Origin of the sequence: Chryseobacterium phocaeense (genome assembly GCF_900169075.1) — a bacterium.
Taxonomy (GTDB): Bacteria; Bacteroidota; Bacteroidia; order Flavobacteriales; family Weeksellaceae; genus Chryseobacterium; species Chryseobacterium phocaeense.
Genome location: NZ_LT827013.1, coordinates 115344 through 172804 on the forward strand (window position 1 = coordinate 115344; position 57461 = coordinate 172804).

Annotated in this window: 57 protein-coding genes and 1 tRNA gene (2 of these 58 cut by a window edge); 34 read left to right on the top strand and 24 right to left on the bottom strand. The window is 38.6% G+C overall.

Going from position 1 to position 57461, the window contains the following annotated elements:
* Together B7E04_RS00480 and B7E04_RS00485 are read left to right on the top strand one after the other, a co-directional pair.
* Positions 1-1317 carry the 3' portion of a sensor histidine kinase gene (locus tag B7E04_RS00480; RefSeq protein WP_080776655.1) on the top strand. Its footprint begins 138 nt before the window's first position, so only the last 1317 of its 1455 coding nucleotides appear in the window; its start codon lies off the left edge, out of view; the stop codon is at positions 1315-1317.
* A complete protein-coding gene (locus B7E04_RS00485; RefSeq protein WP_080776656.1) occupies positions 1317-2018 on the top strand; it encodes a tRNA1(Val) (adenine(37)-N6)-methyltransferase in 702 nt (233 codons plus the stop codon). The genes B7E04_RS00480 and B7E04_RS00485 overlap by 1 nt, the downstream gene beginning before the upstream one ends.
* Before the next feature lie 102 nt (positions 2019-2120).
* On the opposite strand, the gene B7E04_RS00490 is transcribed toward B7E04_RS00485, so the two are convergent.
* Both B7E04_RS00490 and rpmH read right to left on the bottom strand, forming a co-directional pair.
* Positions 2121-2831 carry a cell division ATP-binding protein FtsE gene (locus tag B7E04_RS00490; protein WP_080776657.1) on the bottom strand — a complete coding sequence of 237 codons (711 nt, stop codon included), beginning with the start codon at positions 2829-2831 and terminating at the stop codon, positions 2121-2123.
* A gap of 155 nt (positions 2832-2986) precedes the next feature.
* Positions 2987-3145: a 50S ribosomal protein L34 gene (gene rpmH / locus B7E04_RS00495; RefSeq protein WP_039365072.1), complete on the bottom strand. Its 159-nt coding sequence runs from the start codon at positions 3143-3145 to the stop codon at positions 2987-2989.
* Between the two features lie 237 nt (positions 3146-3382).
* Between rpmH and B7E04_RS00500 the strand changes: the two genes are divergently transcribed.
* A complete protein-coding gene (locus B7E04_RS00500) occupies positions 3383-4387 on the top strand; it encodes a DHH family phosphoesterase (protein WP_080776658.1) in 1005 nt (334 codons plus the stop codon).
* Positions 4388-4451: 64 nt separating this feature from the next.
* Here B7E04_RS00500 and B7E04_RS00505 read toward each other — a convergent pair whose 3' ends face one another.
* From B7E04_RS00505 to tilS, 8 genes are all read right to left on the bottom strand, one after another.
* Positions 4452-5261: a patatin-like phospholipase family protein gene (locus B7E04_RS00505; RefSeq protein ID WP_228439765.1), complete on the bottom strand. Its 810-nt coding sequence runs from the start codon at positions 5259-5261 to the stop codon at positions 4452-4454.
* 64 nt (positions 5262-5325) lie between these two features.
* A complete protein-coding gene (locus B7E04_RS00510) occupies positions 5326-6108 on the bottom strand; it encodes an alpha/beta fold hydrolase (protein WP_080776659.1) in 783 nt (260 codons plus the stop codon).
* A 94-nt stretch (positions 6109-6202) separates the two neighbouring features.
* Positions 6203-6721, bottom strand: a complete 519-nt coding sequence (locus B7E04_RS00515) for a biopolymer transporter ExbD (RefSeq protein ID WP_080776660.1) — start codon at positions 6719-6721, stop codon at positions 6203-6205.
* Positions 6722-6918: 197 nt separating this feature from the next.
* Complete coding sequence (locus B7E04_RS00520) at positions 6919-8469, bottom strand: T9SS type A sorting domain-containing protein (protein WP_080776661.1); 1551 nt, start codon at positions 8467-8469, stop codon at positions 6919-6921.
* A 153-nt stretch (positions 8470-8622) separates the two neighbouring features.
* Positions 8623-10689: a protein-disulfide reductase DsbD family protein gene (locus tag B7E04_RS00525; protein ID WP_080776662.1), complete on the bottom strand. Its 2067-nt coding sequence runs from the start codon at positions 10687-10689 to the stop codon at positions 8623-8625.
* Between the two features lie 403 nt (positions 10690-11092).
* Complete coding sequence (locus B7E04_RS00530; protein WP_080776663.1) at positions 11093-12049, bottom strand: redoxin domain-containing protein; 957 nt, start codon at positions 12047-12049, stop codon at positions 11093-11095.
* Positions 12050-12136: 87 nt separating this feature from the next.
* Positions 12137-12700, bottom strand: a complete 564-nt coding sequence (locus tag B7E04_RS00535; protein WP_080776664.1) for an RNA polymerase sigma factor — start codon at positions 12698-12700, stop codon at positions 12137-12139.
* Entirely contained in the window at positions 12673-13995 is a 1323-nt protein-coding gene (gene tilS / locus B7E04_RS00540) for a tRNA lysidine(34) synthetase TilS (RefSeq protein ID WP_080776665.1), read from the bottom strand. The genes B7E04_RS00535 and tilS overlap by 28 nt, the downstream gene beginning before the upstream one ends.
* 90 nt (positions 13996-14085) lie before the next feature.
* On the opposite strand from tilS, the gene B7E04_RS00545 reads away from it, so the two are divergent.
* From B7E04_RS00545 to B7E04_RS00575, 7 genes are all read left to right on the top strand, one after another.
* Positions 14086-14919, top strand: a complete 834-nt coding sequence (locus tag B7E04_RS00545; protein ID WP_080776666.1) for an OmpA family protein — start codon at positions 14086-14088, stop codon at positions 14917-14919.
* Between the two features lie 472 nt (positions 14920-15391).
* The gene (locus B7E04_RS22645; protein WP_080776667.1) at positions 15392-15544 is read left to right on the top strand and encodes a CCPGW family putative bacteriocin; all 153 of its coding nucleotides are present in this window, start codon (positions 15392-15394) and stop codon (positions 15542-15544) included.
* Between the two features lie 131 nt (positions 15545-15675).
* On the top strand, positions 15676-16323 hold the full coding sequence (locus B7E04_RS00555; protein WP_080776668.1) for an O-methyltransferase: 648 nt from the start codon (positions 15676-15678) through the stop codon (positions 16321-16323).
* Between the two features lie 79 nt (positions 16324-16402).
* Complete coding sequence (locus tag B7E04_RS00560) at positions 16403-17119, top strand: C40 family peptidase (RefSeq protein ID WP_080776669.1); 717 nt, start codon at positions 16403-16405, stop codon at positions 17117-17119.
* Between the two features lie 16 nt (positions 17120-17135).
* Positions 17136-17603: a DUF1648 domain-containing protein gene (locus tag B7E04_RS00565; protein ID WP_080776670.1), complete on the top strand. Its 468-nt coding sequence runs from the start codon at positions 17136-17138 to the stop codon at positions 17601-17603.
* Positions 17600-17944, top strand: coding sequence for a cupin domain-containing protein (locus B7E04_RS00570; RefSeq protein ID WP_080776671.1), 345 nt, complete (start codon positions 17600-17602; stop codon positions 17942-17944). The genes B7E04_RS00565 and B7E04_RS00570 overlap by 4 nt, the downstream gene beginning before the upstream one ends.
* A 4-nt stretch (positions 17945-17948) precedes the next feature.
* Positions 17949-19178, top strand: coding sequence for a 3-deoxy-D-manno-octulosonic acid transferase (locus tag B7E04_RS00575; RefSeq protein ID WP_080776672.1), 1230 nt, complete (start codon positions 17949-17951; stop codon positions 19176-19178).
* Positions 19179-19331: 153 nt separating this feature from the next.
* On the opposite strand, the gene B7E04_RS00580 is transcribed toward B7E04_RS00575, so the two are convergent.
* From B7E04_RS00580 to B7E04_RS00590, 3 genes are read right to left on the bottom strand one after another with little or no spacing between them, the layout of a single operon-like run.
* On the bottom strand, positions 19332-19958 hold the full coding sequence (locus tag B7E04_RS00580) for a deoxyuridine 5'-triphosphate nucleotidohydrolase (protein WP_080776673.1): 627 nt from the start codon (positions 19956-19958) through the stop codon (positions 19332-19334).
* Entirely contained in the window at positions 19958-20713 is a 756-nt protein-coding gene (locus B7E04_RS00585) for a glycosyltransferase family 2 protein (RefSeq protein WP_080776674.1), read from the bottom strand. The genes B7E04_RS00580 and B7E04_RS00585 overlap by 1 nt, the downstream gene beginning before the upstream one ends.
* A 23-nt stretch (positions 20714-20736) precedes the next feature.
* Complete coding sequence (locus B7E04_RS00590; protein ID WP_080776675.1) at positions 20737-21714, bottom strand: acyltransferase family protein; 978 nt, start codon at positions 21712-21714, stop codon at positions 20737-20739.
* A gap of 199 nt (positions 21715-21913) precedes the next feature.
* On the opposite strand from B7E04_RS00590, the gene B7E04_RS00595 reads away from it, so the two are divergent.
* From B7E04_RS00595 to B7E04_RS00645, 11 genes are all read left to right on the top strand, one after another.
* Positions 21914-22387: a lipocalin-like domain-containing protein gene (locus B7E04_RS00595; RefSeq protein WP_080776676.1), complete on the top strand. Its 474-nt coding sequence runs from the start codon at positions 21914-21916 to the stop codon at positions 22385-22387.
* A 183-nt stretch (positions 22388-22570) separates the two neighbouring features.
* Complete coding sequence (gene leuS, locus B7E04_RS00600; protein WP_080776677.1) at positions 22571-25384, top strand: leucine--tRNA ligase; 2814 nt, start codon at positions 22571-22573, stop codon at positions 25382-25384.
* A 240-nt stretch (positions 25385-25624) separates the two neighbouring features.
* Positions 25625-26488: a MotA/TolQ/ExbB proton channel family protein gene (locus B7E04_RS00605; RefSeq protein ID WP_048508398.1), complete on the top strand. Its 864-nt coding sequence runs from the start codon at positions 25625-25627 to the stop codon at positions 26486-26488.
* 63 nt (positions 26489-26551) lie between these two features.
* Positions 26552-27154, top strand: coding sequence for an ExbD/TolR family protein (locus B7E04_RS00610; RefSeq protein ID WP_080776678.1), 603 nt, complete (start codon positions 26552-26554; stop codon positions 27152-27154).
* 13 nt (positions 27155-27167) lie between these two features.
* The gene (locus B7E04_RS00615; RefSeq protein WP_080776679.1) at positions 27168-27740 is read left to right on the top strand and encodes an ExbD/TolR family protein; all 573 of its coding nucleotides are present in this window, start codon (positions 27168-27170) and stop codon (positions 27738-27740) included.
* A 23-nt stretch (positions 27741-27763) separates the two neighbouring features.
* Positions 27764-28606: an energy transducer TonB gene (locus B7E04_RS00620; RefSeq protein ID WP_080776680.1), complete on the top strand. Its 843-nt coding sequence runs from the start codon at positions 27764-27766 to the stop codon at positions 28604-28606.
* Between the two features lie 79 nt (positions 28607-28685).
* Positions 28686-28880, top strand: coding sequence for a DUF308 domain-containing protein (locus B7E04_RS00625; protein WP_080776914.1), 195 nt, complete (start codon positions 28686-28688; stop codon positions 28878-28880).
* Positions 28870-29745, top strand: coding sequence for a PstS family phosphate ABC transporter substrate-binding protein (locus tag B7E04_RS00630; protein WP_080776681.1), 876 nt, complete (start codon positions 28870-28872; stop codon positions 29743-29745). Before B7E04_RS00625 ends, B7E04_RS00630 begins: the two co-directional genes overlap by 11 nt.
* A gap of 81 nt (positions 29746-29826) precedes the next feature.
* Entirely contained in the window at positions 29827-31476 is a 1650-nt protein-coding gene (locus tag B7E04_RS00635; protein WP_080776682.1) for a tetratricopeptide repeat protein, read from the top strand.
* Between the two features lie 82 nt (positions 31477-31558).
* Positions 31559-32278 (top strand): bacillithiol biosynthesis deacetylase BshB1, encoded by a 720-nt coding sequence (bshB1, locus tag B7E04_RS00640; protein ID WP_080776683.1) that lies wholly within the window; start codon positions 31559-31561, stop codon positions 32276-32278.
* A gap of 35 nt (positions 32279-32313) precedes the next feature.
* A tRNA-His gene (locus B7E04_RS00645) sits at positions 32314-32389 on the top strand.
* A 283-nt stretch (positions 32390-32672) separates the two neighbouring features.
* Here B7E04_RS00645 and B7E04_RS00650 read toward each other — a convergent pair.
* Both B7E04_RS00650 and B7E04_RS00655 read right to left on the bottom strand, forming a co-directional pair.
* The gene (locus B7E04_RS00650; protein WP_034701927.1) at positions 32673-33008 is read right to left on the bottom strand and encodes a DUF3276 family protein; all 336 of its coding nucleotides are present in this window, start codon (positions 33006-33008) and stop codon (positions 32673-32675) included.
* Positions 33009-33107: 99 nt separating this feature from the next.
* Positions 33108-34769, bottom strand: a complete 1662-nt coding sequence (locus B7E04_RS00655; protein ID WP_080776684.1) for an ABC transporter ATP-binding protein — start codon at positions 34767-34769, stop codon at positions 33108-33110.
* A 90-nt stretch (positions 34770-34859) separates the two neighbouring features.
* On the opposite strand from B7E04_RS00655, the gene B7E04_RS00660 reads away from it, so the two are divergent.
* The 4 genes from B7E04_RS00660 (at position 34860) to B7E04_RS00675 (ending at position 37658) form a co-directional block, all read left to right on the top strand.
* On the top strand, positions 34860-35765 hold the full coding sequence (locus B7E04_RS00660; RefSeq protein WP_080776685.1) for a transcription antitermination protein NusB: 906 nt from the start codon (positions 34860-34862) through the stop codon (positions 35763-35765).
* Position 35766: 1 nt separating this feature from the next.
* On the top strand, positions 35767-36285 hold the full coding sequence (locus B7E04_RS00665; protein WP_080776686.1) for a DUF1573 domain-containing protein: 519 nt from the start codon (positions 35767-35769) through the stop codon (positions 36283-36285).
* 4 nt (positions 36286-36289) lie between these two features.
* Entirely contained in the window at positions 36290-36661 is a 372-nt protein-coding gene (gene yajC / locus B7E04_RS00670; protein WP_062650246.1) for a preprotein translocase subunit YajC, read from the top strand.
* 262 nt (positions 36662-36923) lie between these two features.
* The gene (locus tag B7E04_RS00675; RefSeq protein ID WP_080776687.1) at positions 36924-37658 is read left to right on the top strand and encodes an SDR family NAD(P)-dependent oxidoreductase; all 735 of its coding nucleotides are present in this window, start codon (positions 36924-36926) and stop codon (positions 37656-37658) included.
* A gap of 36 nt (positions 37659-37694) precedes the next feature.
* Here the strand turns inward: B7E04_RS00675 and ligD are convergent, their stop codons facing one another.
* From ligD to ku, 3 genes are all read right to left on the bottom strand, one after another.
* A complete protein-coding gene (gene ligD, locus B7E04_RS00680; RefSeq protein WP_080776688.1) occupies positions 37695-39566 on the bottom strand; it encodes a DNA ligase D in 1872 nt (623 codons plus the stop codon).
* A gap of 71 nt (positions 39567-39637) precedes the next feature.
* Positions 39638-40240: a DNA polymerase ligase N-terminal domain-containing protein gene (locus B7E04_RS00685; RefSeq protein WP_080776689.1), complete on the bottom strand. Its 603-nt coding sequence runs from the start codon at positions 40238-40240 to the stop codon at positions 39638-39640.
* Positions 40240-41025 carry a non-homologous end joining protein Ku gene (ku, locus tag B7E04_RS00690; RefSeq protein WP_080776690.1) on the bottom strand — a complete coding sequence of 262 codons (786 nt, stop codon included), beginning with the start codon at positions 41023-41025 and terminating at the stop codon, positions 40240-40242. The genes B7E04_RS00685 and ku overlap by 1 nt, the downstream gene beginning before the upstream one ends.
* 144 nt (positions 41026-41169) lie before the next feature.
* Between ku and B7E04_RS00695 the strand changes: the two genes are divergently transcribed.
* Positions 41170-41736 carry a Crp/Fnr family transcriptional regulator gene (locus B7E04_RS00695; protein WP_080776691.1) on the top strand — a complete coding sequence of 189 codons (567 nt, stop codon included), beginning with the start codon at positions 41170-41172 and terminating at the stop codon, positions 41734-41736.
* 214 nt (positions 41737-41950) lie between these two features.
* On the top strand, positions 41951-43231 hold the full coding sequence (locus B7E04_RS00700) for an adenylosuccinate synthase (RefSeq protein ID WP_080776692.1): 1281 nt from the start codon (positions 41951-41953) through the stop codon (positions 43229-43231).
* A gap of 63 nt (positions 43232-43294) precedes the next feature.
* On the opposite strand, the gene B7E04_RS00705 is transcribed toward B7E04_RS00700, so the two are convergent.
* From B7E04_RS00705 to B7E04_RS00715, 3 genes are all read right to left on the bottom strand, one after another.
* Positions 43295-44620, bottom strand: a complete 1326-nt coding sequence (locus B7E04_RS00705) for a M12 family metallopeptidase (RefSeq protein ID WP_080776693.1) — start codon at positions 44618-44620, stop codon at positions 43295-43297.
* A gap of 550 nt (positions 44621-45170) precedes the next feature.
* Positions 45171-46925, bottom strand: coding sequence for an aspartate--tRNA ligase (gene aspS / locus B7E04_RS00710; RefSeq protein WP_080776694.1), 1755 nt, complete (start codon positions 46923-46925; stop codon positions 45171-45173).
* A 159-nt stretch (positions 46926-47084) separates the two neighbouring features.
* A complete protein-coding gene (locus B7E04_RS00715; protein ID WP_165439387.1) occupies positions 47085-47438 on the bottom strand; it encodes an ankyrin repeat domain-containing protein in 354 nt (117 codons plus the stop codon).
* Positions 47439-47550: 112 nt separating this feature from the next.
* Here B7E04_RS00715 and B7E04_RS00720 point away from each other — a divergent pair, with 112 nt between their 5' ends.
* The gene (locus B7E04_RS00720; protein ID WP_080776696.1) at positions 47551-48945 is read left to right on the top strand and encodes an MATE family efflux transporter; all 1395 of its coding nucleotides are present in this window, start codon (positions 47551-47553) and stop codon (positions 48943-48945) included.
* A 352-nt stretch (positions 48946-49297) separates the two neighbouring features.
* On the top strand, positions 49298-49414 hold the full coding sequence (locus tag B7E04_RS00725) for a 30S ribosomal protein THX (RefSeq protein WP_080776697.1): 117 nt from the start codon (positions 49298-49300) through the stop codon (positions 49412-49414).
* Between the two features lie 71 nt (positions 49415-49485).
* Here B7E04_RS00725 and B7E04_RS00730 read toward each other — a convergent pair whose 3' ends face one another.
* From B7E04_RS00730 to B7E04_RS00740, 3 genes are all read right to left on the bottom strand, one after another.
* A complete protein-coding gene (locus B7E04_RS00730; RefSeq protein WP_080776698.1) occupies positions 49486-50142 on the bottom strand; it encodes a DUF937 domain-containing protein in 657 nt (218 codons plus the stop codon).
* An 83-nt stretch (positions 50143-50225) separates the two neighbouring features.
* A complete protein-coding gene (locus tag B7E04_RS00735) occupies positions 50226-51485 on the bottom strand; it encodes a protein O-mannosyl-transferase family (protein ID WP_080776699.1) in 1260 nt (419 codons plus the stop codon).
* A 1-nt stretch (position 51486) separates the two neighbouring features.
* Positions 51487-51996 (bottom strand): DUF2480 family protein, encoded by a 510-nt coding sequence (locus B7E04_RS00740; RefSeq protein WP_062650218.1) that lies wholly within the window; start codon positions 51994-51996, stop codon positions 51487-51489.
* A gap of 151 nt (positions 51997-52147) precedes the next feature.
* Between B7E04_RS00740 and lpxB the strand changes: the two genes are divergently transcribed.
* The 5 genes from lpxB to B7E04_RS00765 form a co-directional block, all read left to right on the top strand.
* A complete protein-coding gene (gene lpxB, locus B7E04_RS00745) occupies positions 52148-53251 on the top strand; it encodes a lipid-A-disaccharide synthase (protein ID WP_080776700.1) in 1104 nt (367 codons plus the stop codon).
* A 48-nt stretch (positions 53252-53299) separates the two neighbouring features.
* Positions 53300-54388 carry a glycoside hydrolase family 99 protein gene (locus B7E04_RS00750; RefSeq protein ID WP_080776916.1) on the top strand — a complete coding sequence of 363 codons (1089 nt, stop codon included), beginning with the start codon at positions 53300-53302 and terminating at the stop codon, positions 54386-54388.
* 206 nt (positions 54389-54594) lie between these two features.
* On the top strand, positions 54595-56364 hold the full coding sequence (locus B7E04_RS00755; RefSeq protein ID WP_080776701.1) for a ComEC/Rec2 family competence protein: 1770 nt from the start codon (positions 54595-54597) through the stop codon (positions 56362-56364).
* Positions 56365-56508: 144 nt separating this feature from the next.
* Positions 56509-57171: a succinate dehydrogenase cytochrome b subunit gene (locus tag B7E04_RS00760; RefSeq protein WP_080776702.1), complete on the top strand. Its 663-nt coding sequence runs from the start codon at positions 56509-56511 to the stop codon at positions 57169-57171.
* 15 nt (positions 57172-57186) lie between these two features.
* Positions 57187-57461: the 5' end (the start) of a fumarate reductase/succinate dehydrogenase flavoprotein subunit gene (locus tag B7E04_RS00765; protein WP_080776703.1), read on the top strand. The gene runs 1738 nt beyond the window's last position; only the first 275 of its 2013 coding nucleotides appear in the window; the start codon lies at positions 57187-57189; the stop codon falls past the right edge of the window.

Consider the following 57461-nt stretch of genomic DNA (forward strand, 5'->3'; position numbering starts at 1 on the left):
ACTATTGATATGCAGGAGAAAACCAATGCTGTAATGGGGTATCTGGATTATGCGGTCAGTAGAACGCTTGTGAAAACCGAGGATCTGCCACAGGTATTGGGAAGTAAAATTTTTGAAATAGCCGATATCAATCAGCATGATATTGTCATCTACGATCTGAAAGGAAACTATCTTCTTTCCAATAAAGATGAAAGTCTTATTGATCAGAAGACCATTCCCCTTAATATTGTGAATAAACTTCTGGCTACCAATGCCAGAGTGGATATCAAAGGGTACGACAAAACTAAAGATGCAGGACGCACCTCGTCTTATCTTCTTTTAGAAAATAATGAACTGGAACCTATAGGAATTGTTTATATTCCTTTGTATCATAATGAATCCGCCTATCTGGATGTGCTTCATCAGTATGTAAAGTATATTCTTCTGGTGGATATTTTTCTTATCCTGTTCAGTATCTGGATAAGCTGGGTGACTTCCAACAGCCTGGCGAAAAATATCACGAAATTTTCCGATATGATCACGCGTATCACCTTGTTTGAAAATGAAATGCGTCCTATCAGATATTATAAGAATGATGAACTTAATGCCCTGGCAAGAGCCTACAACAGGATGATCCTCCAGATCCAGGATCAAAAAGAAAGGCTGCGCTTCAAAGCTTCGGAAGAGGCGTGGAGAGAAATGGCGAAGCAGGTGGCGCACGAAGTTAAAAATCCTCTGACCCCGATGAAGCTTACCATTCAGAATTTTGAAAGAAAATTTGATCCCGAAGATCCGAATATCAGGGAGCGGGTAAAGCTTATGAGCAAAACAATGGTGGATCAGATTGATCTGATTGCTACCGTGGCTTCAGCCTTCTCGGAATTTGCAAAGCTTCCCGAAAAGAATAATGAGGTTGTCAATCTTAATACAGAGGTTGAGGATATTCTGCGTGTTTTCAATGACGACAGTATTTTCATGCACTCGAATAAGGCGAATATTATGATCAATATGGACAGGATTTATCTTTCCAGGATCATTACGAACCTTGTGACCAATGCCAAGCAGGCCCAGAGTGATGAACGTAAACTGATCATTAATGTAGATGTGGAGCAGCACCAGAGAAGAGTGATGATCTCCGTACAGGACAATGGTGTAGGCATTCCTGACAATATGTACGAAAGAATATTCGAACCGAATTTCACTTCTAAAAACAGCGGAATGGGGCTTGGCCTTTCCATGGTAAGGAAAATGATCGAGGATTATAAAGGGGAGATCGCAGTGAAATCTGAACTAGGGAAGGGGTCTACATTTACAATTACATTGCCTACCAACTTATAGTGAAGCCTTTTACCTTTAAACATTTTGAAATCCAGCAGTCCAGAAACGTTTTCCGTGTTGGAACAGATGGGGTTTTGCTCGGTATTTTGGCGGATGTAGAAAATGCTGGAGAAGTATTGGAAATTGGCACCGGAACCGGGCTGATCTCTTTAATGCTTGCACAGAGAAATGTAAATGCTTCTTTTCTGGGGCTTGATATCAATGAAGAGGCCGTATTGCTGACCAGAACAAATTTTGAACGTTCTCCTTTCCATGCCAGGCTGGAGAATATTCATCAGGATCTTAAAACTTTTGAAACAGAGAGAAAATTTGATCTGATTGTTTCAAATCCCCCATATTTTGAAGATTCCGGATCTGATAAGGATAAAATAGCCCGCCAGACTGTAGAATTGAATTTTCAACAGCTTATTGAAGCTTCTGCACGGCTTTTGACTGATCGCGGTATCTTGTCGGTTATTATTCCTGCTGAAGCCGGAAAGGATTTTATTACATCGGCTTTGGAAAACGGCCTGTTTATCAGGAGAAAAGTCAATATCAAAGGGATTGGGCATTCAAAAACGAAAAGACTCGTTCTGGAATTTTCATTCGTAGATCATCCGGTTGAAGACTTTGATTTTGTGGTAGAAAAAAGTCCGAGACAATACTCGGACCAATATCTTGAACTCACTAAGGAGTTTCATGTCTTTAAAAATAGAAGTTAGAAATTAGAGGTTAGAAGTTAGGAAGGTGGTAGGAACGCCTGAGTTTCTTAGATTTCTCAATTTCTGATTTTTTTTAATCCTTTAATCTTTCAATTTTTAATCTTATTCAAACAGCTCTGCCGTATCCAGCACGGAAACTTTCCCATCCTCACATCTGATTGCTTCTCCGGGGAAATTCTGGATCATATGGTAGTCATGGGTGGCCATCACTACAGCAGCTCCGTTTTCAAGGGCTACCTGCTTCAGAAGGGTCATGATTTCGTTGGATGTTTCAGGATCCAGGTTCCCTGTAGGCTCATCGGCCAGGATAAGATCAGGATGATTCAGAAGAGCTCTGGCAATGGCAATACGCTGCTGCTCTCCTCCGGAAAGTTCATGCGGCATTTTATGCTTTTTGCTTTTCATGTTTACGCTTCCCAAAACCTCGTTGATCCGGTCTTCCATTTTTACCTTATCGCTCCATCCCGTGGCTTCAAGTACAAATTTCAGGTTTTTCTCAACCGTTCTGTCAGAAAGCAACTGGAAATCCTGGAATACAATTCCTAATTTTCTTCTGAGATTCGGAATATCCGAAGGTCTCAGTTTCGCAAGATCAAAACCTACCACAGCTCCATGTCCTGATGCCAACGGAATGTGTCCGTAAAGCGTTTTCAGGAGTGAGCTTTTTCCGGAACCTGTTTTTCCGATAAGATAACAGAATCTACCCTTTTTAATGTTCAGATTAACATCAGAAAGAACAGTGAAATTTTTTTGTGCAATTTTTGCGTGCTGTAAGCTTATAATATTATCTCCGGAGATATTTGTATGCGGCATAATTCAGTTTTATCGTACGATTTCTAAAATATTTTTTCAGATCTTAAAAATAGAAAAAAGAAGCTTAAAAAACCTAAACTTTGGGAAATTTTAACAACAAAAAATGCCTGAAAAGCTACTTTTCAAGCATGATTTGTATATGATAATCCGAGATATTATCTCTTAGCGCGTGCAGCACTAACAGTTAAACTCTTTCTGCCTTTAGCTCTTCTTGCTGCCAAAACTCTTCTCCCGTTTGGCGTAGACATTCTTTCTCTGAAACCGTGTTTGTTTCTTCTTTTTCTTTCTGATGGTTGGAATGTTCTTTTACTCATTACTATATATTTAAATCGTAATTAATCTATTAATTTTCAGGTTGCAAAGATATAGAAATTTTTAAAAGCTACAAACTTTACGTATATTTTTTTAGAAATTATTTGAAATGTTTTTATCCTCATTTATCAAAAACAGCATCAGGAAAATGAAATCCCTGTACAGAAATTATATTCAAATGATTTATTTAAAAGCTCTATCTTTGGAAACTCAAATTTAAAGAAAAAAATAAACACACGATGTTTACACCAGCAGAACTTTTAGATATCAATACATTACTGACGCCTGAAAATAATATAGTTATCCTTACCCACTATAACCCGGACGGAGATGCTATAGGATCCAGCCTGGGACTGAAGCACTACCTGAAAGCAAAAGGGATTTCAGCAGAAGTAATTGTACCTAATGATTTTCCAAAATTTCTGAAATGGATGCCGGAATCTAAAAAAGTGATCATTGGGGAATACAAAAGAAAATATGCATTTGACCTGATCAGCGGGGCAGATGTGATTTTCTGTCTGGATTTTAATTCTCCGTCAAGAATCGGGATTCTGGGCGAATGGCTGACGAGGGCGAGGGCTAAGAAAATTCTTATCGATCACCATCAGCAGCCGGAAACATTTGATTTTGTGTATTCAGATACCGTGATTCCTGCCACTTCACAGATGATCTATCATTTTATTGAAGCCATGGAAGATGAGGCCCTGGTAAATCAGGATATTGCTGAATGTCTGTATACAGGAATTATGACGGATACGGGAGGTTTCCGTTTCCGTTCCACCAGTGCAACTACACACAGGATTATTGCCAATTTAATAGAGAAAGGAGCAGATCCTTCCATTATTACGTCCAATACCTGGGATACCAATACGGTTTCCCGCCTTCACCTTCTTGCCCTTGTTTTGGGAAGAATAGAAGTGGTGAATGATGGAAAAGTGGCGGTATTATCCCTGACCCGAAATGAACTGAAAGAATACGGTTTCCAGAAAGGAGATACCGAAGGTTTCGTGAATTACGGGCTGAGCATCGCCGGTGTAAGAATGGCAGCTTTTTTTATGGAAGATCTGTATGATGATTTTATCAAGATTTCTTTCAGAAGTAAGGATGATGTGGATGTAAACCAGTTCTCCAGAAAATATTTCAATGGAGGCGGCCATATCAATGCTGCCGGCGGAAAATCTAATGAATCTCTGGCTGATACTATTGAAACATTTAAGAAAAGAGTGGAGGAAGAGGAGATGTAAGGAGGCGAAAAGGCAGAAGAGCGAAAAGGCAAAATGGCTCTTATACTCTAAAGCACTAAAACGCTCAAACACTCAAACCCTTAGAGTATCCTTTATTTTCAAGTTCCTCACAGGTGTAATCATATACTTGCTGAAACATGATATCCAGGTTTTTTTTGCTGAAGAGGCTGAATTTGGTCATTTTAGGAGGATCCAGAAAAATATCACAGGATTTGGCTTTGGAATACACGGACTTTGCGATAGCGAGGTGCAGAATCCTGTCGAATTCTTTCATTAAGCTCATATTTTTCAATTCGTCATAGCTGATTGAGTTCACATGAGAAGCAATCAGAAAATCACATTGATCAATGATAGGTTCTATGGGAAGGTTATCCAGCACACCGCCGTCCACATATATTTTTTCGCCTATTCTCACCGGAGGAAGGATGAACGGGACGCTTGTTGAAGCCAGCAGCGGACCGAAAAGTTCTCCTTCAGAAAAAAAATCTACAATGCCGTGGGTCATTTCCGTGGCGGTAACGTAAACCGGAATTTTTAAGATCTTAAAATCATTCTCGGGAAAATGATCATTGAAAAGTTTTAAGATAAAATTAGAGCTGAAAATACCGTTTTTGGAAAGCTTCAGGTAAGACCTTGAAAAAAAGGTGGTGTTCTTTACGATATCCATCATCTCATCCGGAGATTTCCCGAACGAATAGAAGGCGCTCACAATGGATCCGGCACTTGTTCCGGAAATGATATGGGGTTTAAGGTTGTATTCTTCCAGTGCCTTCAGAACAGCGATATGGGCAATTCCACGCATTCCCCCACCGGAAAGTGTAAGGCCGATGACCGGCGGTTTCTTTTTTTTGAACGAGAATAAACCCATGGACATAATTATTCCTCACTAAGATACAAGAAATTTTGATATGCGATGGATAAAACCTGTTGGATTCGATCTATAGAACCAGTTTTTTAGGAAGGTTATGCAGAAGCTCTGTATTGATGATTTCTGCACAGATAACCGGTTTTTCCCAGTGCCCGTTGTGTCCGCAGTCCAGAATGTAAGATTTTATATTGGTCCTGTCCGGAAGATGTTTGATCATCAGATCTGTCTTTACAGCATTATCATGCTTTCCGGCCAGCACTAAAATTTTGGCTTCCAGGTTTTCCATGATGTGTTTTTTATCTGTTCTTTCCACCATTCCTTTTACGCAGGCAAGTGCTCCCAGATTATTGGTAGAAAGCGCGGTTTCAAGGGCAGTTTCAATCTTGCCTTCCAGGATATCTCTTTCATTGGGATTGAAAAGATTCGGAATGCCGGCTTTGACGTAGTGGACAAATGCATCTTTAATAATCCTGTAACTTTTGATTCTTTGCTGCTTTTTCTCATCATCGTCTGGGAAGTAGGTTGAAAAAAATAAGGTCAGGCTTTTAAGCGTCTCAGGAAATTTTTCTGCAAAGGCCAGCGAGGTATATCCTCCCATAGAATGACCCAGCAGGTGAACTTTCTCCAGTTTTTCATGATCCAGAACTTTTTTTACTTCATCAGCCATCAGCTCCATGGTATGAACTTCAGCCAGGATTTCCGATTGCCCGTGGCCTGGAAGGTCTATTTTCAGCAGGGAAAACTGTTCAGAAAGATGAGGCTCCATATCATTCCATATCGAAAGGTTTTCCATAAAGCCGTGGAGCAGCACCAAACTTTCTTTTCCGTTTCCTTTTCTTTCAAAATTCAGCATGATCTTATCTTTTTTATTGCCGTTAAAAAATCCCGGCAGGTTCTATCTTCAAATGTAAATAAAAAAAGAGCATTGGAAAAATGCTCTTGTCAGGTTATTGGGTTAATTCAGTGTAGACTTTCTTTTCCCACGGTTTTATATCGGTAATGCCATACTTTTCTTTTTTAGAGATGGCAATATTATCCAGGATATCTACAAAATTCTTGTAGTTGGCTTCATCAGTCGGTTTTATAATAACCGTAAAATTTTCAGGTTTCGGAGCATTTTTATAAGCCTCATCAATGATTTTTGAAATTTTCACGCCACTGAAATCAGTCTCTTTCAGGTTTGATTTATTGAGCTCTTCCTTATTGCTCTGGTGATAAAATACCCTGTTGTCTTTTCCCAGAATAAAGGTGACCTGGTTTTTTTCGTTTACAACAATAGGTCCATTTGGAGGATCTCCTTTAGCCGGAAGTCCCAGATCCATTACGTTGGGTTTTGTAAAATTAGTGGTAAACATAAAAAAGGTGATCAGCAGGAATCCCAGATCCACCATTGGGGTCATGTCTACCCTGATCAATTTTTTCTTTTGCTTGCCGCCTTGTTTTTCTTGTGCAATTACTTCAGCCATGATTCATAATTTTAAATGTTAAAAAAAATTTGATAAAAATTTGAAAACCCGATCGTAGTTTGGTTGAATCCATACAAAGTTTATACCTAAATTGTTTAAATGGTATTTATTTGTAAAAATATTTCTTTATTTAACATAAAAAAACCTTATCAGTTTGTAATACGATAAGGTTTTAGGATAGTTTAAGTGTTTGTTACTTATTTGTTAATGACAAGCTTTTCAGATCGAATGATTTTCCCTTTATCCTGAACTTTAATGATGTACACGCCGTTTGTAAATGATGAAGTGTTGATCCTGATGTTTCCTGTACTATCTTTTTTATTGAATATCATTTTTCCGGACAGGTCAAATATCTCTATGAAAGAACCTTGAGGTAAATTATTCAGATTAACCCATTCTTTGGCAGGATTAGGATATAGTTCAGGCTTATTAATGAGATTGTGTTCTGCAGTACTTAATTGACCGGAGCTTAATTTTACGATCCAGGCGTCCCCGTTTCCATGATTTCCTGTAATATCTCCATCAGCAGAAGCCGCTGAACCTGCCAGTATGTATCCACCATCTGCGGTCTGTTGAATAGCGTACGCCTCTTCAAAAGAACTTCCTCCCAATGCTTTTTGCCATTGCTCGCTTCCTGAAGCATCTAATTTGATGATCCAATAATCACTGCTGCCATGGTTTCCTGTAACATCTCCGTTTGTAGAAACGGCTGCCCCGGCCACAATATATCCTCCGTCAGAAGTTTGTTGGGTAGAATAAGCATAATCGTTGTTACTCCCGCCAAAATATTTTTGCCATACTGTACTTCCGTTCGCATCCAGTTTGGCTACACAATAATTAGATATTCCAAAAGTTACAGGAAATTCAGAGTTGATGGAATTAGATCCTCCGGCCACAATATACCCTCCGTCTGATGTCTGTTGGATAGATTCTGCTGAATCAGCAAGATTACCCGTCAATGATTTTTGCCACTGCAAAATTCCCGAAGCATCTAATTTTACGATCCAGAAGTCCTCAATTCCATGATTTACAGTGATATCTCCGTCAGCAGATGCGGCTGTCCCGGCAATAATATATCCTTCATCAGAAGTTTGCTGAATTGCATTGGCTCTGTCATAAGAACTGCCGCCCAGTGATTTTTGCCACTGTATATTTCCGGAGGCATCCAGTTTTACGATCCAGGCATCCGCGTTTCCATGATTTCCAATAACATCTCCATCGCTGGAAGATGTCTCTCCGGCCACAATATATCCGCCGTCGGAGGTTTGTTTCACGGAATTGGCAACGTCATATTCGGTTCCGCCTAATGTCTTTTGCCATTGCAGGTTTCCTGAGGCATCTAATTTCAAGATCCAGCAATCGCCATTCAGATGATACCCTGTAACATCTCCATCGTTGGAATATGTTTCTCCGGCAATAATATACCCTCCGTCAGAGGTTTGCTGAACAGAATTGGCAATATCATCTGTAGTTCCACCCAGTGATTTTTGCCATTCTATAGTTCCCAGGGCATCCAGTTTTGCAATCCAGTAATCAGTATCTCCGTGATTTCCTGTAACATCTCCGTTGGTAGACGTAGATCCTCCGGCCATAATATAACCACCGTCATAAGTCTGTTGAATCGAATTGGCTTTATCTCCACTACTTCCGCCCAAAGCTTTTTGCCATTGTATAGAAGGTACGGTTTGCGCATTCAACGCAGAAAAAGCAACCAGAAGAAAAGAAAAAGTAGATTTGAAATATCTCATATAGAACTATATTTTTAATGGACAAAGTTTGTAATTTAATAAAAAAAGGAAATTATTCTTAAATCAATTAGCAAGTGTGGAGATTTTTCTAATAAGTGTATAAAAAAGCCTCACCGGTAAACTGGTAAGGCTTTAGTATGTAGAAGATTGATCTTATTTCTTGTTTTTGTAATAATTCACACCACATTCCAGGAACTTTTTGAAGTCCTCTTTCGGCATATATCCGGAAACCGGAGTATTGATTACTTTTCCATCCGGAGTGATCAGAACGTAGTGCGGCTGGGAATTGTTATTGAAATTCACCTGCTGGAATAAGCTCCACCGGTCACCAATGGTTTTTACCTTTTTCACCTGTCCGTCTCCCAGATCAATTTTTGTTTTCTGATCTTCTGGAAGCTCCTCCTTATCATCTACATAAAGCGAAGCCAGCACGACATCGTTTTGTAAGATCGGAAGAATATCCGGTTCACTCCATACGAATTCCTCCATTTTACGGCAGTTTTCGCAGCCATAACCTGTGAAGTCAATCAGGATGGGTTTGTCTTCCTTTTTAGCCAGTTCAATAGCCTTGAAGAAATCATGTTCAGGATGCATTCCCAGAATTCCGTCTTTTTCATCGTGAAGGTAACTTACATTCAGGGGAGGAAGGATTCCGCTTAATAATTGAAGTTTTGGACGCTCGGCAGGAATTAATCCCTGGATCAGGTAGATCACGAAACCTATTCCCAAAGCACCCAAAATTTTTCTTGTTATGGAAATTTTAGGTTTTTTATCGTCATGCGGAAATCTTATAATTCCGAATAAATATAGAGCCAGTCCCAAAGCAATAACGATCCATATGACAATGAAAAGTTCTCTTTTTAAAAGGAATGTTTTAGAAACCAGATCAGCTTTGGATAAGAATTTTAAAGCTAATGCCAATTCAACGAAACCAAGAACCACTTTCACCGTATTCATCCATCCTCCGGATTTCGGAAGACTTTGTAAAGCCTGCGGGAATAATGCCAGCAATCCGAATACGATAGCCCATGCCAATCCGAATCCTGCCAGTGCAAAGGTAAGGAGCATAGGAACATTGGTAGATCCTGTTACGGCACTTCCCAATAAACTTCCCAGGATAGGTCCTGTACATGAGAAAGAAACGATGACCAGCGTTAAAGCCATGAAGAAAATCCCGATAATTCCGCCAGCCTCTTCCGCTTTTGAAGATTTGTTGGCAATAGAACTCGGAAGTGTAATATCATAATATCCGAAGAAACTTCCTGCGAAGAAAATAAATATGATGAAGAAGGCAATATTCAGCCATACACTTGTGGAAATTTCATTGAAAATATTTCCGGCAATTCCGTCAATCAAATGGAACGGAAGACTTAGAAGAACAAAGATCAGAAGGATGAAAAATCCGTAGATCAGGGCGTCTCTTTTGCCTTTTGCTTTATTTTTAGTTCCTTTTGTAAAAAAAGAAACCGTCAGCGGGATCATAGGAAACACACATGGCGTAAGAAGGGCAATTAAACCGCCTACAAATCCCAGGAATAAATAAGTCCAATAGTTTTCGTCAACTTTCGTGGAGGCCGTTCCGCAGTCGGTTAAAGGCTTCTGGAAATCAATACTTGCTATTTTCAGCTGTTTCGGATCCAGTTGTGAAGTTTCTGTGGGAGCCACTTCAGTTTTTGCAGGCGTTGCTGCAACTGTTTCAACTGTTTTTACAGAATCTTTTGCAGGTTCGGCTGTTTCCTTTGTAGTTTCTTCGGTGGCTCCTTTCGGCGTTACTTTTTGGTTGAATTCTAAAGTATTGGGTGCCAGACAAACCCTGTCGTCACACGTCTGATACGTGATTTCGGAGACCACTTCTCCCGGTTTTGCAGGATCCTTTAATTTGAATTTCTGCTTAAATCCGGCTGAGTTGGAGTAATACACAATGGTTCCGCCAAAAGCTTCAGAAAATTCCTCATGCTTTTTACCCACCTCAGTAAATTTTCCGATCAGTTCAATATTTTTTCCTGAAACTTTATATTCAGTAGGGATTCCTGTATCTTCCGGAAGGTCTTTGGAATAAATATGCCAGCCGCTTTTCATGGTGGCATTTAAAACCGCTTCATATTGGTTGTTCCCCAGGTCATTGATGGTGAACTTGAATTTTACAGGATTCTTGATCTGTGCATTAAGTCCTGCCGCTAAAAACAGCAGGACTGTTAAAAACCAGTTTCTAAATTTCATTTTTTCTTTTCATTAAAAAATTTGAGAATGCTTTGAGTTTTCTCATCCTTTGTATCTCATATGTCCTGCCTGAAACAGGCTACTCCAGGTACGGATTTGTGCCCATCGCACAGGATCCGGATTTTTACCTCGCTAAAATAGATAATTTTTCGTCCTTAAAAAAACTTAGAAACCCTCTTTTTTCTAAGCCTGTTCAGTAAAATATTTAATGTTCTGCCTGAACTGTAAGCGAAATGTCAGTTCTTTCAAAACCCGGAGTCTTTATTGATTTTTTCAATGTTAGGGATATTTTGCATCATGACATGGTTTCGGGCCTAAAAATTAAAACTATATTCCAACGTTGCAACGAATTTTCTTGTTAAGCCGTCCGGTCTTGTAAAAAGGGGTCTCCGCACAAAATCGTTTATAAATTTTTCAGAATATCTTCTACGGAAGCTCTTTCCTTATAATCCGGATTGAAATGTCTCCATACAATTTCTTTATTTTCATTAAGAATAAATGTTGCGGAAACAGGAAGTCTTCCTGAATTGTCTGATCTACTTTTTGTGAAGTCATCCTTCAGTCTGGAGTTATAGAAAGTGAGTGTTTCGGTATTGGGCGTATATAGAACATCAAACGCTTCAGCTATTTTGTAGCCTTCATCATATAAAACGGTATAACCTGTTTTGGTTTTATTGATTGTTTTTTCTATAAATTCAGGTTTCTCCGGTGAGATGATAACCAGCCTGGCGTTTTTAGCTTGGAGTTCAGGGCTCAGATTCTGTAGTGTTTCGATATACTTATTGCAGTAAGGGCACCATTGGCCGCGAATAAAAACAATAATGAGCTTTTCTTTTTCCCCGGATAATGAAAATGTTTTTCCCAGATGATCTTTCGCGGTAAAATTACCGATGATATCTCCAACCATTTTTCCTTTTACCTGATCCAGGGTTTTATTGTTTTGAGTGGAAACTTTACCCAGTACCGAAGCACCTACTCCTAAAAACTGCTCTGCATTGTAATATCCGAAATCGTACTGAACGAGCTTCCCTGTATGGTCTAAAAATAAGAAGGAAGGATAGTTTACAATTTTAAATTCCTTTACCAGGTTTACACCTTCTTTTTCTGCATCTATGGCAATACTGATAAAGTTTTTGTTGAATACCTCACCAACCCGGGGATCAGTGAACGTATTTTTTGCCATTAGCTTACAGGGGCCGCACCACGTGGTGTACAGGTCAATGAAAATAAGCTTGTTCTCCTTCGCAGCCATTGCTTTTGCTGCTTTTAAATCAATTTTCTGAAAACTGATGCCTTTACTCTGTGAATGAATAGAAATTCCTATTAACAGACACAGGCTGTATATGATTTTTTTAAACATAAGAATATTGTTTCCTATTACTTCCAAAAAACAAAAAAAATCACCCAGCGATAAGTGATTTTTTTTATTTTTATTTGTAATGTGTTGTTAATCAGTGTTTAAAATGTCTTTTTCTTTGATCTTTCGGATCTGCTCCACGCATTTGTGTTTTTGGTTCTGCGCATTATGCTTGCTGGTATATTGATATTGGGTCTGGATTTCTTCAATACTTTTATTTTTCATAAAAATATCCTGAATTAAGTTTTTGCAGTGAGTGGAGATAGAATTGATATAAGCGCCAAGCCTGTCCCAATAATGAATCTCGTTTTCAATTGCGGCATCAATTTCTTCCTGATGGTGAGCATAGTAATTTTCTGTTATTTCTATCGTAAAGTCCTTATTTCTTAGTTTTTTAAGCCATAAATTTTTAGAAATTCCTATAACGTAACTCCCCAGGCAGCCAGAAGTGTTGAACTTGTCGGCATATAACTTTTCATACAAAATAATCAGTGCATCCTGAAATATGTCCTCTGCATCTTCCAGGCTTCCGCTGTTGTTGAGCACAAATTTTTTGGTGTACCCAAAATATCCTTCATATAAAATACCAAAAGCTGTATTGCTGTCCTTTTTGAAGTCTGCAACGGCTAAAGCATTTGTTTTTTTCCTGTCCATTTTATGGTAGTCATTGTTTTAGTGCCTTTACTGGCAGAAAATCTTCGGTCCTGTCGGTAAGGAAGTACTCCTAAAATCTGATGATTTGCATCACATATAATCCAGATCTGGTCTTTTTCAAAAACAGACAGCTTTTCATCCCTGAGAAATTTGGACACCCTTTTTTTTCCGCCCATTCCGGCAGGGTAGAAGATGTCACCTGCTTCCTTTTTTCTCAACCGTAAAGGATGAACGATTTTTTCATCATCAAACTGCCATTCCAAAGATGCTGTCTTTGAATTTTGAAAGCTGATGATTTCCGGGAGAATGATCTCTCCGTTTTTATCTGCTGTTAAAATAATCTCCCCGGGAGACTCATTTTCGGTATTCACGTTGCTGATTGGTGAAAAAATCAATTCATTTCTATGGATCAGCAAATGATAATCTTTTGAAAAAAAAGAACTTCCGTTTGCAGCGGTAAAAATTTTTGAAATTTCTTCCTCATGAATGAACCCGTATTTCTTTAAAATCTCAAATTTCACAAAACTGCTTTCCTGATTCAGTCCTTCCTTTGATAATATTTTATGTTCAGGGTTAAATGTGCTCAGCGTATTTTCGATTTCCTCTATCTGCTTTTGGACAAAATCTTTGGTTTGATTTAAATAAGCAGAACTCTTTTTGAAGTTTTCCAGAAAGTGATCATTTGTTTCTAAAAGCCTGGGAACAATTTCGTTTCTGATCTTATTTCTTAAATAATCATTCTTTTTATTGGACAGATCTTCCCGGAAATGAATCTGGTGTTCTTCCGCAAACCGGTAAATTTCATCTTTTGAAAAATTTAAAAGCGGGCGGAGGATCTGATGCCTGTCTGCCGGAATCCCACTCAATCCATTAATCCCCGAAGCCTTGGAAAGATTGATGAGGAACGTTTCCAGCTGATCATTGAGGTGATGGGCTGTCACAAGAAATTCCAAATTCTCTTTCTCGCGGATTTCCTTAAAAAAACGGTAACGGAGTTCCCTGGCCCAGAGCTGAATAGAATTTTCAGGTTTTTGATCCTTTTCCGAAACTTCATACAAATGAAACGGAATATGATTTTTCTCACAAAAATCCTGAACCGTTTTCTGATCCAGTTCCGAATCTTCTCCCCTGAGTTTATAATTGATATGGGCCACCTGAAAATCAAGTTCCAAACCCTGAAACAGAGAGGCTAATACCATAGAATCCGCACCCCCGCTTACCGCCAGAAGATAGGTGTGGTTTTCCGGGTTCCGGACAAGGTTTTGAAGCTGGTTTTTAAAACTAATATTTTCCAAGAGGTATGTTGAGAATTTCTTTCATACAAAGATAATCCATATAATTCAATTGAATTTCCCTAACTTTGATTCGTCTAAAAATGATTATTTATGAAGATTATTAAAATTTTAGCAGTTTCTGCAATGGCGCTGGGGTTGACATCTTGTATCAGCAAAAAGCAATATGACGCTTTAAGTTCAAACTATAAGCAGTGTATTGAAAACATCGGCGAAAGACAAAGAGAAATCCAGGATTTAAAGTCTCAAAATTCTGCACTGACAGGGGAAAACAACCTTTTGAAAAGTCAGCATGAAGCTTTGAAATCATCTTTGGATGCCTGTCTTTCCAATACAGGGAAAAGCTCTGCAAATATTGATAAACTGGTTGGAGAAATTAATGCTTCCAATTCTTATATCAAGCAGCTGATTTCAAACAATGCTAAAAACGACAGTCTGAACATGGCATTGTCTAACAAGCTTAAAAGATCTCTTGATAACGTAGCAGATGATGACGTACAGGTGAAAGTGTTGAAAGGTGTAGTAATGATCTCACTTTCAGATAAAATGTTATATAAAACAGGAGACTACAATGTGCTGCCTGCTGCTCAGGAAATCTTAGGAAAAGTAGCTAAAGTGATCAATGATTACGATAAATATTCTGTCCTGATTGAGGGTAACACAGATAATGCTCCTTTAAGCTCTGCCAATCTGCCGAGAGACAACTGGGATCTTTCTGCATTGAGAGGTACTGCCATCGCTAAGATTCTTCAGACACAGTTTGGAGTAGATCCGGCGAGAATTACGGCAGGAGGACGTTCCGAGTACAATCCTAAAGCAACCAATATGAGCGTTTCAGGAAGAGCAGAAAACAGAAGAACAGAAATCATCATTATGCCTAAGCTGGATGAATTCATGAAACTGATGGATATTGCTCCTAAGAAGTAATTATAACAATTAATATCAATAAAAAAATCCCGAAGTTATTCGGGATTTTTGTTTGTCAGATCAGTTCTTCTTTTTTCAATAATGAAATAATCCGCTGCAAAAATGAATTGGATATTCGAGTTTTAGTTTTTTTTGATGAAGAATCCGCCTTGCCTTTTGGCCCTGCGGTCTTCTGATTCCCTGTGTTAATTAGTTTTCCCTCTGCATTCATTTCCTTTTGTCTTAGTGTTTTTACCCCTTGTTCTCTGCAAATGTATAACTAAACATCAGAAAAAAACATCCGTATTTTCCCGGTATTTTTCATGGGGTTTTTCCGGTATTCGAATCAGTAATATAGAGCTTTTTAAATAATATTAATTATAATAGTCTCTGGTTAGTAGAATAATGTGTATATTAGATTCCCTTTATGGGGAAATATATAGAGGTGTCCGAAAATCTTACAGAGTAGGAAAACCAAATTAAACTTATTACTATGAAAAATTTAAAAAAACTTTCAAGAGGAGAAATGAAAAATCTACAAGGTGCTGATTCAAGATGCAATCCGCAAATCATCTGTCAAAGAACCAGTGACTGCTGCCCTGGATGGGTATGTGCAACAAGAGGGCGGTATTGCGTAGCGCTTTAATTCATTCTACACAGAAATAGATAGAGCTATGAAGGAGAGATTAATTTCTCTCCTTTTTCGTTACATGTGGAGGGCAATAAGCTTTCCGGAAGAAATTTTAAATGCTTAAATTTGTTTAAACAAAAAGAGATATGAGTTTTTTTGAAGAAAAAAATCCCGAAATGGACAGGTACCTGGAAACCCATGCTTCCTCCGAACCTGAAATTTTGAGAAAACTTAGGAGAGAGACCTATCAGAAAACCACACAGCCGCATATGATCTCCGGATATCAGCAGGGAAGGCTCCTTACGATGGTGTCCCAGATGTTGCAACCCAGGAATGTACTGGAAATAGGAACTTTTACAGGATATGCCACGCTATGCCTTACTGCAGGTTTAGCCAAAGACGGGAAAATCACTACCCTGGATGTGAATGAAGATCTTGCTTATCTTCCTAAAAAATATTTTGAGGAAAGTGAATATGCTGAACAGATTGATTTTAAACTTCAGGATGCCAAAGAATTTTTAAGGGAAACCGATGAGATTTTTGATCTGGTTTTCATAGATGCGGACAAAGAAAATTATGCAGAATATTTCAGGCTCATTAAGCCGAGAACACAATCAGGTTCTGTAGTAATGTTTGATAATGTGTTATGGTACGGAAAAGTACTGGAAGAAAACCCAAAACAGAAATCCACACAGGTCATCAAAGAACTGAATGATTTGGTTGCAAAAGATGATGATTTTGAAAATCTTATTTTACCTTTGCGTGATGGAGTGAACTTCCTTCGCAGGAAGTAATTAAAATATTTAAAGATTAAAATATGATATGGCAATATTTTTTTAATCTTTACATTATTGAATCTTTTAATCTTAATACATGAATAAAGGAATTTGTAACGTTACAGTAGCACCGGTCCGCGCAGAAAATTCTGACAAGGCGGAAATTGTTACGGAAATGCTGTTTGGAGAAAGTGCAGATATTCTGGAGGTCAATAAAAACTGGACCATGATAAAAATGCACTATGACGGATATGAGGGATGGATAGATACCAAGCAGCTGAAACCTGTAACAGATGAAGAACTGGCAAAAAGAAAAGTCACCGTAGTTACTGAAGATTTCTCTTCCGTATTGATGAATGACGGTAAAACCCTTCTTTCGATGGGGTCTGAAGTAGAGTTTCCGGTGGTAGCCTCAAAAAGAAGCCACGATCTTCGTGAAAGTATTGCTCTGGCGGCCAAAGAATTCCTTAATGTGCCTTATTTATGGGGCGGCAAAAGTTTTTTTGCAGTAGACTGTTCCGGCTTCACACAGCTGGTTTATAAAATTCATGATATTAAGCTGCCGAGAGATACTTATCAGCAGGCAGAAGTAGGTGAACCCCTTACTTTCGTTGAAGAGAGTCAGCCGGGAGATTTAGCATTCTTTGAAAATCCTGAAGGGAAAATTATTCATGTAGGAATTATGCTGGATAACCAGAAAATTATTCATGCCTCCGGAAAAGTAAGGATTGATATCCTTGATTCTACCGGGATCTTTAATAAAGAAATGAATAAGCACACCCATAAACTCAGAGTGATCAAAAACTTATTATAATCTTAAAACGGTCTGGATGGAGAATGTTATTTTTACAATTTTTGATATTTTTAACTTCGGACTGCTTGTTTTTTTCTGGTGGTTTACCCTGAAGCATTATAAAACCCTGCCTGCAAGAATTCCTGTACATTTCGATTTTGACGGTAAAGCTGATAATTTCGGCAGCAAACTCTATTCTTTTATCACACCGGTTCTTGGGACGGTTTTGTATTTTTTCTTCGTGTATGCACTAAGACATCCTGAAGCAGTTAATTTTCCTGTAGAAATTACAGAGCAGAACAAAAGTGCCCAGTTCCTGATTATGGAAACTTTTTTGCGATGGCTGTTTGTGCTGGTGCTGCTTATTTTTATGAACGGACAGGATTATATGTTCAGGTACTCGTTTGATGATCGGGTGAAGCCCAGAGTTCCGATGTCTACAGCTATTTTATCTGTGATCGGGAGCCTGATGGTGGTGTTGGTTTTAGTAGGTCTGTTCAAATGATACAATCTAAAGACAATTCAAAGCATTACATCTGGGGAAATGCCTGTGACAGCTGGGTTTTAGAAGATTCGGAAGGCCTTTCCGTCAAGCAGGAAAAGATGCCTGCGGTGACTGCTGAAAAACTGCATTTTCATGAATCGGCAAAGCAGTTTTTTTATATTTTGGAAGGCGAGGCCGTTTTATATATCAACAGTGAAAAGTTTTTGGTGAAGAAAGGAGAAAGCATTTCTGTCCGGCCGAAATCAGAACATTTTATTGCCAATGAATCTCACAAGGCTGTGGAATTTCTTGTGATTTCCAACCCGTCAACTGCTCATGACCGAACTGAAATAAAAAAATAATCACATGTCCTTCCTATACAATATATTCATCAGTCTTCTCATTTTCGGAATGAAAGTTTTTTCGTTATTTAATGATAAAACTAAAAAAGGCGTTGAAGGCAGAAAGCAGTCTTTAAATAAAATAAAAAGCGCTTTTAACCCCTCAGATAAAGTGATCTGGATGCATGCGGCAAGTCTGGGTGAGTACGAGCAGGCACTTCCTGTTTTGGAGAAACTGAAAGAAAAATTTCCAGGACATAAAATTCTTGTAACTTTCTTCTCGCCTTCAGGTTATGAAAATGTGGTGAAAAAGAAACATATTGCAGACGTTATCTGTTATCTTCCTTTCGATAAAAAATCTACTGTAAAAGACTTTATTTCACAGTTTCATACTGAACTATTTTTTACGGTTAAATATGATTACTGGTATCATCTGCTGGCCGGACTTAAGGAGCAGGGGGCTAAGGTGTACGTCATCTCCGCTTTATTCTACGAAAGACAGGCTTTTTTCACATCTTACGGGAAATGGTTTGTAAAGCAGCTTAAAAAAAATGTAGATTGGTTCTTTCATCAGACTGAATTTTCTTTTGCGTTGGCTAAAAGTATCGGACTGACTCAATCTTCTGTAACAGGAGATACGAGGTTTGACCGGGTAAAGCAACTGAGAGCAAGAAATAACCATGTAGAATTGATTTCAGAATTTATAGGAGAACACAAAGCTGTGGTCTTTGGAAGTTCCTGGCAGGCGGAAGAAAAAATGGCTGCTGCTATTTACAGAATGAACCCGGATGTAAAACTGATTATTGCTCCTCATGATTTAAAGAGGGTGGGACACCTTAAACAGGCTTTCCCAGGCGCTTTGGTATACAGTGAAATTCAACAGACTCCACTTTCAACGCTTAATGCTCAGCTTCTGATCATAGACAGTATCGGATTATTATCAAAATTATATTCCTATGCAGATGTAGCGGTTGTAGGCGGAGGTTTTCATGATGCAGGACTGCATAATATCCTGGAGGCTGCCACATTTGGTGTGCCTGTTATTTTTGGAAACCATTACAGGAAAAATCCTGAGGCAGATGGCCTGATTGAAACCAATGGAGGGAAGTCCTTTGCCGAAGAATACGCTGCGGCTGATTTTGTATTATTTCTCTTTAATAATGAAGAAGAGCTGAAAGAAATGTCCGCTAATGCTGAGAAGTTTGTCAATGAAAAACCTGATGCAACAAACCTGATTATGCAGAAAATATCTTAAGTTTGAAAGTAGGAGAGTTTTAGAGTTTAGTGATATGGTTTATTGGGCTAGACGTTTCACATTTCACTTGCACAGCAAAATTGACTATTGACACTTCCTGATCTCAGTCTTAAGCCAAAAAAGTCTTGTGTCTGAAATCTGATGTCTCTCTCATCATCTTAAGAATCCCTGGCTTTTAATATCTTTTATAATCTGCTCTATGTTTTCCGGAATACGGTCAGACTGAAGCCAGTTGAAATCAAGGCCGTTATTGATGCAGAGTTTCTGTAGATAATGGTTTTCAAGTATTTTCTTTTGGGCTTCTTCCAGTAATTCATCGATCTCCATCCAGTAATCCTCATCCAGCTTTTTGGTTAAAACAAGGGCTTTGAATACTTTATTAATGATGTAGATATAAAGCTTGTACACATTATCGAATCTTTGTCTGCTCAGATCGTCATTATGGTCTAAAATTCTATTGACAAGAAGGAGATTAAGCGAAACCTCTCCGAATTTATCGGTTGTGATTTTCACATGTTCTGTAATATCAGCACTGATGGTACGGACGGTACTCATGAAATATTTGGCATTCCCGATATATTTTGATGCCAAAAGAATTTTTTCAGTTACATGATTTTCCATTGCATTTCGTTTATCATCAGTAGTTTCCTGATCAATCAGTTCGAAATACAGTTTTTTTGATAAAAGCTTATCCTTTTTCAGAAGCCTGAAAATAAGACGGTCCTTTTCAATGCTGGAAAAAGCACTCAATGCAGCTTTGAATTCTTTTGAATATTCCATTAATTAAAAATTTTAGAATATTTCATAAAGCCGTTGATTGCCCAGTTGGCTGTGTAATAAAGAGATTTTACTGTAGAAAATCCCATGAAATCCTTATACACCAGATACTGATCCTTGATGATATTCTTTTTCTTCCGCGATACACTGTTCTCACGCATTCTGTATTTGGCGAGTGTTTTATTGATGGGCATTCCCTCCGGGATTACTTTTAACAGATTCAGCCACATCACATGATCTTCCCGCTTGCTTTTGATAGGAAATAAAAATTTCCCGACCCTTTTGGTGTCATACATCGTAGAAACCGGTGCCAGGCGGCAGGTCTTCAGAAGATTGGAGAAAGTAACCGCTTTATCAGCCATAAAATCCTTTAAAACAGGCTGCAGCTGCTCATTGCATCTGGAGTAATTGCAGTATACCAGTTCCGCGTTGTTTTCTTCCATATAATCTGTCATGGTTTCCAGATATTCCGGATACCAGAAATCATCGGAATCCAGAAAAGCAATATATCTTCCCTGAGCTCTTTCAAGGCTGTTATTCCGGGCATTTCCGGCACCGCCGTTTTTTTCCAGAACCTGCAGTTTGATCCTTGGGTCATTATATCTTTTTATAATCTCTACCGTATTGTCTTTAGACAGGTCATCGGTGATCAGCCATTCCCAGTTTTCATAGGTTTGGTTTAAAACAGATTGTATTGTTTCTTCGATGAATTCAGCAGAATTATAGCAGGGAGTGATGATGGAGACTAAGTCTTTCATGTGTGTTTTAACTGGGGATAAAATTATAAAAATTTTTTCTCATAAAGATGCCAGGACGCAATTCCTACACCTATAACCACCAGCATGCATACAAAACTCATGAAAAAAGGATTAAAATTGGCAAACAGCCCAAGCGTGGCAAATACCCTGATAATAGGGAAGTGGAATATATAAATACCATACGTGAAGTCTCCGTATTTCCCGAAATTATTCAGAAATTTCAGAGAATAGGCAATATACAGAACTATAATACTGATCATAATAGGAGAAAAAAACCTGATATGAAGGATCAGATCTATCCAGACCGTAAGAACAGCAATGATAAATAGGACGTGCTTATATTTGATAAACTTGTCAAAATGAAAATAAATAAGCATTCCGCCAATAAAATAACACAGCGACCCGGGAAGCTGTCTGGCAATGGCAGATTTCCCGATCATGTCAAAATAATTAAGAAAAACCAGAGACAAGACGTAGAGAATAATCAGACTGAGTGTTCTGTATTTATTGTTTTTTCCAAATAATAAAAACATCAGGGGAACCGCTGCATAAAAACACATTTCGATCTTAAGGGTCCAGAGTGCACCGTTCACCGCCTCATTTCCGAATACGCCGGGAAGGGAGGGGGCCATGAAATTCATGAATAAAGAGTTCCAGAAAAAATATTTATACACCTGAACATTCCCGAAATAGTCTGAAAAAGATAACGTACTCACCAGGCTCAGGAGCGTAGTACAGAGAAATACAACCAGTAAATAAGCAGGCACGATCCTGTTAAACCTTTTCTTTGCATAGCTTTTCAGGCTGGAAGACCTTTCGTAGCTTCTCGCAATCAGGAATCCGCTCACAATGAAAAAAGAAAAAACGGCAATTTCTACAGGGCTGTGCGTTAAAAAATAAAGTTGTTGAGAGTCACTTAAAGCTCCGAGATGTCCCACAAAGACAATGAAAGCAAGGAGAACACGGATGAAGTCAAAATTATTTTTCGTTATACTCTGCATTTTTGTTTTTCTTTCTGCAAAAATAGTTTTTTTAATAAAATTACGGCTGCCTCACCGATTCAATATTTGTTAAATAAAGGTTATTTTAAAGGATCCTGCTCTAAAATTTTCAGAAATATAGATTATCGAAATAATTTTTCACAAAAAATGGTGTTATAAATCAAAAAAATTATAATTTTAGCCCTTGAAAATTTTATATATGAAGAAATTAGCATTACTATTTGCAGGTTTATCATTATTTGTAGCTACAGGATGTAATGATGATGACGGTAATACAATGGAAGCTCCACTTGTAGGGGTTTGGCAGCCGCTTAAAGAAGTGGTAACCACCGTAGAAGTAGGAGAAGATCCTGTTTCAGATCTCATCACCTATACCGACTGTCAGAAAGAAGGAAGATGGAGATTCAATACCGAAGTAAGCGGGAAAAGAACCAAAAACGATGAAATGGGAACAACACCGCAGTGTACTATCGTATCCGATCAGAACTTTACCTATACCTATGATAAAAGTGCAAAAACGATAGTGCTCAAATTTCAGGGAATCGTAGAGCCGGTTAACGGAAAAGTAGTTACCCTCGATGATGCCACCCTGAACCTTGCTCTAAGAGAAGAGACTCAGGATCCTACTGTATATAAAACAAGAACCATTACAATGAGGAGAATTCCTCAATAAATAATACAGTATATTCCTTAACATAGATCTCATCTCCGGATGGGATTTTTTTGTTGAAGGGGTATTCTTTAATTAATTAAAATTAAAATTTCCATTTCTTTTAAAATCATTATTTTTGTGAAAATTAGAATGGGAGTTGAACAATCTTACATCTAATATCTAACATCTAATATCTATAATAAAGTGTTTTACGATCATCAGCAGATAGAAAAAAAGTGGCAGAAGTACTGGGAGGATAACCAAACCTACAAAACCTCCAATAACACGGACAAACCTAAATTTTATGTTCTCGATATGTTTCCGTATCCATCCGGAGCAGGGCTTCATGTGGGACACCCGCTGGGATATATTGCATCGGATATCTATGCAAGATATAAAAGACATCAGGGGTTTAATGTGCTTCACCCGGTAGGGTATGACAGCTTCGGGCTTCCTGCTGAACAGTATGCCATCCAGACAGGGCAACATCCTGCCGTTACAACTGAGGAAAATATCAACAGGTATGAGGAGCAGCTGAAAAAGATCGGTTTTTCATTCGACTGGAGCAGAGAGGTGAGAACTTCTGATGCATCCTATTATAAATGGACACAGTGGATCTTTATTGAGCTGTACCATTCGTGGTATAATAAAAATACCGATCAGGCGGAATCTATTGATACCTTAATCAAACATTTTGAAGAAAAAGGTACGGAAGGATTAAATGCCAATCAGAACGACGAACTAAATTTCACGGCTGAAGAATGGGAAAAAGCTTCAGACCTTGATAAAGAAGATATCTTATTGAATTACCGTTTGGCTTACAGAGCTGAGACTACGGTGAACTGGTGTCCTGCTTTAGGAACCGTATTAGCCAATGATGAGGTGAAAGACGGAAAATCTGAAAGAGGAGGATTCCCTGTATTCCAGAAGAAAATGATGCAGTGGAGCATGAGAATTTCTGCCTACTCCGAAAGATTATTACAGGGATTGAATACACTGGACTGGCCACAGCCGCTTAAAGACGCCCAGGAATACTGGATCGGGAAATCCCAGGGAGCACAGGTTCAGTTTCAGGTAGAAGGACATGACGAGATCGTTGAGGTATTTACCACAAGGCCTGATACTATTTTTGGAGCGACATTTATGGTATTGGCTCCTGAAAATCCATTAGTGGAAGCCATTACTACCGAAGCTCAGAAAGTGGAAGTAGATACTTATATAGAAGAGACCTCCAAAAAAACGGAAAGAGACAGGATGTCTGACGTGAAAAACGTGAGCGGAGCTTTTACGGGAAGTTACGCTGTCAATCCATTCAGCGGGGAGAAAATGCCAATCTATATTTCGGATTACGTATTGATGGGGTATGGAACAGGTGCTGTGATGGCGGTTCCTGCACATGACGAGCGTGATCACAGATTTGCAAAGAAATTTAACCTTACCATTAAAAAGGTTGTTGAAACTGAAGAAGACATTCAGGAGAAATCTTTTGATTCTAAAGATTCAGTATGTGTAAATTCCGATTTCCTGAACGGATTGAATTATAATGATGCCAAATCAAAAATAATTTCGGAAATCGAAAATAGAGCAATAGGCCACGGAACCACCAACTACAGACAGCGTGATGCTATTTTCTCAAGACAGCGTTACTGGGGCGAGCCGGTTCCTGTATATTATAAGGAAGGGATGCCTTACACGCTTCCGGTTTCCGCTTTACCGCTGGAGCTTCCTGAAGTGAAAAAATATCTCCCTACCGAAGACGGTGATCCGCCGTTGGGGAATGCCAAAGTATTTGCCTGGGATGAAGCCAATCAGAAAGTAGTTTCTACAGATCTTATTGATGATAAAACCATATTCCCGTTAGAATTATCTACCATGCCGGGCTGGGCGGGAAGCTCATGGTATTTCCTTAGATATATGGATCCGAATGATCAGGAGGTTTTCGTTAAAAAAGAACTGGCAGATTATTGGGGACAAGTAGACTTATACATTGGAGGCAGCGAGCATGCAACGGGTCACTTATTGTATTCCCGTTTCTGGAACATGTTCTTAAAAGACAGAGGATACATTACCCATGATGAGCCTTTCCAGAAACTGATTAACCAGGGGATGATTTTGGGGATGAGTGCATTCGTATACAGAATTGATGGTACCCATCAATATGTTTCCAAAAACCTTGCAGGAAATTATCAGACGCAAAAAATCCACGTTGATGTATCCTTATTAAAAGGAGCATCGGACGAGTTGGATACTGAAGCCTTCAAAGCCTGGAGACCGGACTATGCCGATGCAGAATTTATTCTGGAAGACGGAAAATACATCACAGACCGTGAAGTTGAAAAAATGTCCAAATCAAAATACAATGTGGTTAATCCTGATGATATCTGTGAAGAATACGGAGCAGACGGATTAAGACTGTATGAAATGTTCCTGGGGCCTTTGGAGCAGTCCAAGCCGTGGAATACACAAGGGCTAAGTGGAGTCTATGGTTTCCTTAAGAAATTCTGGAACCTGTATTTTAATGGCGATACTTTTGAAGTTTCGGATGAAGAGCCAACCAAAGCAGAATATAAGGTGTTACATACCTTAATCAAGAAGGTGGTTTATGATATTGAGAATTTCTCATTCAACACCTCTGTATCTTCATTTATGATAGCTGTGAACGAGCTGCAAAAAATAAAATGCAACAAACGCAATATTTTAGAACCATTGGCCGTTATCATCTCTCCGTATGCACCACACATCTGTGAGGAGCTTTGGAGTTTACTGGGGCATAAAGAATCCGTTGAATTCGAGAAATTCCCTGTATTGAACGAGGAATACCTGGTAGAAGACGAAATAGAATATCCGGTAAGTGTAAACGGTAAAATGAAGTTCAAAATTTCACTTCCTGCTCAGCTATCTGCCAAAGAAGTGGAAGATTTGGTGATTTCGGATGAAAAAATGCAACCGATTTTGGAAGGCAAAACACCTAAAAAAATCATCGTGGTGCATCACCGTATTGTGAATATCGTAATTTAAAAAAAAGTTAACATTGGCAAATTAAAAAAAATGAAGGTCTTATTTTTTTAAATTTCTAACTCAAACGTTAAAATTGGGAAAAATAAATAAAATATTTAAAAATAATTATTATATCGAAATCGTATTAAAATTTCTTTATTAGAAAATTGCAAAATGTTTATTTAAGACTCTTGCATTTTAATTAATTTTGCCTTTAATTTACACCCTGTAAAATTTTAAAACAATATAATTTAGTTAAATATGGAAATGAATGTTTCAAAAAATGATGAGCAAGTAGTTGCTAGAAAAGCAGGAGGTTTAAACCCGGCTGTTATTATTCCTATTCTTTTCGCTATAGGAGTTTGTATTTATTTATTCGTGCTTGGTAACCCAGGTAACTTTAAAGATGCAGAAAAACTAGGAAGTGGGTCTGTAGCTTTCTCAAGTGTTGAAGGAAAAGACATTCACCCGGAATCGTTCTTAGGTATTATCTACAAAGGAGGGGTTATTGTACCTATCTTGATCACTTTCATGATTACTGTAATCGTGTTCTCTTTTGAAAGATATTTCGTACTAGGCAAAGCTGCCGGTAAAGGTAACCTAGACAACTTCGTAGTTCAGGTAAGAAGCTTACTGAATCAAAACAAAATTGATGAAGCTTTAGAAGAGTGTGACAGACAACAAGGATCTGTAGGTAACGTAGTGAAAGAAGGTCTTACTACTTACAAAGCTCTTTCTCATGATACTACTTTAAATAAAGAGCAGAAAATGGTGGCTCTTAACAAAGCTATCGAAGAGGCTACTACTCTTGAAATGCCAATGCTTGAAAAGAACATGATGATTCTTTCCACTTTAGGTACTGTTGCTACCCTAATTGCACTTTTAGGAACAGTAATCGGGATGATCAAAGCATTCTTCGCGTTAGGTTCTGGTGGTGGTACTCCGGATGCTGCTGCACTTTCTACTGGTATCTCTGAAGCCTTGATCAACACGGCATTAGGTATTGGTACTTCAGCTATCGCTATTATCCTTTACAACTTCTTTACTTCTAAAATTGACGGATTAACTTATAAGATCGACGAGATCGCTATGAGCATCCAGCAGTCTTTCGCTGAATTCAACTAAGAATTTTTAGCAAGGAATTTGCATTCCAATTAAAAGAAGTTTAATTAAAAATAATTCAAAACAATGGCGAGAGTCAAACCTAAAAGACATGGAGTAGTGACGGATATGACGGCAATGTGTGACGTTGCTTTCCTACTACTTACGTTCTTTATATTGACCACTCAGTTTAAAAAACCTGACGTGGAGCAGATTAAACCGCCATCTTCAATATCAGAGAAGTTACTTCCTGATGCAAGTTTGATGACCATCAACGCTACTCCGGACGGAAAATTCTATTTCCAGCCCGTAGAAAATGCATCAGAGAGACTACAGCTTTTGGATAAAATGGGAGAAAAGTATAATATGACTTTTACCAACCAGCAAAAAGCTGCATTTCAAAAAGTACAAGCGATTGGGGTTCCTATGAACCAACTTAAAAGCTATCTTGATTTGTCAGATGAGGAGCAGAAAAGTTTCAAGAGTCCTAAAGGGATTCCTATGGATAGTACAAATAAGCAGTTAGTAGACTGGGTACAGCAGAGTTTGAGCGTAAATCCTGATTACAAATTAGCAATCAAGGGAGACGTTACTACTGAGTATCCTAAAGTTAAAAGCCTATTTGAAGGTTTAAGAGATATTGATTTTCTTAAATTCTGGTTGATCACATCACAAGAAGGTAAACCATAATAATCATTTAGAAATGGCAGAAGTACAAGTACAGGAAAAAGGCGGCAAGGGCGGCAAGGTCCGTTCCAAGAAGCAGAATACCAGAGTAGATATGACTCCGATGGTGGACTTGGGTTTTCTATTGATTACCTTCTTTATGTTCACAACCACATTTAGTAAACCGAATGTAATGGATTTGGGTCTTCCGGCAAAACCTAAAAAGGATCAGCCGAAACCACCTCCAACAGAAATTAAACTTTCTAACTCAATTTCTTTATTATTGGGTAAAGACAATAAGATTTTCTGGCATCAGCAGGATAATACTTCTTTAACTGATCAGAATCTTATGGAAACTACCTTTGACAGAGAAGGAATTAGAAGAGTTATTGAGCAGGCAAGAGCAAATGCGGCAGATAAAACAAAATTTACTGTTATTATCAAGCCCACTGACGATGCTGTATATAAAAACTTTGTAGATATTCTTGACGAAATGGCCATTACCAAAAGCGAACAGTACGGGGTAACCGATCTGAAGCCTTGGGAGAAAGCTATTTATGATAAGAAAGTTGGAAATAATGGAGCTGCGGCTACACCGGCTACAAAGTAATTTAACCATAAAATTGTATATCTATGGCAGATGAAAATGTATACAGTCAGAATCTTACCTTAGACGAGATTGTATTTGAAAATAGAAACAAGGAATATGGTGCCTATGATCTTAGACATCAGTATCCGAAACTTTTGACAAAATCTTTTGTTATTGGAACGGCATTATTCCTGATTGCGGCTTTATCTCCTTTTATTTATCTTACCATTAAAAGATTAACTGAACCACCTAAGCAGGAAGTGAAGGCTGATTTGGTAGAAATTCTTCAGGAAGATAAAATTATTGAGCAGCCGAAAGAAGAAGAACCACCTCCACCACCTCCACCTCCAAAAGAAGAGGAGAAAATTGAAGTTATTCAGAACGTGGTTCCGGAGCCTGTAAAAGCTCCAAAGATTGAAACTCCACCGCCGCCAATTTCTAAGCAGTTAGAAACAACGACAGGTTTGAATAACCAGGAGGGTGTGAAAGCTCCGGCTTATACACCACCGCCACCACCGCCGTCTACAGGTAACAAAGCCAGTACAGCGGAAGTAAAAACAAACAACCCTAATGAGATCTACAAAGATGTAGACCAATCTGCAGAATATCCAGGAGGTATGGCAGCATTGAGAAAATATCTTGGGGAGAATTTTGATACTTCTTTGATGGAAGGAGGCGAAGGTACACTTAAAGCCAAGCTTAAGTTTGTTGTAGAAAGAGACGGAACAGTTTCCGGAGTTACTATTGAGGAGAAATCTCCAAATGGCGACTTCAACAGTGAAGCAGTTCGTGTAGTGAAGAAACTAAAAAAATGGACTCCTGCGAAAAGAAACGGGGAGAGTGTTAGATCTTACTATAGCGTACCGTTTACAATGAATTTTGAATAAGACTTATTTATTCAAATTATAAATAAAAAAGAGAAGCATATGCTTCTCTTTTTATTTTTTTTGGTATTTTTGTTACATGATGTTCAATTGGTTATCCTTAGTTACAGGATTATTTTATATCGTATTGGGAGTTGTAGTGATTGTATACAAATTTTTCTTTACGATTTTGGAGCCTGCTATTGCCTACGCAATGGGTGCAGTGCTTATTCTTTATGGAATATTTAGAATCTATAGAGCAGTTTCAAGGATAAAAGATTCAGGAAATGAGAAATAGTTTAAAAATTGTACTGCTTTCCTTAATGAGCATCGGTGCCGTAAGCTGCAAGAAAAAAGAGGATAAATCGCCATCCTATCATAAAGGAGATCTTACCATACTTACCGACGAATCTTTCAAAAGTGTTACAGAAGCACTGGCAGACGGATATATGATCAATTACCCGGATACCCATATCAAAATTGTAACCCAAAAAGAAGATTTGGCATTTCTTGACCTGTTGAAAGATAAGGCAAGAATAACGGTAATGTCCAGAGATCTTACTCCGGAAGAGAAAAAAGCTTATGAAGAACAGGTAGATCTGAAATTTCTTCCCGCTAAATTTGCAGCAGACGCAGTTGTTTTTGTTGTCACTAAAGATTCTCCGAAACAGAGCATTTCTATGGATGAAATAAAAGCCGGACTTGAATCTGAAGCTAAAAATTTTATTTTTGACGGAACCAATTCCAGTAACCTGAATTTTGTAGCTCAGAAACTCAAAAAACAGCCTAAAGATCTCAAATTTTCCATTATTCCCGGAAACCAGAATATCATTGAAGAACTGGGTAAGTATCCTGATAAAATAGGAGTTATCGGCTTGAATACATTCAGCCGCCCGTATGATAAGACCTCTGAGAGATTGAGAGAAATGGTTAAGGTTCTTCCTGTAGAAATTAATGGAAAACTTTACACTTCAGATCATGAAGGATTACGAAAAATGACTTACCCGTTTACCCGGGTCCTTTATTTCTTAACCAATGAAGGAAACTTTAATATTGCAAACGGATTTATAAGATACTCCTGTACACAGCTGGGCCAGATGATTGTTCAGAAAGAAGGGTTACAGCCTTACAATATATTTAAAAGGGAAGTACAGATGCGTTAAAAATTATTAAAATAGCATCTAAATAATGTTTTGGTCTGAAAATTGTGGAGCATATAGCTCAAAAAGATAGAAAAATATAAAATGAAAGATATAATGATTATGAATGTAAAGAAAATTGCTTTTGGAGCAGCCGTAGTATTTTTTGCCGGTTTAGCCTCTGCACAAACGTTGCAGGACGGTATTAACAGTATAGACAGTGATAAATTTGCTCAGGCTAAAACCAATTTTACGGAAATGGTTACGAAGGCACCTACAGCAGAAAATTACTTCTATTTAGGAAATACATACCTGAAGCAGGGTGAACCTGATTATGCTAAGGCTACAGAAAGCTTTAACAAAGGTTTGGCTGCCGACGGCAAAAGCTACCTTAACAAAATCGGTCTTGCTACCGTTAAATTAGGAAAGGGAGATAAAAGCGCTATTGCTGAGATTCAGAAAATTGTTGCAGATTCCAGAGAAAAAGATGCTGAAGTATTATTCAGAGCAGCAGAAGCTTTAACTTTATTCGAGAAAAACAGTGCTCCGGATGCAGCGATCCAGTTCCTGAATAAGGCTGTTGAAAAAGCAGAGAAAAAAGGAGTTCCTGCACATTATTACTATACACTGGGAGACGCTTACAGATTAAAAAGAGCTCCTGGTGATGCGATGACTGCTTACGATAAAGCACTTCCGTTAGCTAAAAATAAAGCATCCGTTTATACCAGAATGGCTACTTTATGGATGGCTGCACAACAATGGCAGCAAGCGAAGCAAAGCATTGATAAAGCAATTGGTGTAGATGCTACGTACGCGCCTGCTTATAAAGCCCTGGCGTCATATGATATCAGATATCAGGAAAATGCAAAAGCTACACAGGATCTTATCAACTATACAAAATATGCCGATGAGGATCCATATACTCAGTTAGAAATTGCTAAATTATATTTTACCAACGAAGATTATGCAAACTCTAAAATGGTGTTGGACAAAATCTTTGATAAAATTGATGACCCGATTAAGTTCAAATTAAGAGCTTACCAGTCTTATGCAGACGGAAATTATGCTGAAGCAAAGCAGAACATGGATACATTCGTGTCTCAGGCTGAGAAAACAAGAATCCAGCCGGCTGACCAGGGTCTTCAGGGACTTATCGCAGCAGGTTTGGCGAAAACAGAAACCGATACAGCTAAGAAAACCGCTTTAACTACTGAAGCACAGCAGAAAATTGCTATTGCTAAAGCGGCTAAAGATGAAACCATGAAGTGGGATATTGAGCTGGCAAATATTGCTGGAGGAGGAGCTTCTCAGGCTGAGGCGGAAAAAGGACCTACAAGTCCTGAAATTGAAGCATTGAAGAAGAAAGTGGCTGCCAACAAAGAGGATTCCGATTCTCTGTTTAAATTGGCTACCGCATACCAGGATGTTAAAAACTGGAATGGAGCTGTCCTTACATGGCAAAAAATGAGTGCACTTCTACCGGACTGGGCACCGGCTTACTACAGCCAGGGATATTCTTACCAGCAGGCAGGAAATAATGACGCAGCTAAACTGGCATATGAGAAGTTTATCAGTACGGTAAAACCTGCAGATCTGGAAGCTAACAAGCAGACTTTAGCCTACGCTTACTTTGCAGTAGCGTACATGAACAAAGATTCAGATCTTGCAAAAGCTAAAGATTATGTGGCAAAATCTTTACAGCTTGATCCTACTTACCAGGATGCTGTGAAATTAAATGCAGAAATCAACAAGTAATTTAAAATTTAAATTATAGATATTAAAACTTCCCATTCGCAATGTTTGGGAAGTTTTTATTTTAAACCTTATCTTTGATCATATGAAAACAGATATACTTGCTTTTGGAGCGCATCCTGACGATGTAGAGCTGGGGTGTGGCGGAACGATCGCCAAAATGATCTCAGAAGGAAAAACATGTGCCATCGTAGATCTTACCCGCGGAGAGCTTGGGACAAGGGGGACAGATGAGACCCGAAAAGTGGAGGCGGGAAATGCAGCAAAAATTCTTGGAGTGTCTGCCAGGGAAAACCTTGGAATGAAAGACGGCTTTTTGGTGAATTCTGAAGAATATCAGATGGAGATCGTAAAAATGATCCGCAAATACCGCCCGGAAATCGTCTTAGCCAATGCGATTGATGACAGACATCCGGATCATGCAAAAGGAGCGAAATTAGTATCGGATGCGTGCTTTTTGTCCGGACTGAGAAAAATTGAAACGGTTTTGGAAGGCGAAAATCAGGAGGTGTGGAGGCCGAAGCATATTTTTCATTATATTCAATGGAAAAATATCACACCGGAATTTGTGATTGATATTTCTGAACATTTGGATAAGAAGATTGAGGCTTGCATGGCTTTTAAAACCCAGTTCTATGATCCAACTTCCAATGAGCCGGTAACCCCGATTGCTACAAAAGACTTTTTTGAAAGCCTGACGTACCGCGCACAGGATTTGGGACGCTTATCGGGAGTAGCTTATGCTGAGGGATTTACGTCTGAGAAGTTAATTGCGATGAAAAATTTTGACGGAATTGTTTGGTAATTAAAAAATCTTCCCTATATTTGCACTCACAAAACGGTGATTGTAGCTCAGTTGGTTAGAGCGTCGGATTGTGGTTCCGAAGGTCGTGGGTTCGAGACCCATCATTCACCCAAGAAAAGTACACTTTTTATAAGTGTACTTTTTTATTTTATACCCATTCTGAATTCTATTTTAATCATTTAATACTGTCAGATGCCCTATTTTTATTTGACGAAATATTTAATCTGTTTAATCTGAAGAGATGTAATGGGGATTCTTCCAGCCGATTTTCGTTATTATCTCAATATCAATTGTAAAGACCACTTCATAGGAAACAATGCATTTTACGCTGCGCAAAAATACAGACATAAAAAAAGCACCTTTTTCAGATGCTTGTGTTTTTAGATATTCTTTTTTAAACTTCGTCGTCAGAATCAATTGTGAATGATTTGCTTTTGAAGTCTTTGTCGTGTTTTTCTGATATTACATCCTCACCCTTTTCGTTAATGATGAAATCTGTGGACTCATTAAACATCTCCTGAAAACTTTTAAAATCCTCTTTGTAAAGATAAATTTTGTGCTTCTCGAATGTAGCTTCCCCATTCTCCCCGAAGTTCTTTTTACTTTCGGTAATCGTAAGATAATAATCTCCTGCTTTCGTCTCGCGCACATCAAAGAAATAAGTTCTTCTCCCTGCTTTTAACACCTTCGTGAAAATTTCATTTTCATGGCGTTCCTTGTATTCACTCATTGTTAGATATTTTTTAATCTTGTTAAGAACAAATATAAAAGAATTCTTTTAATCACAAAATTTTTTTTATGATTTATTTAACAATTGGAAACGAATCGGCTATGCAGTTACAGAATTGGTAATTTCAGTAAGGTTGATGATTTTATCTGCTTTTTGAGCGCTAGACTCTCTGTGTGTGATAATTATGGATGTGGCGTTGCTTATTTTCCGGTCGATATTTTCAAGAATATTCTGCTCGGTTTCCGTATCCAGAGCAGACAGAGAATCGTCAAAAATAATGATATTCGGGTCCTTAATCAGGGCTCTGGCAATGCAAATTCTTTGTTTCTGACCTCCCGAAAGCATCACGCCGCGTTCACCCACAAGTGTTTTATACTGCTCTTTAAACCCGATAATATTTTTATCAACGTCTGCAATTTTTGCATACTCCACCACTTTCTCATGAGACGGATGATCAATGGCAAAACCAATATTATTCTCAATAGAATCCGAGAATAAATAGCTTTCCTGGGGAATATAACCAATGAAATTCCTGTAGTTCGTAAGATTATGCTCTTTCAGATTTTTGCCGTCAATTAAAATTTCACCTTCCGTAGGATCAATCAGTCTGCACAGAAGAAGGGCAATGGTGGATTTTCCGCTTCCTGTTTTACCCATTATCGCAAGCGATTCTCCCGCGTTGATCTTAAAACTCAGGTTATCCAGGGCTCTGATGCCGGTATTCGGATAGACATAAGAAACGTTTCTGAATTCAATATCCCCTTTAATAGGATAGGTATCAAAGTTGGTGTTAATAATGTCTGATTTTTTATCCAGAAATTCATTAATTCTCTGCATGGATGCCTCAGCTCTCTGGTTCACAGAAGTTACCCATCCTACCATGGAGAACGGCCAGATCAGGATATTGATATACATGAAGAAGTCGGCAATTTTACCTACGCTCAGCTCTCCGGCAATATATTTCTGCCCGCCAATTAAGATCACGGCAACATTCAGCAACCCGATTACGAATAAAATAATAGTAAAGAAGTACGCTTCAGTTTTTGCTAAATCCAAAGCTTTGTCCTGATAGTCTGTTACTTTAATGCCGTAATTCTTTTTAATGTAGTTTTCTTTGGCGAAAAACTTCACCACCCGGATCCCGGAAAAGCTGTCCTGTACAAAAGTGGAAATAGCAGATTGGCTTTTCTGCATAATCTTCGACTTCTGATTGATGATAGAACTCACCTTAAAGATAATATAGGATAAGATGGGAAGCGGCAATAAAGTCCATAAAGTCATGGAGGCATCCGTTTTCACCATGTAAATACTGGTAATCAAAAGAAGAATCAACAGATTCACAACATACATTACCCCGGGTCCCAGATACATCCTTACGGCAACCACATCTTCACTCAGCCTGTTCATCAGATCACCAATGGTGGTCTGCTTATAATCGGTAAGGGATAATTCCTGATAATGTCTGTAAATTTTATTTTTCAGTTCATATTCTATCCTTCTGGAGGCCACAATGATGGTCTGACGCATCATAAAGGTGAAAAATCCGGTAAGGAGCGAAGAGCCCACAATGATGGCCACGTAGATCAGAACCTGCTTATTGAAACCCAAATGTCCGCCTTTGGTAAGCTCATCCACAGATTTTCCTACAAACTGAACTTTATATATGTTGAAAAAATTACTGGCAATGATAAATAACAACCCCCAAAACAATAACATTTTGTGCTTCCAAAAATAAGGGTTTAAGGTTTTTAGCGCTTTCATAAAGTTTTACAAATTTACAAAAATGTACACATACTACGAATTTCATCAATTTTAATTTTTGTATCTTTGCAGCCATAAAAAGCTCTTTGAATGTTAGGAAGACGACAAATCCGTGAAAAAGTAGTACAAACAGTGTATTCATACTATCAGAATCCTGTAAAATTTGATGTATTAGAGAAAAATATGTTCTCAGGAATAGAGAAAATCTATAATCTGTACATCTATCAGCTTAATTTTTTGGTGGCGCTGAAAGAATTGGCGGAAACCCAGATTGAGATCGGGAAGAATAAATACATTAAAACCGATGCTGATATCAACCCTAATCAAAAATTCATCAATAATCAGGTATTGATCAAACTGGAGGAAAATCCGGAGCGATTATTTTTCACAGGTCAGCACAAACAGCTGAAATGGGATATGCATGATGATATGTTGGTGAAGACTTTTCAAAGAATTACTGCAGGAAAACGTTATCAGGATTTTATGAAAGAAGAAGGATATTCCTTTGAAGATGATCAGAAGTTTATCGGGAAGCTATTTTTAAGATATATTGCTGAAAATGATGATTTCCAGGATTATTTGAGTGATAAAGAACTTTCATGGTATGACGATATCCACATTGCCAACTCCATGGTACAGAAAACAATCGGTTTTCTGAAAGAAGATGAAGAAAGCAGAACTTTAATTAAAATGATTAAAGATGATGAGGATAAAACTTTCGCCGCAAAACTTCTTAGAGATACCCTGAACAATTGGGAGGCTAATGAGAAAAAACTAAGTGAAAGACTGGAAAACTGGGATCTGGAAAGAGTTTCCCTGATGGATAAAGTCATTTTGGCTACCGCTATTTCAGAGCTTGACAATTTTCCTTTTACGCCTTCAAGAGTTATTATCAATGAATATATTGAAATTGCAAAAGTATTTGCAACAGACCGTTCCAATATCTTCATTAACGGAATTTTAGATAAATATTGTAAAGATCAAAATAGAATTTAACATGAAAAAGACGTTATCAATTATCGCTTTGTCTATTATAGGCTTTGGTTTAGTTTCTTGTAAAAAAGAAAACCAACAAGCTGCTGCCGGTGCAGAAACTGCTAATATTACAGATTCCACTGCCGGTGCAACTAATTTAGCGCCTACTGATTCAGCGGCAGCCCCTGCAGTCAATACAGCTGAAGCAGCTCCGGTTTCTAACCAGCCGTTAACATCTGTTGCATTATCTGAGAGCAACTTCGATTTTGGAAAAATCAAAAAAGGAGATAAAGTAGAGCACATCTACGAAATTACCAACACAGGAAAAAATCCATTGGTGATCTCTGAAGTAAAGCCTGGATGCGGATGTACTGCTCCTGATTTTACAAAAGATCCTATTCTTCCCGGTAAAAAAGGAAAAATCACATTGCATTTTGATTCTTCAAGCTTCGACGGGAACGTTCAGAAGTATGCAGATGTATTTGCAAACGTAGATAAAGCACCTATTAAATTAACATTCACTGCGAATATTCAACCATAATATAATGAATACGTTATCAATCTTTTTACAGGCACCTGCAGCGGGAGGAAACTCTTCCATGATGCTGATTATGATGGGGGTGATGTTTGTGGGCTTCTATTTTCTGATGATCAGACCACAAATGAGAAAACAGAAGCAGGAGAAAAACTTCCAGGAAACGTTAAAAGTAGGAACAAGAGTAGTCCTTACTTCAGGTCTTCACGGAAGAATTGCCCAGGTTCAGGATGATGGATTCGTGATTGAAACTTTATCAGGAAAACTGAAATTCGAAAAAGCAGCGGTTTCAAGAGAATTTACTGAAGCACGTTTTGGAGATAAGGCAAAAGCTGCTGAAAAAACTCCGGAGAAAAAAGAAATCGAAACTGAAAAGAAGTAATTTTTCAGTTTGAAAATATGGGTCCGGCGCGGTGAACGAAGTTCACTGCGCCGGACTTTTTATAGGCATAAAACCCATACTTAATCAGTGACGAAGTCACACCTCTTTGCTCCCTTAAACTATCACACAAAGAATTTAACCTTTGCGTTAAATAAGCCTTGTAGCTAAATCTTTATTGCATTTTGTGAAAATTTGTGCCAAAATTTGTGTTTAAAAATCCAACTATCTTTAAAATCCACGCTTCATACCATATCTTTGCACTATGAATCAAAACACAGAAAAAAGAATTCTCATTTTAGGTGCCAATTCGGATGTCGCCAAGCAATGCATCAAACAGTATCTTGAAAAAGGGTTTTCTGTAACAGCCGCTTCAAGAGATACTGCCTCTCTTCAGAAGTTTATTAAAGACAACCACCTTGATCATTCAAAAGTGCAGATTCTTTATTTTGATGCCGTAGATTTTGATTCCCACCAAAAATTTTATAATGCACTTCCTGTAAAACCTCATATTGCAATATATGCAGCTGGTTTTCTGGTGGATAATGAAAAAGCATTGAGAGATTTTAAAGGAGCGCAACAAATGATGCAGGTGAACTATATGGGAGCAGTTTCCATTCTGAATATAATTGCTATGGACCAAAGCAATGTAAATCTTGAAAGAATCATTGGGCTGTCTTCGCTTTCCGGAGTAAGAGGACGGAAAAGCAATTTTGTGTATGGAAGTACAAAAGCTGCATTTACCCAGTACTTAGCCGGATTAAGACAGGAATTGTCTTCCAGAAAAATAAAAGTCAATGCTTTGGTGATTGGCTACATCAGAACCAAGATTAATGAAGGGCTGGAACTCAATGAATCCCTTATCATGGAACCGGATTATGTCGCAAAACACATCGTGAATGCCGGAAACTCCTTTGTCATTGTCCCGAATTTTAAATGGAAGATTATTTATTTCATTCTGAAAATGCTTCCCGAAAGCTTAGTGGCAAAACTCCCTTAATTATTTTCGAATGACAATTTTAAGACATTACAATTATTAAACACCCTGCAACAATTCTAATGCCTTCATCATATCAATTCCCTTTCCCAAAACCGGTTTAAATAAATCCCCTTTTTCTTTAACCCTTTCCAAAGCATTATGAATTGTAAAATCCGTTGGCTTCAAACCGGGCTTTACTTCATCCCATTCCAACGGCATTGATACGGAAGCACCTTCCTTGGGACGCAGGCTGTAGGCACTGGCCAAAGTCTGTCCGGTTCTGTTCTGCAGATAATCGAGGTAGATTTTCTTATCATCCCTTTTCTGTAAACTTCTTTCCAGAGTGGTGATCTTCGGGAGTTTCTCGTTCACCTGTTTCATCAGGATATGGGCAAAATCTTTTACCTGGTCAAAATCATATTTCCCACCCATCGGAATGTAGATGTGGATTCCTGTGCTTCCGGAGGTTTTACAATATCCTTTTATTTTAACTGAATTTAAAACCTCATTCACCTGAAGAGCAGTCTCAATCACATCATCAAATGTATTTTTTTTCGAAGGGTCCAGGTCCAGTACCAGATAATCGGGATGCTCAAGATCAGGCAGAGAGCTGTTCCATGGGTTCAGATCGATGCAGCCCAAATTATTCAGATAAGCTAAAGTCGCTTTATCATTACAGTAAACATAGTCAATGTACTTATCGTTGGATTCAGAATAAACCTTTGTGGTTTTGATCCAGTCCGGCATATGGTCACCGGCATCTTTCTGGTAAAAACCCTGTTCTTCAATTCCATTGGGAAAACGGTTCAGAGACAGCGGGCGGTTTTTAAGATGGGGTAAAATATAACTGGCAACCGACTGGTAGTATTCTATCACTTCGCCCTTGGTAATTCCATCTTTAGGAAAATAAATTTTATCCTGATTGGTGAGCTTCACCTGATGCTTGTCCAGGGTTACTTCTTTCTCTTTGTCAATGTTTTCTGCTTTTTTTGATGGAGTTTTCGCTTTCATTTTCTTAGATTTTTGGTTAGCAGGACTGATAATGGTAACTTCTTGCGGTTCTTTGTCTTCCCGGATGGCCAAAAAAACAGGATGACGGTAGATGCCGTCTTTTGTGATTTCCGAATATTTAATCTCGCAGACCAGCTCAGGCTTAGTCCAGGTTACCGGCATATTGGTCTTTGGAATGGTTTCAAAAGGGGATGTTTTAATGATCAGTTTTTGAAGTCTTCCGTAAAGCTGTTCTAAAGATTCATTATTAAAGCCTGTTCCGGTATGTCCGCAATAGATCAGCTTTCCATTACTGTATTTCCCAAGAATCAGTGCTCCGAAGCTTTTCCGGGATCCTCTGGGCTCTGTAAATCCACAGATAACAGCTTCATCCGTATTGGTGAATTTTATTTTCAGCCAGTCTGCCGTTCTATGATTTTCCACATATAAACTGTTAGCTTTTTTGGCAATCATTCCTTCCAGCTTCATTTGTTTCATCTGATTAAAGAATTCAATACCTTTTTCAGGAATATGATCACAGTATTTGATGATATCCGTTTCCGTTAAAGCTTCCTTTAAAAGTTCTTTACGCTGGAGCAGAGGAAGATCTTCTGTAGAGTGGCCATTCAGCCATAACAGATCAAAAACCTGATAGGTTAAAGCCAAATCAGGATTATCCCCAATCTGCTGTAAAAGCTGGAAACTGGGCCTTCCGTGTTCATCGTACGCAACAATTTCTCCGTCGAGGATCATGTTATGCTTCTGTTGCTCAAAATCTGCTGTTACCTTTTCAAATTTCGATAAAAATGAAATTCCATTTCGGGAATAAAATAGAGGATGCTTACCGCTGAGATCCGCAATAGCCCTGTAGCCGTCCCATTTTATTTCAAAAACCCAATCCTCATCATCAAATGCTTTTTCAAAAGATTTGGCCAGCATCGGCCTGATAAATGAAGAGAGTTTCTTTTCATTGGTTAAAGAATTGAAGTTCCTGAATCTGCTTTCAGAGGTTATGACTTCTTTTTTGCCTTTATTTTTAGGCTTTTTTTTTCCTCTAAAAATTTCGTTACCAAAGATTTTGGCGACGTATTTTCTTCAGCGTCATATGGGCTTTCTGCAAAATCGTCTTTATGTTTAATGAGCAGCCATGCATTGTCTTCAGTATTTTTCATTTTAACAAGAGCAAATTCTCCTTTGAGCTTTTTACCGTGTAAAATGAATTTTAAAGAACCGGCGTGAAGCTCCTTTAAAAGCTCTTTTTCGTGGTTCAGTTTCGTTTCCTCTAAAGGCTCATAAGTACCGCTGTCCCAAACTTCCACCTGTCCCGCGCCGTAATTTCCTTCCGGGATATTTCCTTCGAAATCTTTATAGTCATACGGGTGGTCTTCCACCATCATGGCAAGACGCTTGTCTTTCGGGTCAAGGGATGGCCCTTTGGGAACCGCCCAGCTTTTCAGAACACCATCCATTTCCAGCCGGAAATCATAGTGAAGCCGGGATGCTGCATGCCTTTGAATCACGAAGATCAGTTTGTCTTTGCTTTTCTTTGTTTTACCTTCGGGTTCCGTAGTTTCATTGAACCTGCGTTTTTCGTTATAATCTTTCAGGGCCATTATGATGCAGATTTAGATTTGGAATTTTGTAAACTGGCTTTTAACTGAGCCATAAGATCAATCACCTTACCTTCTTTTGCAGGTTCGGCTTTTTTAGCTTTAATGCTTTTACCTTTCGCTTTCTGCTTAATGATTTTCATAAGCGCATCAGAATAGGTGTCTTTATACATTTCCGGGTCAAAATCCTGGGAAAGCTGCTTGATAAGGCTTACCGCCATTTTTACTTCTGCCGGTTTGGGAGCTTTTTTAGCCGGGATCTTAAGATCTGTATAATCTCTGATCTCCTGATTGAACCGGAGCCTGTTGAGCACCAGAATCTCATCATTATACGGCCTGATCATCCCAATGGCCTCACTTTCACGAAGGACAAAGGTGCCGATTCCTGCCATCTCGGTTTCCTGCAGAGCTTTCAGCAAAAGCCTGTATGCATTTTCTCCGTTCTTCTGGGGTTCCAGATAATAGGGATTTTCAAAGTACACGCTGTCTACTTCGGCTTCCTTTACAAACTGGTCTATCGAAAGTATTTTTGTTTTCTCAGGGCTGGCGGCTTCATAATCCTCTTTATCGAGAACAATGTATTTATCATCCATGAGATACCCTTTCACGATGTTTTCCCATTTCACTTCTTTTCCCGTACTTTCGTTTACCCTTTTAAACTTAATATTAGAGAAATCAGATTTATCGAGCATGTCGAGATCCAGTTTTGTGGTTTCTGTGGCGGAGTAGATTTTAACTGGGATATTGACTAAACCGAATCCAATGGCGCCGTTCCAAATTGCTTTCATTGTCTTACGTTTTTAAAAATCAATCAATTAACATGCCGCCGGAGAATGATGTGGTATATTTTGCGGGCTTAATTGTCAAATGGCAATGGGTTTGTTGCCCTGTTTTTCTATCTTTATGTTTTGTGCTTCGCAGGTAAAAACAACATGGAAGAACTTTTAAATTACATACGGAAATTCGGAATACTTAACGCCACGGAAGAACTGCTGATCAAAGATGGACTGCAGGAAATGGGCATTCAGAAAGGTGAGCATTTTATAGAAGCGGGAAAGGTGAGCAAAAAGATCGCTTTTGTAAAGGAAGGCGTATTCAGGTCTGTGTACTATAACAAACAGGGTGATGATTTTACCCGTTATTTTATTTATGAAGGAAGATTCATCGGGGATTTTTACGGTTTTGCAGATCAGGTGCCTGCCCTAGAATCTATTGAAGCCGTTACGGACGGCGTATTGCTGGCCATTGATGTGGACCACTTTAAAAAACTGGAAAAAGAAATTACCATCTGGCCCGTGCTCTTTGCAAAACTGCATGCCTTTGTAGCGGAAAACAAACTTAAAGTGGCGAGTACCATGCTTAATCTTGACGCCAAATCAAGGTATATTCATTTTTTAAATCACTATCCAGGAGTGGCCAACCGTGTTCCACAATCTATGCTGGCTTCTTACCTCGGAATTACCCCTTCTTCTTTAAGCAGGATCAGAAGAAATATATAAAAAATCAATACAACTGGTTTTATTCACTTTAGAATAATCAAAACCTCCATTAATTTAACCCGGAAATTAATAAGGGTCTGTCTATTTAAACATAGGCCTTCATTATCATAAATACTTTTTACATTATACATTTTACAAAAAAATCCCTTTTTGTCAAATGACAATGGCTTCGCTTAATCCCTGCCATAGCTTTGCAGTATAAAAAATGTAAAATATGAATATGGATATTGTCTTAGGGCTTCAGTGGGGTGATGAAGGTAAAGGGAAATTTATTGACCTGATCAGTGAAGGTTATGATATTACAGCACGTTTTAACGGGGGAGCAAATGCAGGACACAGCATAGAACGTGACGGAAAAAGGATTACACTGAAATCGCTTCCTTCAGGAATTTTTATGAAGAATGTTCAGAATGTGATTGGAACCGGAACTGTTTTGGATCCTGTAAGTTTCAGAAATGAAATTTTAAATTTACACAGGTTTGACGAAAGCATTGAACCGGAAAAGAATCTTGTAATTTCCAAAAAAGCACATCTTGTCCTTCCCACACACAGGCTACTGGATGTTTTTATGGAAGAAAATCCGGAGTATACAACGATTGGAACAACGAAAAACGGGATTGCACAGGCATATTCCAATAAAATTTTAAGACAGAATCTGAGGGTTGGTGATATAGAATCTCGGGATTTTGAAAGCAGAATCCTTCATATTTTGCAAAGAGATTACAGGTTTTTAGCTATTGGAGACAGAATTCTTCCTTCTCTGGATGAAATTACCCGGGACTTCTTTGAAGCAATAGATTTTATTAAGAAATTCAGGCGTATGGAAACGGAGATATTTTTAAATAAAGCCATGACTGAAGGTAAGAAGATTCTGGCAGAAGGGTCCCAGGCGGCTATGCTTGACATTGACCACGGAACTTATCCTTACGTAACCTCTTCCTCTACAACGGCTGCCGGAGCAAGTACGGGGCTGGGAGTTTCTCCTAGAAAAATCGGTGAAATATTCGGGATAGCAAAAGCCTATTTTACAAGGGTAGGAAATGGCGCGTTCCCAACAGAGCTTTTTGATGAGGTGGGTGAAGAAATCAGAGATAAAGGGAATGAGTTTGGCTCGAACACCGGACGCCCACGAAGAATAGTCTGGCTGGATCTTCCGGCTTTAAGGTATGCTATTATGATCAACGGAGTTACCCAGATTATTCTGACCAAGGCAGATATTTTAAGTGGAATGGAATCTGTGGCGGTCTGTACCCATTATGAACTGGAAGACGGAACTGTTGAGACGATTGCAGGAACGCTTCCTGACAACGCCCGTCCTGTCCTTAAAGCTTTAAAAGGCTGGAGCGGAGACATTGCCGCTGTTAAAGACGTCGCTGGCTTGCCTGAAGAATTAAAAGCTTTTCTTTCTTTTCTTAATACCGAACTGGGTGTTCCGGTTACTTATCTTTCAACTGGGCCGGGAAGAGAACAGATTTTAAAGTTAAACAGTAAATAATGATAAAACAAAAGAGGTCAGGAAAACCATTCCTGACCTCATATTTGATATGCAAAAGTTTAATTAGTTGACTTTTGTGAGTTTAAAACGTTGCTTTGTAGGCGGCTGAAGCGTTTGATCCGTACTGCCGATTACAATAGGCGTAAGATTAGTTGTTACCCCATTTTTTACCTCTAATCTGAGTGCCGGTGCATTTTTGGGAGCAAATCCAAATCCATTATTACCAAGGTTAAATAATAACCATTTCTGAGCATCTGTATTGGAATTGGTTCTTAGCTCTACGGCTGTTCCATTGGCTGTTCCGTTACTTTTTACGGTTAATACCTTAGTAGGGTCTAGTAAAGATTTGATGATATAATATCCATGATCTGATTTGCTGAATGTAAATCTCTGGTTATTTCCTGTAGAGGATGTATTCAGAACCACAGTGGTACCGTCAGTAGTGGAGCTTCCGGAAATTTCTACATTTTTATTACTTACTAAAGAGGTGGTCATGGTATAAGTTCCGTTGACGCCGGAAGTAGTATTAACCGGACCATACAGATGATTAATTCCGGCATAATCACCGGCGGATAGTGATGTTCTTTGCTTGGTGAATGTGGAACCGTCCAGCTTGGTCATTACGGGTTTAGTAGGGTCTATGGCAAAATCTGTAGACTGATACATCATGACTGAACCGAAATCAAATGCGCCGTGTCCTCCGTAATCATTATAAAGATTGAAGTTATGATGGGTCCCTGCCTGTGCTCTGGTAACATCTACAATGATGTATTGGTTTCTGTCCGGACGGCACTGTTCATGCATAATTCCCATAGAGTGCATCACTTCGTGGGCAATAATTGCCGGATAGGTGATGTTGTAGATTTTAATGCCATTCACCCTGTTTTTCTGCCAGCCAAGCGGAGAACTGTTACCGGTAGAATACGTAAAAGTGATGTATTCCGTTTGATTGGTACGTTGAACAAACTGAACACTCGTTTGAGAAGAAATCATTGTAAAGGCCTTGTTAATATTGGTCAGGAATGTATTATAGTTCTGTGTGCTCAGGCTTCCCTGGGCAGGTAGTGTATAATAGACCGTCGCATTAGGCCAGGTTTTGATAAATGAGCTTACAATAGTACTTTTTTCTGCGGTTGACAATTCGGAGTCAGCCTGCATCTTTAAATTGTTAAACTGTTCAGGGCTAATGGTGATATCATCCGCAAAAAAATATTCACCATTCACTTCGTTTACATAAGTGTCATTTCCATTAATTGAAAATTTGTGAATCGTTGTGTTATCTAACTTCGATGTGGTGTGATCCATGTTCTGTGCGTTTTCAACATCCGATCTACACGAGTTCAGTAACAGGACAAGGCATCCTGATAAAATTAAAAATTTACTTTTCATATTATTTAAATATTGGTGGTTTATTGGTGTTATAAATGTAACAATAAAAAATAATATTTAAATATAACATAATATAATTATTGTTTTGTTGGTTATTTTATTGTATTGTGTATTTATTTTGTTAATAAGTTTATTTTATATTATTTTTTACTATAAAATTTAGATTAAAGTTATTTCACGGATATTTGAGATGCGGGTTGGAATTATGTAATATTTGTGATAAAGCTTATTTTATTCTAATGAAACAGGCAGCTGATTGTTATTTTTTAATAAGCATTCCAGATTCCGATTATAATATTGCTTTCCCGCATGATTTTTAAAAATCAGACAGATAAAGATTTTCATAGCGAATGACCAGACTCTTTACCGGTTCAGGTTCATTTCCTGTCATGGAAATTAAAGTAAACTGAGTTGCAAATTCAAAATATTTCTGAATGCTGCTTGTTCAGTCGGTGAGTACATAAAGCAGGACTACGGAAATAGCAATTTCCGATACCGTTATGTTTTTGATGTAAAATAAAAAAGCGGAGAAATTTTCTCCGCTTTCAGTTTATGATTTTAAGTTCAGTTGTATTTCAAGTTCATCCAGCTGTGCTTCAGCAATGGATGCCGGCGCATCGATCATCACATCCCGCCCTGAATTGTTTTTAGGGAAGGCAATATAATCCCTGATCACTTCATTCCCGTCAAGAATAGCCACCAGACGGTCAAAACCGAATGCTAAACCACCGTGAGGAGGCGCCCCATATTTAAAGGCATTCATCAGGAATCCGAACTGTGCTTCCGCTTCCTCTTTTGTGAATCCTAAAAGATCAAACATTTTCGATTGAAGATCTTTATCGAAAATCCTGATAGAACCACCGCCAATCTCATTTCCGTTCAGCACCATATCATAAGCGTTGGCTCTTGCTTTGCCCGGATCTGTTTCCAGTAAATGGATATCTTCAGGTTTTGGAGACGTGAAAGGGTGGTGCATTGCGTGATAACGTCCGCTTTCTTCATCAAATTCCAGTAATGGGAAATCTACGACCCAAAGCGGGGCGAATACATTCCCTTTTCTTAATCCTAAGCGGTTTCCAAGTTCCATTCTTAAAGCAGAAAGCTGGGCTCTCACTTTATTTTCGTTTCCGGAAAGAATCAGCATTAAGTCACCTTCTTTTGCTCCGAATTTTTCGATGATTTTTGAAAGATCTTCTTCATTGTAGAATTTATTCACAGAAGAAGTTTTTACGCCATCATTCTGGAATTTAGCCCATACCATTCCGGATGCCCCGATCTGTGGACGTTTTACCCATTCTACCAATTCATCGATCTGTTTTCTTGTATACTCTGCACATCCTTCTACATTGATTCCTACTACCAGCTCGGCATCATCAAATATTTTGAAATCTTTTCCTTTTACCAGTTCGTTAAGCTCTACGAACTCCATCCCGAAACGGATATCCGGCTTGTCGTTTCCGTATTTTTTCATCGCATCTGCGAAAGTCATTCTCGGAAAATTCCCGAATTCCTGACCGGTAATATCCTTGATCAGGGTTTTGGTCATTCCCTCAAAAACATTCATGATATCTTCCTGCTCTACGAAAGCCATTTCACAGTCAATTTGGGTGAATTCCGGCTGCCTGTCCGCTCTTAAATCCTCATCACGGAAACATTTCACAATCTGGAAATATTTATCCATACCGCCTACCATCAAAAGCTGCTTAAAGGTCTGAGGCGATTGCGGAAGTGCATAAAACTGTCCCGGGTTCATTCTGCTTGGCACCACAAAGTCCCTTGCTCCTTCCGGGGTAGATTTAATTAAAACCGGAGTTTCCACTTCAATGAATCCTTCGTCTGAAAGATAATTTCTTACCTTCTGAGCCATTTTATGACGGAAGATCAGCTTTTCCTTTACCGGATTTCTTCTGATGTCCAGATAGCGGTATTTCATTCTTAATTCCTCACCTCCGTCTGTTTCGTCTTCAATGGTGAAAGGCGGAAGCTGGGATTCATTAAGGATCGTCAGTTTTTCAACTAAAATTTCAATTTCTCCCGTCGGAATATTAGGATTTTTGCTCACTCTTTCGATGACTTTTCCCGTAACCTGAATCACGAATTCACGGCCCAGTTTTTTGGCTTCTTCCATCAGTTGAGCCGAAGAACGGTCCTGATCGAAAACCAGCTGGGTAATTCCGTAACGATCCCGAAGATCTATCCAAATCATAAATCCTTTATCACGGATAGTCTGTACCCATCCGGAAAGTGTAACTTCTTCATTAAGATTTTTCAGAGATAATTCTCCGTTCGTGTGTGATCGAAACATAAGTATTGGTTTAAAGTTCAATGTTCAGGATCCGGGACTTGGCTTTTTGATCATGAAGCTTTCAATCCTGAATTCCGGATGCAAAGATAAGATTTTTGAAGGTTTTATAAACAAAAAAACTTCCTTTCGGAAGTCTTGTATTATTTTAAGGGCTTTTAATTATTGAGCTCCTTTTTGTATCAACAGTTGTTGGGTTTGTTCTTTATTGCCCAGTTTGGCTAATGCAAGAGGAGTTTTGCCGTTACACTCCTTATTTACGTCCGCCTGGTTATCCAATAGAAATTTAATAATGTTATTTCTACCGTAAAGTGAACTGAAACCCAGTGCGCTGAAGGTTTCATTCTTAAGCGGGAAGCACTTATTATAATCTGCTTTTGAAAAGTTCTTTTTAAATGTAGCAACGTCGTCAGACTGGATGGCCTGCATCTGTTTTTTGCTCAACGATTGTGCAGACAGCATATTGGCAGATACTGAAATGACAAGTAGAAAGGTAGTAGAGATTATTTTTTTCATAAGATTCATTTTAACATGATACAAATCTAAATTAATTTTTTGATATAACTAACTTATTTTTAATAAGAATTGAATTTGTATTTTTGGCATTCAGATAAATATTGATTAGAAAATGACCCGATATATAGATTTTTTGAAAAAAGCGTTTAGCGGTGAAGACGTTGATTATACCAAAATAACCATAAGAAGCGCTGTCCTTCTGCTGGCTGTTCCTATGATGCTGGAAATGGCTATGGAGTCTGTTTTTGCACTGGTAGACCTGTATTTTGTAGGACATCTGAAAGAAAGCGGATATGCTATCCAGACGGTTGGTTTAACGGAGTCTGTATTGTCCGTAATGTATTCTATCGCTATAGGAATGAGTATGGCGGCAACGGCTTTGGTTGCAAGGAGAATCGGGGAGAAAAATCCGGAGCAGGCTTCCAGAAGTGCCGCGCAGGTTTTACTGGTTTCATTGATCATTACCTTGGTTCTGAGTTTAGTTGGAGTCATTTATGCAGAGGAAATTCTCATCCTGATGGGCTCAAAACCTGAGGCCGCCGCATATGGAAAAGATTTTACCCGCCTTATGATGGGAAGCAGTGTCATCATTATGCTTTTATTTCTGATCAACGGGATTTTCAGGGGTGCAGGAAACGCTGCGATTGCCATGAAGTCTCTGTGGATCGCCAATATAGTGAATATTATTCTCTGTCCGGTTTTGATTAAAGGTTTCGGACCTGTTCCGGCAATGGGACTTACGGGAGCTGCTTTGGCAACGACGATCGGAAGAAGTGTCGGGGTAGTGTATCAGCTGTATCATCTCCTGGTGGCAGATACCCAGATCCGTATTGCACTTCCGTACTTCATTCCTGACTTTAAGCAGATAAAAGGGATTGTCAAAATTGCTACACCCGGTATTTTTCAGTTTGTCATAGCTTCGTGCAGCTGGATTTTCCTTGCCCAGCTGGTGGCCACTACCGGGGGTGAAAATGCTTCCGCAGGCTATCAGACTGCTTTAAGACTGATGATGTTCTTTATGCTTCCTGCCTGGGGACTCAGCAATGCTGCTTCCACACTGGTAGGGCAGAATATGGGAGCGAATGAAATGCTGAGGGCGGAACAGTCTGTGATGAAGACCGTAAAATACAATGTGATCTTTATGCTGGCTGTCAGCTTAATTTTTTTCCTGCTCGGAGATTTCCTGGTAGGCTTTTTTACACAAGAGCCGGAAATTAAAGATTTTGCTAAAAATGCCCTGCACATCATGTGTACAGGATTTATTTTCTATGGAATCGGGATGGTGCTGATCAATGCGTTTAACGGAGCAGGGGATACCTGGACACCAACCTGGGTGAATTTTTTCGGGTTCTGGCTGTTTCAGATTCCACTGGCCTATTTCCTTTCCAAATATTTTGGAATGGGACCCAAAGGAGTATTCATATCCATTCCCGCAGCGGAAACTTTAATTACGATTGTTGCATTCATCTTGTTTAAAAAAGGGAAGTGGAAGACGGTGAAAGTGTAAGGATGGGAGCTGGGAGAGAGAAGATGGAAGTTCTTGAAGTCTGAAAACAGAATTTTACAGCAACTTTATTAATTTTTAAAAAAAACAGATTTGATCAAATTCCATGACTGTTGTTTAATATAAATACCAGGTATTAACTTCCAGCTTCCAGCCACTTAATCTGAAATTTCTTATCCCGAACTCAGGTTAATCTTAAAATTGGCTTAAGGTTATTTTTCCGACTGATATTACCTCCATCTCCCGTCTTCAAACTTCCTTCTTTACTCACTTTTATAAAAATTTTAACAGCCTTAATTTTTTGGTGTAGAGCATATTGCCTAATTTAGTTAAACACTAAAAAATATCTATCACTATGGGAAAAGGCGACAAAAAATCAAGAAGAGGAAAGATCAATTCAGGGAGTTATGGTAAAAGGAGACCAAGAAAATCTTCCAAATCAACAGGATCATCCGAAAAAGCTAAAAGCTAGACTAGTAAGTAGTCTGCAAAAATAAAAAGGCTGAAGATCACTCTTCAGCCTTTTTGATATACAAAATTAAATTATTTTCCTCCTAAAATATTACCAAGGATACTTCCTAATCCGCCTCCTTGCTGCTGTTGCTGACCGCCACCGCCAAGTACGCTTCCCAGAATGTCGTTAAGCGGATTTCCTCCGGATTGTGCTTGGCCGCCGCCTAAAACACTTCCCAGGATATCGTTTAACGGATTGGATTGCTGTGCCTGAGCCTGGCTGGATGCATTTCCAAGGATACCTCCCAAAAGGTCTCCCAAACCTCCGGCTCCTACATTATTCTGCTGTTTTTCTTTACCGATGTATCCCATGATCACGGGAGCCAGCATCGCTAAAATAGGCCCGATTTTGTCGATGGAAATTCCTGTATTTTGAGAAAGCTGATTTTCAACATTGCTTTTCTGGCCTCCAAAAACATGGTCAAGGATAGATCCTCCTTCTGCCTGTCTTGCTTCTGCCTGAGATGCATCGTCAAGGATACTTCCGTCATGGTCCTTATCCAGAGCATTATTTAAAGCTTCTGCTTCTTTAGCGTCTTGAGATTTGTTTCTGAGGTAAGAGATCACCAAAGGGGCAGCTACTGCCAAAAGAGCGATAATCTGATTGCGGCTGATCCCGAATTTGTTTTCTGCCTGCTCAGCAACCTGGTTGCTGGTGTTACCTGTAAGTAGGTCAATTAAACTCATAGTTTGTGTTTATTTTAAAGTATTAAGTAAATCAAAGTTATCAAAAAAAATCAGTCGCAAATTTTTTTATTTCACAATAAATGTTAAAGTTTTTTGATTTCCTCTTCGGTGTATCCTTTGCTTTTTTTCAACCTTATATAATCTTCGGCACTGGTGATGACCCAGTAAATAGGTTCAGTCGCTGTCTTTTTATCAATGGTGAATTCAAGGATCCCGGCATTGTCATTCATCCAGGGAAGCATGTAATAATTCAGGCCGCCTTTATATTGTTTGAATGCATGAAGCTCTTTTCCTTTCTCTGTAGACAAAGCCACTTTATAAGCTGCGACATATCCAAGAGGAATAAGCAGGCATGCCCACGAATATTTTTTCAGAAAGGCATATTTTGGAAGCGAAAGTCCATATCCCACAGACAATGCAAAAATATTATTAAAGGGAAGGAAGAATACATAATTGTCCGAAACCGCATAAAATGTGGAAAACCCGTACACGCAAACCGACCCCGCAAGGAAAACGTAAAACATTTTTCTGTTGGTTCTGTAAAGGAATACAGCACCCATTACTCCAAAAAATGTAAATACATTGAAATTAAAGATCAGATAGGCAAATGACTGGAAAAAATCTTTGATATACTGTACAGGAGTTTTCCTGAAGGATTCTGCTACCCAGTTTCCACGGTCTGAACTGTAAACAGAGTTGGCTGAATATCCCTGAGACATATTAAGAATAAACAGGGAAACAAAAAGAATCCCAAAGGCCAGCAAAGCGCTGTACATATATTTTTTCTCATGCCTGAAATAGAAAAGAAACACCAGAAAAGCCGGAATCAGAAGGATATTCTGGATATGAACCCAAAGGCTGATTCCCAGAAAAATACCGGCAGCTGTGATATAAATTTTTTTATGCTCCGTAAAGCTTTTGATCATCGAAAAGAAAAAAAGGCTGATCCAAAAAGAATTGTAGGTGTATACCTCCACAATTTCTGCATTTCTCCAGAAGGAAAAGCCAAATCCGAACACAAATGCGGCTGTAAGTGATGTCCATTCTGTTTTGGTGATGGCTTTCACCGTGAGATAAATAACGGGAATGGTAGCAGCGCCCGACAAAATAATAAGCCAGCGGCTTGCTTCAATAGCATCCAGGCCCGTCAGGTTTTCAATTAAAATAACCGTATTGATATAAAGAAAATGAGTGGTCGCAGTAGCTAGTGTAATGTATTCACCTTTTTCCGCTTCAAATACAAAACCGATGCAGTCGGCAAAAGGAACCTTAGAAAAGCTTCCGGCATAATAAATTGCCAGAAAAATAAAGAACAAAAGTACGGCAGACAGGTATTTCTTCATATTAATTCTTTACAATAGGCACATTGGAGCAGGCCTCCCCGAACATTAATGATTTTACAATGGGTTTCAGTTGCTCAACAAGCTCTATGTAGGCGTTTTCAGGAATTTCTTTATCAGAGCATCCTTTTACCAGCACTCTTTTGCCTCTCATATCTTCGAAATCATAGGTCTGGATAACGTTATGCATTAAGATCACTTCCAGATCCTCACGGTTTCCGAATACGATCTTTTTGGCTACGTCTGTAAGTTTAGCCGTCAGTACAAAATAAGCCCAAAGCGGAACAATAGTATCCACAGAATTGTAAATGTAGATGTAGGCGTCTTTGTATGCTTCAACGTTGATGGCTTCCACCTTTTCTCTGAAATCTTTTTCCTTCAGAATCATTTCCTGGAACAGAAAATCTTTTAGGTCGATACCTATCCTGGCACCTTTCGGAAGGAGAGTGGAGAGGTCAAAATTCACAAGACCGCTTTCAGCAACTTTATTTCGGATTTCAAATTCTTCTGACATTTTTATCATTATCTTTGGACAAATTTACAAATTAAGATCAAGCAAAACTTAATTTGTTCTCTATCCTTACCATAGAAACCTCCCATAATCCTATTGAGGTCTTAGGAAGTCCCTGGTGGTAGTTAAAACAAAATAAAAGATTTCGGAAGAAATGAAATATTATATTATTGCAGGAGAAGCTTCGGGAGATCTGCATGGGAGCAATTTAATGAAAGCCCTTTTGGAGAAAGATCCGAATGCTGAAATAAGATTCTGGGGCGGCGATCTTATGAAAGCCCAGGGAGGAACGCTGGTAAAGCATTACCGGGACCTTGCCTTTATGGGATTCCTGGAAGTAGCCATGAATCTGAGAACCATCCTGAACAACATCAAATTCTGTAAAGAAGATATTAAGAAGAATCGACCTGATATTCTGATCCTGATCGATTATCCCGGATTTAACCTGAGGATTGCCAGATTTGCAAAAGAACTGGGGATCAAGGTTGTTTATTATATTTCCCCGCAGCTCTGGGCCTGGAAAGAAGGCCGCGTAGAGATTATTAAAAAGTATGTGGATGAAATGATGGTGATCCTTCCGTTTGAAGAAGAATTTTATCAGAAACATGACGTTCATTCCCATTTCGTAGGACATCCGCTGCTGGATGCTATTTCCAGCCTGAAAGAGATCAGCCCGGAGGAATTTAAAAAAGAAAACGGGCTCAATGAAAAAGAGATTATTGCACTGCTGCCGGGTTCCAGAAAACAGGAAGTAGAGAAGATGCTGGAAATGATGCTTTCCGTGAGACCTTATTTCAAAAACTATCAGTTTGTGATAGCCGGTGCTCCAAGCCTTCCGAAAGAATTTTATCAGAAGTATGTGGATGATAACGTACATTTTGTGTCCAACAGAACCTATGATCTTCTGAGGTGCTCGAAAGCAGCTTTGGTGACTTCAGGAACTGCAACGCTGGAAACCGCTTTACTGAATGTCCCGGAAGTGGTGTGCTACCGCGGAAGTAAGATTTCCTACGCTATTGCGAAAAGACTCGTAAAGAACATTAAATATATTTCGTTGGTCAATCTGATTATGGACAGGGAAGTGGTAAAAGAGCTGATCCAGACGGATCTGAATACTAAAAATCTCGTGGAAGAGCTACAGAAAATCATAGAAGGCGAAAAAAGGAACCAGGTTTTGGAAGATTATCATCTTTTAAGAGAAAAGCTTGGTGGTAAAGGGGCAAGTGAGAAAGCTGCTGAGGTGATTTTGAATATGTAAAATACTGCGTAACCTGATCTTCCGGGATCTGCTTAATTTTTTATGACCATGAATTGTAAAAGCTTATTGATACTGATTCTGTTAATAGGAACTTCCGTGAAAAGTTTTGCCCAAAACAGTAAATCAAGGGACGATGTTCAGATTTTCTATTACGGATGGTATGCCAATCCTGCTGTAGATGGGAAGTATGAGCACTGGAATCATGATATTCTGCCACACTGGAATAATCCGAAATGGAACAACCTCGGACATTACAAAGGAGGAGATGATATTGGTGCCAATTTTTATCCTGCTTTGGGAAATTACAGTTCCAATGATCCGGAGATCATTAAAAAGCATATGAAAATGATCAAAGATTCTGGATTGGGAGTCGTGGTTTTAAGCTGGCTGGGAAAAGATTCTTTTGTAGATAAAAGCATTGCCAAATACCTGGATGCAGCGGATCAGTTTAATCTGAAAGTCGCTTTTCATATTGAACCTTTCTATAAAAATATAACGGAGCTGAAGGAACAGCTTTCTTACCTGGTGCAAACCTATTCCGGGCATCACGCCTTTTATAAAAAAGACGGCAAACCACTGTATTATGTATACGACAGCTATAAAATCTCACCGGAAGAATGGGCGAAGCTTCTTTCCGCAAATGGTGAAAATACCGTCCGGAATACAGAATTAGACGGACTTTATATCGGATTGTGGGTGGAAAAAGAGCATGTGGAATTTTTTAAAAACTCAGGTTTTGATGGGTTTTATACTTATTTTGCCAGCGAAGGTTTTGTTTTCGGGAGTACTACTTCCAATTGGAATTACCTTTCACAGTTTGCAAAAGAAAACAAGCTTATTTTCATCCCGTGTGTTGGTCCGGGGTATTCGGATACCAGAATAAGACCCTGGAATGAAGCCAATTTCAAAAGCAGGGAAAACGGGAAGTACTATGAAAGAATGTTTGAGGCAGCTGCAAAATCCAATCCTGATTTTATAGGAATCACTTCTTTCAACGAATGGCATGAAGGTACCCAGATAGAGCCTGCAATTCCTAAAAAGGCAGGCGATTTCCAATATGAAGATTATGGAAAAGATCCGTGGTTTTACATTAAAGAAACCAAAAAGCTGACAGACCGGTATTTAAAAGGTAAATAAGTGTAAAATCTTCTGATGGTGATTTTAAAATATAAAGTTGTTCTGGTTGGGACAGCTTTTATTTTTTCGCAAAAAATGGATTTTACAGCAAATAATCAGGCCCTCAATTAGCCATTAAATAGAATAGAGTCTTGTAATCCTGCAAAATCCGTGTTAGTGAAAATTCAGATAAATTAATATTTTTTTGAAGATAAAAATGAGATCATTTGAGCAAGCAACCTCTTCTTATTCTGGCGAGCTGTTTTATCCTCGGAATCTTTTTTGAGGAAGTATTAATACTGGATAAAACAGTAGTTTTTATCATAACCGGAGGCTGCCTGCTGGTGCTGATTTCCTTTTTCTTTCATTCTTATTTTCTTCATAAAACAAAGCATATCCTGCTGGGGCTACTGTTTTTCGGAGCAGGAATAATCCTTCATGCTTTCAATACTTTTACGGCGGGCAGTTTCTCAGTTCCCTCCAACGCAACCATCACTTTTAAGATCTCAAAAAAATTAAATTCTACAGAAAAAAATAAAAAATATGAAGCTTTTGTGCATGTGGGAAAAGAAAGTTTCAACGCAGTCCTCTATGTACCGAAAAAAGAAAAGGACCTTGATTTCCGGCATTATTATCAAGCCGATGCTTACCTTTCAAAGCCAAAGCTTCCGCAATATGATTTCCAGTTTAATTACGCAGGGTATTTAAAAAGAAAGAATATTGAATACCAATGTTATCTTTCAAAAGAAATTTCTTCCGCTCAAAGAGATGACCTGACATTCAATGAAATGATTCAGCAGTATCGGTTTGAAATATTACAACAGATTGATCAGGCCGGAATATCACCCAAGACCCGGGAATTTTTAAAAGGAATTATCCTGGCAGACAGAACCGAAACAGATGCGGGAACGGCAGAGGATTTTAACCGGTCCGGAATGGTTCACCTGCTTGCTATTTCCGGGACCCATATAGTTGTGATTTTCGGGATTTTTTATCTGATGCTGACCCGGTTTAGTCCATTGAGGTTCAGGAAATATGCCGTGGTTTCCAGTCTTGCTTTTATTTGGCTTTTTGCTGCAGGAATTGGATTTGGAAACTCTGTGATGCGCTCCTGCATTATGATTACCGTTTATTTTGTCTATGTGCTTTTGCAGCGGAAACCGGATTTGCTTCATTCCCTTTCTTTATCTGCCCTGATTATTTTAGTTGCTGATACACAGCAGGTTTTTGATATTGGTTTCCAGCTTAGCTTTCTTGCGGTTTTAGGGATTTTCTGGCTTAATCAGCCTGTTTTGAAATACCTTCCCAGGCAGGATGGTTATTTTAAAAAGCTGTTTTTTAATGCGGTTTCCATTTCCATTGCTGCACAGCTGGCCACACTTCCCTTGGTTCTTTTTTATTTTCATCAGTTTTCACTGGTTTCCGTTCCTGCCAATATTATGATTGTTCCGTTTTCCGAGCTGATTATTGTGTTTTCGTTTTTGATAGTCATTCTTATCGCTCTCAGGATAGATTTTGAACTGATCAATTCGGTTTATGACTGGTCCATTCAGGTGTTGCTAAAACTAATCCATTGGTTTGCGGAAATGGACAGGCTATTTTTTTCGAATATACCCATGAATATCGTTGAGGTTTTGTTTTTATTCTTCATCGTATATCAGATGAGGTTTTTACTTTTAAAAATAAATTTTAAAAACTTAATGAAATGGATTTTTGCAGTTATCGCTTTTTGTATGGTCAGAACAGGATTTAATATTGATGAGAACCGTAGAGATGAAATTCTCATTCATGATTTTAATAAGGCTAAAATACTATCGGTAAAGAAAGGAAGTAGGGTATGTTTTTGGATAGCTGAAAATACGGATAGAAGTAAATTTGTCAGGTTTATAGCCGGTCCGTACTGTTCTGCAAGACGGATCACGATTATTGAAATGAAAACTTTCCCCCGGAATGCCAGTGAAGTGGTTTGTAACGGCAAAATTTATGATTTAAAATAAATAAAAACGATTTCTCATTTTTCCTTTAAATAATAGGCAGAATCCTTATTTAGAAAGATTACAAACTGGCTAATTGTGAGATTTCTCACTTTTCGATCTTGTTAACATTTCTTAATTTTGTGGGAAATTCAAATTTAAACTTATATGGCAGGTTTAACGAGTTCTACGATAGGTAGAAAATATGCGATGGCATTATCAGCTATGTTTTTGCTGATCTTTCTTATACTGCATTTGACGACCAATTTGTTATCAGTTCTGAATCGTGATGCGTTCAATACAGCATCAGATTTTATGGGCTATAATCCTTTTGTGCAGTTCTTAATGCAGCCTGTTCTTGGTTTTGCTGTTCTTTTCCATTTTATCATGGGATTTGTACTTGAAATTAAGAACAATAAAGCGCGTCCGATAAAGTACGCTTCCAACAACCCTTCCGTGAACTCTACGTGGATGTCCAGAAATATGATTATTTCAGGAGCGGTTGTGCTGGCTTTCCTTGCGCTTCACTTATATGATTTCTGGTTACATGAAATCAATTATAAATATGTGGAAGGACTTACTCCTGACGCAGAAAGATTCTGGCCTGAGCTGCATGAGAAATTTGCAGACATCTGGAGAGTGGCTTTATATGTGATCTCTTTTGTTTTGCTTGGTCTTCACCTGGCTCACGGTTTTCAGTCTTCGTTCCAGTCTATCGGGGCAAGACATCCGAAATATACTCCGGTAATTAAAGCTTTTGGAAAATGGTATTCTATCCTTATTCCAGCAGGGTTTATTTTCATCGCAATTTTTCACTTTGTAACTCAATAATATCAATATACTAATATGAGTAAATTAGATTCAAAAATTCCAGCAGGTCCTCTTAAGGATAAATGGAAAAATCATAAAGACCATATGAACCTTGTTGCACCAAACAACAGAGATAAGATTGATATTATTGTTGTAGGTACAGGTTTGGCAGGTGGTTCTGCTGCGGCTACTTTAGCTGAGCAGGGATACAATGTAAAAGCATTCTGCTATCAGGATTCACCGAGAAGAGCGCACTCTATTGCAGCTCAAGGGGGGATCAACGCCGCTAAAAACTATCAGGGAGACGGTGA

What these genes read in the sequence shown, in the direction of transcription:
- B7E04_RS00490 (WP_080776657.1), bottom strand. Translation starts at nt 2,831, where the DNA reads ATGCCGCATACAAATATCTCCGGAGATAATATTATAAGCTTACAGCAC.
- rpmH (WP_039365072.1), bottom strand. Translation starts at nt 3,145, where the DNA reads ATGAGTAAAAGAACATTCCAACCATCAGAAAGAAAAAGAAGAAACAAA.
- B7E04_RS00500 (WP_080776658.1), top strand. Translation starts at nt 3,383, where the DNA reads ATGTTTACACCAGCAGAACTTTTAGATATCAATACATTACTGACGCCT.
- B7E04_RS00505 (WP_228439765.1), bottom strand. Translation starts at nt 5,261, where the DNA reads ATGTCCATGGGTTTATTCTCGTTCAAAAAAAAGAAACCGCCGGTCATC.
- B7E04_RS00510 (WP_080776659.1), bottom strand. Translation starts at nt 6,108, where the DNA reads ATGCTGAATTTTGAAAGAAAAGGAAACGGAAAAGAAAGTTTGGTGCTG.
- B7E04_RS00515 (WP_080776660.1), bottom strand. Translation starts at nt 6,721, where the DNA reads ATGGCTGAAGTAATTGCACAAGAAAAACAAGGCGGCAAGCAAAAGAAA.
- B7E04_RS00520 (WP_080776661.1), bottom strand. Translation starts at nt 8,469, where the DNA reads ATGAGATATTTCAAATCTACTTTTTCTTTTCTTCTGGTTGCTTTTTCT.
- B7E04_RS00525 (WP_080776662.1), bottom strand. Translation starts at nt 10,689, where the DNA reads ATGAAATTTAGAAACTGGTTTTTAACAGTCCTGCTGTTTTTAGCGGCA.
- B7E04_RS00530 (WP_080776663.1), bottom strand. Translation starts at nt 12,049, where the DNA reads ATGTTTAAAAAAATCATATACAGCCTGTGTCTGTTAATAGGAATTTCT.
- B7E04_RS00535 (WP_080776664.1), bottom strand. Translation starts at nt 12,700, where the DNA reads ATGGACAGGAAAAAAACAAATGCTTTAGCCGTTGCAGACTTCAAAAAG.
- B7E04_RS00545 (WP_080776666.1), top strand. Translation starts at nt 14,086, where the DNA reads ATGAAGATTATTAAAATTTTAGCAGTTTCTGCAATGGCGCTGGGGTTG.
- B7E04_RS22645 (WP_080776667.1), top strand. Translation starts at nt 15,392, where the DNA reads ATGAAAAATTTAAAAAAACTTTCAAGAGGAGAAATGAAAAATCTACAA.
- B7E04_RS00555 (WP_080776668.1), top strand. Translation starts at nt 15,676, where the DNA reads ATGAGTTTTTTTGAAGAAAAAAATCCCGAAATGGACAGGTACCTGGAA.
- B7E04_RS00560 (WP_080776669.1), top strand. Translation starts at nt 16,403, where the DNA reads ATGAATAAAGGAATTTGTAACGTTACAGTAGCACCGGTCCGCGCAGAA.
- B7E04_RS00565 (WP_080776670.1), top strand. Translation starts at nt 17,136, where the DNA reads ATGGAGAATGTTATTTTTACAATTTTTGATATTTTTAACTTCGGACTG.
- B7E04_RS00570 (WP_080776671.1), top strand. Translation starts at nt 17,600, where the DNA reads ATGATACAATCTAAAGACAATTCAAAGCATTACATCTGGGGAAATGCC.
- B7E04_RS00575 (WP_080776672.1), top strand. Translation starts at nt 17,949, where the DNA reads ATGTCCTTCCTATACAATATATTCATCAGTCTTCTCATTTTCGGAATG.
- B7E04_RS00580 (WP_080776673.1), bottom strand. Translation starts at nt 19,958, where the DNA reads ATGGAATATTCAAAAGAATTCAAAGCTGCATTGAGTGCTTTTTCCAGC.
- B7E04_RS00585 (WP_080776674.1), bottom strand. Translation starts at nt 20,713, where the DNA reads ATGAAAGACTTAGTCTCCATCATCACTCCCTGCTATAATTCTGCTGAA.
- B7E04_RS00590 (WP_080776675.1), bottom strand. Translation starts at nt 21,714, where the DNA reads ATGCAGAGTATAACGAAAAATAATTTTGACTTCATCCGTGTTCTCCTT.
- B7E04_RS00595 (WP_080776676.1), top strand. Translation starts at nt 21,914, where the DNA reads ATGAAGAAATTAGCATTACTATTTGCAGGTTTATCATTATTTGTAGCT.
- B7E04_RS00605 (WP_048508398.1), top strand. Translation starts at nt 25,625, where the DNA reads ATGGAAATGAATGTTTCAAAAAATGATGAGCAAGTAGTTGCTAGAAAA.
- B7E04_RS00610 (WP_080776678.1), top strand. Translation starts at nt 26,552, where the DNA reads ATGGCGAGAGTCAAACCTAAAAGACATGGAGTAGTGACGGATATGACG.
- B7E04_RS00615 (WP_080776679.1), top strand. Translation starts at nt 27,168, where the DNA reads ATGGCAGAAGTACAAGTACAGGAAAAAGGCGGCAAGGGCGGCAAGGTC.
- B7E04_RS00620 (WP_080776680.1), top strand. Translation starts at nt 27,764, where the DNA reads ATGGCAGATGAAAATGTATACAGTCAGAATCTTACCTTAGACGAGATT.
- B7E04_RS00625 (WP_080776914.1), top strand. Translation starts at nt 28,686, where the DNA reads ATGTTCAATTGGTTATCCTTAGTTACAGGATTATTTTATATCGTATTG.
- B7E04_RS00630 (WP_080776681.1), top strand. Translation starts at nt 28,870, where the DNA reads ATGAGAAATAGTTTAAAAATTGTACTGCTTTCCTTAATGAGCATCGGT.
- B7E04_RS00635 (WP_080776682.1), top strand. Translation starts at nt 29,827, where the DNA reads ATGAAAGATATAATGATTATGAATGTAAAGAAAATTGCTTTTGGAGCA.
- bshB1 (WP_080776683.1), top strand. Translation starts at nt 31,559, where the DNA reads ATGAAAACAGATATACTTGCTTTTGGAGCGCATCCTGACGATGTAGAG.
- B7E04_RS00650 (WP_034701927.1), bottom strand. Translation starts at nt 33,008, where the DNA reads ATGAGTGAATACAAGGAACGCCATGAAAATGAAATTTTCACGAAGGTG.
- B7E04_RS00655 (WP_080776684.1), bottom strand. Translation starts at nt 34,769, where the DNA reads ATGAAAGCGCTAAAAACCTTAAACCCTTATTTTTGGAAGCACAAAATG.
- B7E04_RS00660 (WP_080776685.1), top strand. Translation starts at nt 34,860, where the DNA reads ATGTTAGGAAGACGACAAATCCGTGAAAAAGTAGTACAAACAGTGTAT.
- B7E04_RS00665 (WP_080776686.1), top strand. Translation starts at nt 35,767, where the DNA reads ATGAAAAAGACGTTATCAATTATCGCTTTGTCTATTATAGGCTTTGGT.
- yajC (WP_062650246.1), top strand. Translation starts at nt 36,290, where the DNA reads ATGAATACGTTATCAATCTTTTTACAGGCACCTGCAGCGGGAGGAAAC.
- B7E04_RS00675 (WP_080776687.1), top strand. Translation starts at nt 36,924, where the DNA reads ATGAATCAAAACACAGAAAAAAGAATTCTCATTTTAGGTGCCAATTCG.
- ligD (WP_080776688.1), bottom strand. Translation starts at nt 39,566, where the DNA reads ATGCTGGCCAAATCTTTTGAAAAAGCATTTGATGATGAGGATTGGGTT.
- B7E04_RS00685 (WP_080776689.1), bottom strand. Translation starts at nt 40,240, where the DNA reads ATGGCCCTGAAAGATTATAACGAAAAACGCAGGTTCAATGAAACTACG.
- ku (WP_080776690.1), bottom strand. Translation starts at nt 41,025, where the DNA reads ATGAAAGCAATTTGGAACGGCGCCATTGGATTCGGTTTAGTCAATATC.
- B7E04_RS00695 (WP_080776691.1), top strand. Translation starts at nt 41,170, where the DNA reads ATGGAAGAACTTTTAAATTACATACGGAAATTCGGAATACTTAACGCC.
- B7E04_RS00700 (WP_080776692.1), top strand. Translation starts at nt 41,951, where the DNA reads ATGAATATGGATATTGTCTTAGGGCTTCAGTGGGGTGATGAAGGTAAA.
- B7E04_RS00705 (WP_080776693.1), bottom strand. Translation starts at nt 44,620, where the DNA reads ATGAAAAGTAAATTTTTAATTTTATCAGGATGCCTTGTCCTGTTACTG.
- aspS (WP_080776694.1), bottom strand. Translation starts at nt 46,925, where the DNA reads ATGTTTCGATCACACACGAACGGAGAATTATCTCTGAAAAATCTTAAT.
- B7E04_RS00715 (WP_165439387.1), bottom strand. Translation starts at nt 47,438, where the DNA reads ATGAAAAAAATAATCTCTACTACCTTTCTACTTGTCATTTCAGTATCT.
- B7E04_RS00720 (WP_080776696.1), top strand. Translation starts at nt 47,551, where the DNA reads ATGACCCGATATATAGATTTTTTGAAAAAAGCGTTTAGCGGTGAAGAC.
- B7E04_RS00725 (WP_080776697.1), top strand. Translation starts at nt 49,298, where the DNA reads ATGGGAAAAGGCGACAAAAAATCAAGAAGAGGAAAGATCAATTCAGGG.
- B7E04_RS00730 (WP_080776698.1), bottom strand. Translation starts at nt 50,142, where the DNA reads ATGAGTTTAATTGACCTACTTACAGGTAACACCAGCAACCAGGTTGCT.
- B7E04_RS00735 (WP_080776699.1), bottom strand. Translation starts at nt 51,485, where the DNA reads ATGAAGAAATACCTGTCTGCCGTACTTTTGTTCTTTATTTTTCTGGCA.
- B7E04_RS00740 (WP_062650218.1), bottom strand. Translation starts at nt 51,996, where the DNA reads ATGTCAGAAGAATTTGAAATCCGAAATAAAGTTGCTGAAAGCGGTCTT.
- lpxB (WP_080776700.1), top strand. Translation starts at nt 52,148, where the DNA reads ATGAAATATTATATTATTGCAGGAGAAGCTTCGGGAGATCTGCATGGG.
- B7E04_RS00750 (WP_080776916.1), top strand. Translation starts at nt 53,300, where the DNA reads ATGAATTGTAAAAGCTTATTGATACTGATTCTGTTAATAGGAACTTCC.
- B7E04_RS00760 (WP_080776702.1), top strand. Translation starts at nt 56,509, where the DNA reads ATGGCAGGTTTAACGAGTTCTACGATAGGTAGAAAATATGCGATGGCA.